The organism is Parasedimentitalea psychrophila (assembly GCF_030285785.1).
GTDB classification, from domain to species: Bacteria; Pseudomonadota; Alphaproteobacteria; order Rhodobacterales; family Rhodobacteraceae; genus Parasedimentitalea; species Parasedimentitalea psychrophila.
The window spans coordinates 171,837-226,971 of the sequence record NZ_CP127247.1 but is presented as its reverse complement, the minus strand read 5'-3'; the positions used below and the strand labels follow the sequence as shown (position 1 = coordinate 226,971).

At 60.1% G+C, this 55,135-nt stretch carries 57 protein-coding genes, 4 tRNA genes and 2 pseudogenes (2 of these 63 only partly in view); 34 read left to right on the top strand and 29 right to left on the bottom strand.

The features are described from left to right. The 4 genes from recJ to QPJ95_RS01100 form a co-directional block, all read right to left on the bottom strand. Positions 1-101 carry the start of a single-stranded-DNA-specific exonuclease RecJ gene (gene recJ, locus QPJ95_RS01115; RefSeq protein WP_270918770.1) on the bottom strand. 1,642 nt of this gene lie to the left of the window's left edge, so 101 of the gene's 1,743 nt are visible here — the first part of the coding sequence; its start codon is at positions 99-101; its stop codon lies beyond the left edge, outside the window. 125 nt (positions 102-226) lie between these two features. Then, entirely contained in the window at positions 227-1,198 is a 972-nt protein-coding gene (gene glpX, locus QPJ95_RS01110) for a class II fructose-bisphosphatase (protein WP_270918769.1), read from the bottom strand. Between the two features lie 145 nt (positions 1,199-1,343). After that, positions 1,344-2,630: a homoserine dehydrogenase gene (locus tag QPJ95_RS01105; RefSeq protein ID WP_270918768.1), complete on the bottom strand. Its 1,287-nt coding sequence runs from the start codon at positions 2,628-2,630 to the stop codon at positions 1,344-1,346. Between the two features lie 437 nt (positions 2,631-3,067). Next, the gene (locus QPJ95_RS01100; RefSeq protein WP_270918767.1) at positions 3,068-3,328 is read right to left on the bottom strand and encodes a hypothetical protein; all 261 of its coding nucleotides are present in this window, start codon (positions 3,326-3,328) and stop codon (positions 3,068-3,070) included. 95 nt (positions 3,329-3,423) lie between these two features. Here QPJ95_RS01100 and QPJ95_RS01095 point away from each other — a divergent pair, with 95 nt between their 5' ends. Then, a complete protein-coding gene (locus QPJ95_RS01095) occupies positions 3,424-4,011 on the top strand; it encodes a TetR/AcrR family transcriptional regulator (protein WP_270918766.1) in 588 nt (195 codons plus the stop codon). Next, positions 4,008-4,514, top strand: a complete 507-nt coding sequence (locus QPJ95_RS01090) for a GNAT family N-acetyltransferase (RefSeq protein ID WP_313851510.1) — start codon at positions 4,008-4,010, stop codon at positions 4,512-4,514. Before QPJ95_RS01095 ends, QPJ95_RS01090 begins: the two co-directional genes overlap by 4 nt. Before the next feature lie 173 nt (positions 4,515-4,687). Here the strand turns inward: QPJ95_RS01090 and QPJ95_RS01085 are convergent, their stop codons facing one another. After that, the gene (locus QPJ95_RS01085) at positions 4,688-5,599 is read right to left on the bottom strand and encodes a pirin family protein (protein ID WP_270918764.1); all 912 of its coding nucleotides are present in this window, start codon (positions 5,597-5,599) and stop codon (positions 4,688-4,690) included. A gap of 247 nt (positions 5,600-5,846) precedes the next feature. Between QPJ95_RS01085 and bioB the strand changes: the two genes are divergently transcribed. The 17 genes and pseudogenes from bioB to QPJ95_RS01005 all read left to right on the top strand — a co-directional run bounded on the left by bioB (position 5,847) and on the right by QPJ95_RS01005 (position 22,361). Beyond that, a complete protein-coding gene (gene bioB, locus QPJ95_RS01080) occupies positions 5,847-6,824 on the top strand; it encodes a biotin synthase BioB (RefSeq protein ID WP_270918763.1) in 978 nt (325 codons plus the stop codon). Continuing rightward, a complete protein-coding gene (locus tag QPJ95_RS01075) occupies positions 6,821-7,963 on the top strand; it encodes an 8-amino-7-oxononanoate synthase (protein ID WP_270918762.1) in 1,143 nt (380 codons plus the stop codon). Before bioB ends, QPJ95_RS01075 begins: the two co-directional genes overlap by 4 nt. Continuing rightward, positions 7,960-8,532 (top strand): annotated as a pseudogene (gene bioD, locus QPJ95_RS01070) (dethiobiotin synthase); the annotation flags it as partial. The gene QPJ95_RS01075 and the pseudogene bioD, both read left to right, overlap by 4 nt. Positions 8,533-8,708: 176 nt before the next feature. After that, positions 8,709-10,007: an adenosylmethionine--8-amino-7-oxononanoate transaminase gene (bioA, locus tag QPJ95_RS01065; RefSeq protein ID WP_270918761.1), complete on the top strand. Its 1,299-nt coding sequence runs from the start codon at positions 8,709-8,711 to the stop codon at positions 10,005-10,007. Continuing rightward, the gene (locus tag QPJ95_RS01060) at positions 10,007-10,648 is read left to right on the top strand and encodes a pimeloyl-ACP methyl esterase BioG family protein (RefSeq protein WP_270918760.1); all 642 of its coding nucleotides are present in this window, start codon (positions 10,007-10,009) and stop codon (positions 10,646-10,648) included. Before bioA ends, QPJ95_RS01060 begins: the two co-directional genes overlap by 1 nt. Further along, complete coding sequence (locus QPJ95_RS01055) at positions 10,645-11,436, top strand: methyltransferase domain-containing protein (RefSeq protein ID WP_270918759.1); 792 nt, start codon at positions 10,645-10,647, stop codon at positions 11,434-11,436. Before QPJ95_RS01060 ends, QPJ95_RS01055 begins: the two co-directional genes overlap by 4 nt. Before the next feature lie 407 nt (positions 11,437-11,843). Beyond that, positions 11,844-12,809, top strand: coding sequence for an ABC transporter substrate-binding protein (locus QPJ95_RS01050; protein ID WP_270918758.1), 966 nt, complete (start codon positions 11,844-11,846; stop codon positions 12,807-12,809). Between the two features lie 11 nt (positions 12,810-12,820). Next, positions 12,821-13,873 (top strand): quaternary amine ABC transporter ATP-binding protein, encoded by a 1,053-nt coding sequence (locus tag QPJ95_RS01045; protein WP_270918757.1) that lies wholly within the window; start codon positions 12,821-12,823, stop codon positions 13,871-13,873. Then, entirely contained in the window at positions 13,873-15,909 is a 2,037-nt protein-coding gene (locus tag QPJ95_RS01040) for an ABC transporter permease (protein WP_270918756.1), read from the top strand. Before QPJ95_RS01045 ends, QPJ95_RS01040 begins: the two co-directional genes overlap by 1 nt. A 154-nt stretch (positions 15,910-16,063) precedes the next feature. Continuing rightward, positions 16,064-16,729, top strand: coding sequence for an NnrU family protein (locus QPJ95_RS01035; RefSeq protein ID WP_270918755.1), 666 nt, complete (start codon positions 16,064-16,066; stop codon positions 16,727-16,729). Between the two features lie 93 nt (positions 16,730-16,822). Continuing rightward, a complete protein-coding gene (locus QPJ95_RS01030) occupies positions 16,823-17,332 on the top strand; it encodes a DUF2478 domain-containing protein (RefSeq protein WP_270918754.1) in 510 nt (169 codons plus the stop codon). Positions 17,333-17,797: 465 nt separating this feature from the next. After that, positions 17,798-17,971 carry a periplasmic nitrate reductase, NapE protein gene (locus tag QPJ95_RS01025; protein WP_270918753.1) on the top strand — a complete coding sequence of 58 codons (174 nt, stop codon included), beginning with the start codon at positions 17,798-17,800 and terminating at the stop codon, positions 17,969-17,971. A gap of 5 nt (positions 17,972-17,976) precedes the next feature. After that, positions 17,977-18,468, top strand: a complete 492-nt coding sequence (napF, locus tag QPJ95_RS24115; RefSeq protein WP_390922946.1) for a ferredoxin-type protein NapF — start codon at positions 17,977-17,979, stop codon at positions 18,466-18,468. Then, on the top strand, positions 18,461-18,700 hold the full coding sequence (locus tag QPJ95_RS01020) for a chaperone NapD (protein ID WP_270918752.1): 240 nt from the start codon (positions 18,461-18,463) through the stop codon (positions 18,698-18,700). Before napF ends, QPJ95_RS01020 begins: the two co-directional genes overlap by 8 nt. A gap of 47 nt (positions 18,701-18,747) precedes the next feature. Then, a complete protein-coding gene (napA, locus tag QPJ95_RS01015; protein WP_270918751.1) occupies positions 18,748-21,252 on the top strand; it encodes a nitrate reductase catalytic subunit NapA in 2,505 nt (834 codons plus the stop codon). 3 nt (positions 21,253-21,255) lie between these two features. After that, positions 21,256-21,726 carry a nitrate reductase cytochrome c-type subunit gene (locus tag QPJ95_RS01010; protein WP_390922944.1) on the top strand — a complete coding sequence of 157 codons (471 nt, stop codon included), beginning with the start codon at positions 21,256-21,258 and terminating at the stop codon, positions 21,724-21,726. Then, positions 21,726-22,361, top strand: a complete 636-nt coding sequence (locus QPJ95_RS01005; RefSeq protein ID WP_270918750.1) for a NapC/NirT family cytochrome c — start codon at positions 21,726-21,728, stop codon at positions 22,359-22,361. The genes QPJ95_RS01010 and QPJ95_RS01005 overlap by 1 nt, the downstream gene beginning before the upstream one ends. 65 nt (positions 22,362-22,426) lie before the next feature. Here QPJ95_RS01005 and QPJ95_RS01000 read toward each other — a convergent pair whose 3' ends face one another. Genes QPJ95_RS01000 through ubiT form a run of 5 tightly spaced genes read right to left on the bottom strand, consistent with a single transcriptional unit; the run spans position 22,427 to position 26,669 of the window. Next, positions 22,427-22,966: a DUF2478 domain-containing protein gene (locus tag QPJ95_RS01000; RefSeq protein ID WP_270918749.1), complete on the bottom strand. Its 540-nt coding sequence runs from the start codon at positions 22,964-22,966 to the stop codon at positions 22,427-22,429. Continuing rightward, positions 22,966-24,231, bottom strand: a complete 1,266-nt coding sequence (locus tag QPJ95_RS00995; RefSeq protein WP_270918748.1) for an NnrS family protein — start codon at positions 24,229-24,231, stop codon at positions 22,966-22,968. Before QPJ95_RS00995 ends, QPJ95_RS01000 begins: the two co-directional genes overlap by 1 nt. Next, complete coding sequence (gene ubiV / locus QPJ95_RS00990) at positions 24,228-25,145, bottom strand: ubiquinone anaerobic biosynthesis protein UbiV (RefSeq protein ID WP_270918747.1); 918 nt, start codon at positions 25,143-25,145, stop codon at positions 24,228-24,230. The genes QPJ95_RS00995 and ubiV overlap by 4 nt, the downstream gene beginning before the upstream one ends. 4 nt (positions 25,146-25,149) lie before the next feature. Continuing rightward, complete coding sequence (ubiU, locus tag QPJ95_RS00985; RefSeq protein ID WP_270918892.1) at positions 25,150-26,127, bottom strand: ubiquinone anaerobic biosynthesis protein UbiU; 978 nt, start codon at positions 26,125-26,127, stop codon at positions 25,150-25,152. Next, complete coding sequence (gene ubiT, locus QPJ95_RS00980) at positions 26,127-26,669, bottom strand: ubiquinone anaerobic biosynthesis accessory factor UbiT (protein ID WP_270918746.1); 543 nt, start codon at positions 26,667-26,669, stop codon at positions 26,127-26,129. The genes ubiU and ubiT overlap by 1 nt, the downstream gene beginning before the upstream one ends. Positions 26,670-26,798: 129 nt before the next feature. Between ubiT and QPJ95_RS00975 the strand changes: the two genes are divergently transcribed. From QPJ95_RS00975 to QPJ95_RS00960, 4 genes and pseudogenes are all read left to right on the top strand, one after another. Then, complete coding sequence (locus tag QPJ95_RS00975; RefSeq protein ID WP_270918891.1) at positions 26,799-28,307, top strand: UbiD family decarboxylase; 1,509 nt, start codon at positions 26,799-26,801, stop codon at positions 28,305-28,307. Further along, a complete protein-coding gene (locus QPJ95_RS00970) occupies positions 28,304-28,876 on the top strand; it encodes a UbiX family flavin prenyltransferase (protein ID WP_270918745.1) in 573 nt (190 codons plus the stop codon). Before QPJ95_RS00975 ends, QPJ95_RS00970 begins: the two co-directional genes overlap by 4 nt. A gap of 156 nt (positions 28,877-29,032) precedes the next feature. After that, positions 29,033-29,276, top strand: a pseudogene (locus QPJ95_RS00965) (hypothetical protein); the annotation flags it as partial. Between the two features lie 315 nt (positions 29,277-29,591). Then, positions 29,592-30,008: a transposase gene (locus QPJ95_RS00960; protein WP_286018228.1), complete on the top strand. Its 417-nt coding sequence runs from the start codon at positions 29,592-29,594 to the stop codon at positions 30,006-30,008. Positions 30,009-30,114: 106 nt separating this feature from the next. On the opposite strand, the gene QPJ95_RS00955 is transcribed toward QPJ95_RS00960, so the two are convergent. Next, a tRNA-Tyr gene (locus QPJ95_RS00955) sits at positions 30,115-30,198 on the bottom strand. Between the two features lie 121 nt (positions 30,199-30,319). On the opposite strand from QPJ95_RS00955, the gene rlmB reads away from it, so the two are divergent. From rlmB to QPJ95_RS00940, 3 genes are all read left to right on the top strand, one after another. Next, positions 30,320-31,096, top strand: a complete 777-nt coding sequence (rlmB, locus tag QPJ95_RS00950; RefSeq protein WP_270918738.1) for a 23S rRNA (guanosine(2251)-2'-O)-methyltransferase RlmB — start codon at positions 30,320-30,322, stop codon at positions 31,094-31,096. Between the two features lie 97 nt (positions 31,097-31,193). Continuing rightward, positions 31,194-31,658: a YHS domain-containing (seleno)protein gene (locus QPJ95_RS00945; RefSeq protein WP_270918737.1), complete on the top strand. Its 465-nt coding sequence runs from the start codon at positions 31,194-31,196 to the stop codon at positions 31,656-31,658. A 190-nt stretch (positions 31,659-31,848) separates the two neighbouring features. After that, positions 31,849-32,319 carry a CoA-binding protein gene (locus QPJ95_RS00940; RefSeq protein WP_270918736.1) on the top strand — a complete coding sequence of 157 codons (471 nt, stop codon included), beginning with the start codon at positions 31,849-31,851 and terminating at the stop codon, positions 32,317-32,319. A 77-nt stretch (positions 32,320-32,396) separates the two neighbouring features. Here the strand turns inward: QPJ95_RS00940 and QPJ95_RS00935 are convergent, their stop codons facing one another. The 5 genes from QPJ95_RS00935 to hisA are packed head-to-tail and all read right to left on the bottom strand — an operon-like array spanning position 32,397 to position 35,146. Beyond that, on the bottom strand, positions 32,397-32,714 hold the full coding sequence (locus QPJ95_RS00935; protein ID WP_270918735.1) for a phosphoribosyl-ATP diphosphatase: 318 nt from the start codon (positions 32,712-32,714) through the stop codon (positions 32,397-32,399). Further along, positions 32,711-33,472 (bottom strand): imidazole glycerol phosphate synthase subunit HisF, encoded by a 762-nt coding sequence (gene hisF / locus QPJ95_RS00930; protein WP_270918734.1) that lies wholly within the window; start codon positions 33,470-33,472, stop codon positions 32,711-32,713. The genes QPJ95_RS00935 and hisF overlap by 4 nt, the downstream gene beginning before the upstream one ends. 56 nt (positions 33,473-33,528) lie before the next feature. Beyond that, on the bottom strand, positions 33,529-33,960 hold the full coding sequence (locus tag QPJ95_RS00925; RefSeq protein WP_270918733.1) for a YqaA family protein: 432 nt from the start codon (positions 33,958-33,960) through the stop codon (positions 33,529-33,531). Then, positions 33,957-34,421, bottom strand: coding sequence for a DUF2867 domain-containing protein (locus QPJ95_RS00920; protein ID WP_270918732.1), 465 nt, complete (start codon positions 34,419-34,421; stop codon positions 33,957-33,959). Before QPJ95_RS00920 ends, QPJ95_RS00925 begins: the two co-directional genes overlap by 4 nt. A gap of 2 nt (positions 34,422-34,423) precedes the next feature. Next, positions 34,424-35,146: a 1-(5-phosphoribosyl)-5-[(5-phosphoribosylamino)methylideneamino]imidazole-4-carboxamide isomerase gene (gene hisA, locus QPJ95_RS00915; RefSeq protein ID WP_270918731.1), complete on the bottom strand. Its 723-nt coding sequence runs from the start codon at positions 35,144-35,146 to the stop codon at positions 34,424-34,426. 131 nt (positions 35,147-35,277) lie between these two features. Here hisA and QPJ95_RS00910 point away from each other — a divergent pair, with 131 nt between their 5' ends. Continuing rightward, complete coding sequence (locus QPJ95_RS00910; RefSeq protein ID WP_270918744.1) at positions 35,278-35,664, top strand: DUF2147 domain-containing protein; 387 nt, start codon at positions 35,278-35,280, stop codon at positions 35,662-35,664. Positions 35,665-35,672: 8 nt separating this feature from the next. Here the strand turns inward: QPJ95_RS00910 and QPJ95_RS24110 are convergent, their stop codons facing one another. Next, complete coding sequence (locus QPJ95_RS24110; RefSeq protein ID WP_286018227.1) at positions 35,673-35,984, bottom strand: WGR domain-containing protein; 312 nt, start codon at positions 35,982-35,984, stop codon at positions 35,673-35,675. 354 nt (positions 35,985-36,338) lie between these two features. Between QPJ95_RS24110 and QPJ95_RS00900 the strand changes: the two genes are divergently transcribed. Beyond that, a complete protein-coding gene (locus tag QPJ95_RS00900) occupies positions 36,339-36,920 on the top strand; it encodes a hypothetical protein (protein ID WP_270918729.1) in 582 nt (193 codons plus the stop codon). Between the two features lie 25 nt (positions 36,921-36,945). Here QPJ95_RS00900 and hisH read toward each other — a convergent pair whose 3' ends face one another. Together hisH and QPJ95_RS00890 are read right to left on the bottom strand one after the other, a co-directional pair. Next, on the bottom strand, positions 36,946-37,584 hold the full coding sequence (hisH, locus tag QPJ95_RS00895) for an imidazole glycerol phosphate synthase subunit HisH (RefSeq protein ID WP_270918728.1): 639 nt from the start codon (positions 37,582-37,584) through the stop codon (positions 36,946-36,948). A 55-nt stretch (positions 37,585-37,639) separates the two neighbouring features. Continuing rightward, the gene (locus QPJ95_RS00890) at positions 37,640-38,254 is read right to left on the bottom strand and encodes a TetR/AcrR family transcriptional regulator (protein ID WP_270918727.1); all 615 of its coding nucleotides are present in this window, start codon (positions 38,252-38,254) and stop codon (positions 37,640-37,642) included. Between the two features lie 80 nt (positions 38,255-38,334). On the opposite strand from QPJ95_RS00890, the gene QPJ95_RS00885 reads away from it, so the two are divergent. After that, positions 38,335-38,958 carry a DUF2306 domain-containing protein gene (locus QPJ95_RS00885; protein WP_270918726.1) on the top strand — a complete coding sequence of 208 codons (624 nt, stop codon included), beginning with the start codon at positions 38,335-38,337 and terminating at the stop codon, positions 38,956-38,958. A gap of 20 nt (positions 38,959-38,978) precedes the next feature. Here QPJ95_RS00885 and hisB read toward each other — a convergent pair whose 3' ends face one another. Continuing rightward, a complete protein-coding gene (gene hisB, locus QPJ95_RS00880; protein WP_270918725.1) occupies positions 38,979-39,566 on the bottom strand; it encodes an imidazoleglycerol-phosphate dehydratase HisB in 588 nt (195 codons plus the stop codon). Positions 39,567-39,737: 171 nt separating this feature from the next. Here hisB and QPJ95_RS00875 point away from each other — a divergent pair, with 171 nt between their 5' ends. Continuing rightward, the gene (locus tag QPJ95_RS00875; protein ID WP_270918724.1) at positions 39,738-39,977 is read left to right on the top strand and encodes an Lrp/AsnC ligand binding domain-containing protein; all 240 of its coding nucleotides are present in this window, start codon (positions 39,738-39,740) and stop codon (positions 39,975-39,977) included. A 110-nt stretch (positions 39,978-40,087) separates the two neighbouring features. On the opposite strand, the gene QPJ95_RS00870 is transcribed toward QPJ95_RS00875, so the two are convergent. The 6 genes from QPJ95_RS00870 to QPJ95_RS00845 form a co-directional block, all read right to left on the bottom strand. Further along, positions 40,088-41,440 (bottom strand): aminotransferase, encoded by a 1,353-nt coding sequence (locus tag QPJ95_RS00870; protein ID WP_270918723.1) that lies wholly within the window; start codon positions 41,438-41,440, stop codon positions 40,088-40,090. 171 nt (positions 41,441-41,611) lie between these two features. Continuing rightward, positions 41,612-41,686: transfer RNA gene (locus QPJ95_RS00865), tRNA-Gly, on the bottom strand. Between the two features lie 172 nt (positions 41,687-41,858). Next, positions 41,859-41,933, bottom strand: a tRNA-Gly gene (locus QPJ95_RS00860). Positions 41,934-42,022: 89 nt separating this feature from the next. After that, positions 42,023-42,925 (bottom strand): NaeI family type II restriction endonuclease, encoded by a 903-nt coding sequence (locus QPJ95_RS00855; RefSeq protein ID WP_270918722.1) that lies wholly within the window; start codon positions 42,923-42,925, stop codon positions 42,023-42,025. Between the two features lie 120 nt (positions 42,926-43,045). After that, entirely contained in the window at positions 43,046-44,005 is a 960-nt protein-coding gene (locus tag QPJ95_RS00850; protein WP_270918721.1) for a DNA cytosine methyltransferase, read from the bottom strand. A gap of 145 nt (positions 44,006-44,150) precedes the next feature. Next, a tRNA-Gly gene (locus QPJ95_RS00845) sits at positions 44,151-44,225 on the bottom strand. Between the two features lie 110 nt (positions 44,226-44,335). On the opposite strand from QPJ95_RS00845, the gene QPJ95_RS00840 reads away from it, so the two are divergent. Beyond that, the gene (locus QPJ95_RS00840; RefSeq protein WP_270918720.1) at positions 44,336-44,506 is read left to right on the top strand and encodes a hypothetical protein; all 171 of its coding nucleotides are present in this window, start codon (positions 44,336-44,338) and stop codon (positions 44,504-44,506) included. 180 nt (positions 44,507-44,686) lie between these two features. Here QPJ95_RS00840 and QPJ95_RS00835 read toward each other — a convergent pair whose 3' ends face one another. Together QPJ95_RS00835 and QPJ95_RS00830 are read right to left on the bottom strand one after the other, a co-directional pair. After that, entirely contained in the window at positions 44,687-48,130 is a 3,444-nt protein-coding gene (locus QPJ95_RS00835) for a pyruvate carboxylase (protein ID WP_270918719.1), read from the bottom strand. A 122-nt stretch (positions 48,131-48,252) separates the two neighbouring features. Next, complete coding sequence (locus tag QPJ95_RS00830; protein WP_270918718.1) at positions 48,253-49,416, bottom strand: alpha-hydroxy acid oxidase; 1,164 nt, start codon at positions 49,414-49,416, stop codon at positions 48,253-48,255. 285 nt (positions 49,417-49,701) lie between these two features. Between QPJ95_RS00830 and QPJ95_RS00825 the strand changes: the two genes are divergently transcribed. After that, positions 49,702-52,056, top strand: coding sequence for an ATP-dependent helicase (locus QPJ95_RS00825; protein WP_270918717.1), 2,355 nt, complete (start codon positions 49,702-49,704; stop codon positions 52,054-52,056). Positions 52,057-52,644: 588 nt separating this feature from the next. Here QPJ95_RS00825 and QPJ95_RS00820 read toward each other — a convergent pair. Beyond that, positions 52,645-52,863: a DUF1127 domain-containing protein gene (locus tag QPJ95_RS00820; RefSeq protein ID WP_270918716.1), complete on the bottom strand. Its 219-nt coding sequence runs from the start codon at positions 52,861-52,863 to the stop codon at positions 52,645-52,647. 293 nt (positions 52,864-53,156) lie between these two features. Between QPJ95_RS00820 and QPJ95_RS00815 the strand changes: the two genes are divergently transcribed. Together QPJ95_RS00815 and mraZ are read left to right on the top strand one after the other, a co-directional pair. Beyond that, complete coding sequence (locus QPJ95_RS00815) at positions 53,157-54,221, top strand: Mrp/NBP35 family ATP-binding protein (protein WP_270918715.1); 1,065 nt, start codon at positions 53,157-53,159, stop codon at positions 54,219-54,221. 788 nt (positions 54,222-55,009) lie between these two features. Beyond that, positions 55,010-55,135 carry the beginning of a division/cell wall cluster transcriptional repressor MraZ gene (gene mraZ / locus QPJ95_RS00810; protein ID WP_270918714.1) on the top strand. 381 nt of this gene lie beyond the right edge of the window, so 126 of the gene's 507 nt are visible here — the first part of the coding sequence; its start codon is at positions 55,010-55,012; its stop codon lies off the right edge, out of view.

The window sequence follows — 55,135 nt, the reverse complement described above, 5'->3', positions numbered from 1 at the left end:
TCGCTCTGCTGCGCCATCATCTCGGCGGCGCGCTCCAGTTCAAGGCCCGGCCCCTGCCAGCTGCGCCCCGTCAGCGATTGCTCAACATTCAAAAACGCCACAGCGCAATCCTCCAGTTAATATACCAAAAGGCCGAACCCTGCGCAGGTCCGGCCTTTCTTCTTGTTTAAAATACCTCCGCCGGAGGCATCCGACGGTGACAGCAAGGCCCAGGCCCCATGAAAGATCACACCGGGGTGCGATAAGACATCCGCCGCACCGAGCCGGATTTCGACCGCATCAGCAGAGTGGTGGTCTCGACCCAACCGGGTTCGCGCTTGATGGCGGGCAGCAGAGTGCCGCCGGTGACGCCAGTGGCGGCAAAGATCACGTCTTTGGTGACCATGTCATCGCGCGAATAGATCCGGTTAAGGTCGGTGATGCCGGCCTTGGCAGCACGGCCGCGTTCGTCATCATTGCGGAACAGCAAACGGCCATAGATCTGTCCGCCCATGCATTTCAACGCTGCCGCAGCCAACACGCCCTCTGGGGCGCCACCGTCGCCCATATACATGTCGATGCCGGTGATTTCGCTTTCGGCACAATGCATCACACCGGCCACATCGCCATCGGTGATCAGGCGGATTGCCGCGCCAGTGCCGCGCACCTCGGCAATCATTGCCTCGTGACGGGGGCGCTCCAGAATGCAGACCGTGATATCTGACGCCGCACAGCCCTTGGCCGCTGCCAGCGCAATCACCCGCTCGGCAGGGCTCATGTCCAGGGTGACAACACCCGTTGGCAGGCCGGGGCCCACCGCCAGTTTTTCCATATAGACATCCGGTGCATGCAGCATGGATCCGCGAGGGCCCATAGCAATTACGGTCAGGGCGTTGGGCATATCCTTGGCGGTCAGCGTGGTGCCTTCCAGCGGATCCAGTGCGATATCAACGCCGGGGCCGTTGCCGGTGCCAACTTCTTCGCCGATGAACAGCATTGGCGCTTCGTCGCGCTCGCCTTCACCGATGACGACAACGCCGGCGATATCCAGCAGGTTCAACTGTTCGCGCATGGCGTTGACAGCGGCCTGATCGGCGGCTTTTTCGTCGCCACGTCCAACCAGAGAGGCCGAGGCCAGTGCGGCCTGCTCCGCAACGCGGGCCAGGCCCAGCGACAACATACGATCATTATAAGCAGCGTCAGAGGGGGATGAGGTCATGCTAAATATCCTGTGTCAATCAGAGCGGGTTTCCCGTCGCATACCCTGCGCAGGGCAGGGCGGGCAAGGGCCGTTAGCGGTCACAGCGGCAGCTTGCGGCTGCCACTGTCGGTAATTCTCGTTTTCCCGCCGGTGGTGGCGGCGATCAGAGCTCTTCGATGCGCAGGGCAACCGGGGCGCCATCCACCACATCGCTGGCCGCCAGCGCCTCCAGGGCCACGTCCAGGGTGGCGCGGGTGCATTTGTGGGTGACAATCAGCACCGGCGCTGTGGGCTCAGAATGTCCGTATTGGCGCATTCGGTCAATCGACACCGCTGCATCCCCCAGCGCCGCGGCGACCTTGGCCAGAGCGCCGGGCTTGTCCTGCAGCGCCAGGCGCAGGTAATAGGGGGCGGGCAGGCCGGTCTGGGCGGCTGGAATATCCTGCAGGCTGGTTGCGGGCTGGCCAAAGGTGGCAATCCGAAAACCGCGCGCCAGATCGCAAATATCGCCCAGCACCGCACTGGCGGTGGGGCCTTCGCCTGCTCCGGGGCCGCGCAGCACGATTTGTTCAACCGCGTCGCCCTCGATCACCACCATATTGGTGCCGCCTTCCAGCTGGCCCAGAGGCGAGCTGGCGGGAACCAGACAGGGGGACATGCGCTGTTCCAACCCGCGGGCCGTGCGTTGCGCCACCCCCAGCAGTTTGATGCGAAAGCCCATGTCGGCGGCCTGGTGGATGTCTTCCAGGGTGATGCGCTGGATGCCCTCCAGCTGCACACTGGCAAAATCGGGCTTGGTGCCAAAGGCAATGGCCGCCAGCAGGGCCAGTTTGTGACCCGCATCAATGCCGCCCACATCCAGATTGGGATCAGCTTCCAGATAGCCAAGTTTGCCACATTCCTCGAACAAGGCGTTATAGCCCTGACCGGTGGCCTGCATCTGGGTCAGGATGTAATTGCAGGTGCCGTTCATCACCCCCATGATGCGGGTGATCTCATTGCCGGCCAGACCTTCGGTTAGCGATTTGATCACCGGGATACCACCGGCAACCGCCGCTTCAAAGCGGATCACCTGGCCTTTTGCCTCGGCTTGTTCCGCCAGTGCCTGGCCGTGAATCGCCAGCAGAGCCTTGTTGGCGGTGACCACGTCCTTGCCTGCAGCCAGGGCCGCCTCGGTTGCGGCCTTGGCCGCGCCCTCATGGCCGCCCATCAATTCGACAAAGACATCGACATCGTCGCGCACTGCCAGCGCCACCGGGTCCGTTTCCCAGGCATAGCTGCTCAGCGAAATGCCGCGGTCCTTGCTGGCATCACGGGCCGAGACGGCGGTGATGACAACCGGGCGACCGGTGCGAGCCTCCAGCAGAGCGGCCTGGCGACGGATGATTTTCACCACGCCCATGCCGACGGTGCCCAAACCTGCAATCCCAAGACGAAGCGGCTTTGTCATAGCTGGTGATCCCTTGTTTTCTATCTGACCCTCGCATTAGCCGGCTCTGCCCAAGGGCGCAACGGGGGACGGTCTAAGCGGGGAATCGATAGTCCGCCCCCCGCATTTGATTTGCATTTACGGGGAACGGAGATCTCCCGCACCAGCCTGCTCCATCGGCAAGGCCGACACAGCAGGCTGGTTTGGGCGTGGCGCGCTTGCGCGGCGCCACGCCCAACGGGAGGAGGGTATCATAGATGCCTGACGACGGGCGGGAGTAGCCCGTTTGGGGTCTGTTTGCAGCCCCAATCCATGTGGTCTCACTAATGTCGACTGGCGGATCCAAGCTCGCGACGGCCTCACACTCCGCTACGGCGCTGTTTGTCCGATATGGCGAGGTGCGTAAAATGGCGACATGCGTGACCCACCAGTGGATTGCGACCCAATCCCGTATCCGGTCAGTTTGAAGCGGAGTTCAAAGCCCTGGCGCGCTGCTGCAAGCGGGCGCTGCGGGCAAGCAGTTGCTGTTCCAGCGCGGTGCTTTGGCTGTCGGGCAGCGGCAAGGGCGCGATGGCCTGTTCCAAGGCGATCAGCGCCGGATAATCGGCAGACTTCAAATCCACCGTCAGCTGATCCTCCAGCTCGGGCACCCTGGTACAGGCTGTGGTGGCCAGCAAGAGTATGCAGGCGCAGGTTGTCAGGGGCAGTGAGCGGGTCATGGCAGCGGTCCTTTGTCCATGTCTTTGATGCCTGTTTGTAGGAAAAGTCGCAAGCAGGGGTTTTTTCTGAACATCTGTTCAGATAGCCTGACCACATGGCGCGCACACAGGGATCTCACTCCGGCATCACCGGCCCACGCATTCAGGATGCGGCGCTAAGGCTGTTTGCGCAGCACGGCTTTGCTGCTGTTTCGATGCGCCAGATCGCCGGCGCGGTCGGGGTGCAGGCCGGGGCCTTGTATAATTACACCCCAGACAAGCAGAGCCTGCTGTTTCGGCTGATGGAAAGTCATATGACCGAGCTGCTGACCGCGTGGCAGGATCAGCCTGCCGCCGGGGATGCGCTGTCGCAGCTCGAGAGTTTTACCCGCTTTCATATCCGTTTCAACATTGAGCACCCGGATGCGGTTTTTATTGCCTATATGGAACTGCGCAATCTCTCGGCGGAAAACTTCACGGTGATCGAGGCGCTGCGCCGCGAATATGAAAACACCCTTGAGACGGTGCTGAAGCAGGGTGTCTGTGAGGGGGTGTTTGCGGTGCCTGATACCAAGATCGCGACACTGGCTGTCATTGCGATGCTGAATGGCGTCAATACTTGGTATCGGGCTGGCGGGCGATTGTCGCTGGATCAGGTGGAAACCAGCTATTGGGAGATGGTGCGCCGGACAATGGTGACGTGACCCTGGCTGGAGGGTCCGCAGTGATTTCTACTGACCGCTTAGTAAGTGGTGACTGGCGTCAGCTTTCCCCGGATGATCTTGCAGCGCTGTTTAAGCCTGAGGTCGTGGAATTCCTGCCGCCTGGCTTCCAGAAGCTCACGACCGAGCTCGAGCAGCGAAATTTTTTGACTGGTCTGTCACAGCAGGCCGAGGTCCTGGCCTTGTTTGAGGGATCCGGAGCGGGGGTCGGTTTGGTGTTTCTATCCCATGCTGACCCAGACGCTGACCCAGACAGAGCAGAGTGCCATCTTGGATATCTATTGGCGCAGCGGGTTTGGGGGCAGGGGCTGGCGACTGGGCTGATTGCGGCGCTACAGGATCTGTATCGCGGGACGGACATCCCCCTCTGCGGAGGCGTCATGCAGGGCAACACTGCCTCGGCGCGACTGCTGCAGCGGGCGGGTTTTCAGGGTCGCGATGTTGGCGACGAGGTTGTGTATTTCTGGTCTGGCGCCGGGCATTGAGGGCAAGCGGGGCCGCTTAAGATTGATACAGCCCCGGCACCAGCCCCTCGGCGGTCTGTTTTAGGGTGGCGGGATCTGTTCCGGCCGGCAGCTCCGGTGCCCAGAGCACATCATACTGGCCGCCCAGTCTCTGTAATAGCCCATTGGGGGCGGCCTTTCGTCTGCGGCGAAAGCTAATGCGCCGGGCGGATGAAGCGACCGTTGCGCAGTTCGGCAAAGGCCTGTCGCAGTTCCGCTTGGGTGTTCATCACGATGGGACCGTGCCAGGCCACCGGCTCGTCTATCGGCGCACCCGAAACCAGCAGGAACCGCACACCATCCGGGCCCGCCATCACCGTGATCTCATCGCCGCTGCCAAACCGCACCAGGGTCCGGTCCCCCGACATATCGCGAATATGCAGTTCTTCGCCGCTGACCTCTTTTTCCAACAGCACCCCCTGCGGCGCCGAGGCATCACAAAAAGCACCTTGCCCTTCAAACACATAGGCAAAGGCGCGGCGGTAGGTGTCGATCTTGAAGGTCTTCTTGACCCCGGCTGGAACAAAGATATCCAGATACTGCGGGTCCGCCGCGATGCCGTCCACCGGTCCGCGCTTGCCCCAGAAATTGCCCACGATCACCCGCACCCGGGTGCCGTCGTCGTCGATGATCTCGGGAATGTCCCGGCTGCCAACATCCTGATAGCGCGGCGCTGTCATTTTCTGGTCGCTGGGCAGATTGCCCCAGAGCTGAAACCCATGCATTTGGCCCGTGGCATTTCCAGTGGGCATTTCCTGGTGCATGATTCCCGATCCGGCGGTCATCCATTGCACGTCTCCCGCACCCAAAGTGCCGGTATTGCCCAGCGAATCTTTGTGCTCGACGGTGCCGGACAGCACATAGGTGATGGTCTCAATGCCGCGATGGGGGTGCCAGGGGAACCCTTTCTGGAAATCCTCGGGGCGTTCGTTGCGGAAATCGTCGAACAACAGGAACGGGTCCAACTCGCTGGGGTCCTGAAAGCCAAAGGCGCGGTGCAGTCTGACACCGGCACCCTCCAGTGTGGGCACTGCATTGCGGGTTTCGAGTACGGGTCTAAGCGACATGTGATTGCCTCCGGTTCATGCTTGGTTGCAACAAAGATAGTCGTGCGGTGGTGCAGTGCAATTGGCGTCGAGAAACGGAACCTGTGCGAAAATGCGCAGTAACGCGGGTGATAGGCGGTGAGAGTCGCGACCAATTGCGGCAGTTGCGAGATGGGGCTTGAAACCAACATTAGAAATTATCTATTAACTGAGCGTGCCGGGATGGTCTGGCGTGAAAATTATCTATAATTTCCTCGTAGGAGATCACATGTTGGACGCCAGCCCTATCCGCAACGACTGGACGCGTGAGCAAGCCGAAGCGATTTACAATCTGCCCTTCATGGATCTGCTGTTTCAGGCACAGACCGTGCACCGGCAGTATTTTGATCCCAATCAGGTGCAGAAATCCAAGCTCCTCAGCATCAAGACCGGCGGCTGTGCCGAAGATTGCGCCTATTGTTCGCAGTCGGCGCGCAACGGGGCGCAATTGTCGGCCAGTAAACTGATCGAAGTCGCCAAGGTGATCAACGAGGCGAAAAAGGCCAAGGAAGGCGGCGCCACCCGCTATTGCATGGGCGCAGCCTGGCGCTCGCCCAAGGATCGCGACATGGTCGCACTTGAGGCCATGGTGAAGGGCGTCAAAGACTTGGGCATGGAAACCTGCATGACCCTGGGGATGCTGGACGAGAAGCAGGTGTTCCGCCTGCGCGATTCCGGTCTGGATTACTACAACCACAACATCGACACCTCTGAGCGGTATTATTCCGAGATCATCACCACCCGCACCTTTGCCGACCGTATCGACACTCTGAACCGGGTGCGCGAGGCGGGCATCAAGGTCTGTGCCGGCGGCATTGTTGGCATGGGTGAGCAGCAGATGGACCGCATCGACATGATGCTGGCCCTTGCCACCCTAGAGGAGCACCCGGATTCGGTGCCGGTCAACATGCTGATCCCGATCCCCGATACTCCGCTGGCGGATGTGGAAAAGCTGGACCCGATTGAATTTGTCCGCACCGTGGCGCTGGCGCGTATCCTGATGCCCAAAACCCATGTGCGCCTGTCCGCAGGCCGCACCGATATGAGCGATGAGATGCAGGCGATGTGTTTCTTTGCCGGTGCCAATTCGATCTTTGTCGGTGACACCCTGCTGACCGCTGATAACCCCGGAGAAGACAAAGACAGCGCCCTGTTCGCCCGTCTTGGCATCACGCCCATGGCCGTGGGCTGCGACGGCTCAAAATGAGCACGGGCACCTTCCCGCGCCATGAAAAGGCGCTGGAAATGCTCAGGTCGCGGGGCCGCTATCGCAGCCTGATGCCCCGCGCCGGGCATGACTTTGCCTCAAACGATTACCTCGGGCTGGCCGGGTCCGAGCTGCTGCGCGATGCGGCGTCAGCGGCGCTGGCACGCGGCGTGCCGGTTGGGGCAGGCGGCTCGCGCCTGCTGCGCGGCAATGACGCCGAGCATGTCTTGCTCGAAGCTGAGGCCGCCGATTTCTTTGGCACCCAGGCCGCCTTGTTTATCAATGGCGGCTTTACCGGCAATATGGCGATATTCTCGGCGCTACCTCGGCACGGCGATCTGGTGCTGTACGACGCGCTGATCCACGCCAGCACCCATGACGGCATGCGGCTGGGTCGGGCCCAGTGCCAAAGCTTTGCCCATAACGATGTCAGGGCGGCGCAGGCCGCCATCACCGATTGGCGCGCGCAGGGCGGCAGCGGCCAGATCTGGATCGCGGTTGAGGCGGTCTATTCGATGGATGGTGACTGTGCCCCGGTGGCGGCCCTGTCCGAACTGGCCACCCGCGAAAAGGCGGTGCTGGTGCTGGACGAGGCCCATTCAACCGGGGTGTTTGGCGATCAGGGTCGCGGGCTGGGCCACGCGGTTGCGCACCAGCCAAATGTGCTGTCGCTGCACACCTGCGGCAAGGCGCTGGGCGTCTCTGGCGCGTTGATCTGCGGCGCCTCTGCCCTGATCGAGACCCTGATCAACAAGGCCCGCGCCTTTATCTTTGCCACCGCACCGCCACCGCTGAATGCCGCACTGGTGCGGGCCGCACTGGCGGAGCTGGCCGCGAACCCGGATCGGCAAAACCGGGCATGGGATCTAATTCGCCACGCCCAAGCAGAGGCCGAAAAGCACTGTGATCTGACCGGGTTCCAAAGCCAGATCATGCCGGTGATTATCGGTGACGACAAACGCACCATGGCTATCGCACAGGCGCTACAGGCCAAGGGCTATGACATTCGCGGCATCCGCCCGCCCACCGTGCCACGCGGCAGCTCGCGGTTGCGGATCTCGGTGACACTGAACAGCTCACCGCAGGTGATTTCGGAGCTGTTCGCTGATCTGGCCAACCTACTGGAGACCCCGGCATGAGCGCCATCATCGTTACCGGCACCGATACCGGCATCGGCAAAACCGTGGTCTCGGCTGGGTTGGTGCAGGCCCTGCGCGCCAGCTATTGGAAGCCGGTGCAATCGGGGCTGGAGGACGAAACCGACAGCCAGATCGTTGCGCGTCTCTCGGGCCGCCCGGTGCTGCCCGAGGGCTATCTGCTGCAACTGCCCGCCTCGCCACATCTGTCAGCCGAGGCCGAGGCGGTGACGATTGATCTCGATGCGCTATCGCTGCCACAGGTTGACGGCGTGCTGGTGGCCGAGGGCGCCGGCGGCGTCATGGTGCCGCTGAACCGCGAGGCGTTGTTTCTGGACCTGTTTGCCCGCTGGGGCGCGCCGGTGATCCTCTGTGCCCGCACTCAGCTCGGCACTATCAATCACACGCTGTTATCTCTGCAAGCCCTGCGCGGCGCCGGCTGTGATGTGGTTGGTGTGGTGTTTATTGGCGAGGCTGAAACAGAAGTGGAGCAGACAATCTGTCAGTTTGGCAAGGCTGTGCATTTGGGCAGGCTGCCTAGGATTGACGGATTGGAAAACGAGACCGTAGCGCCTGACCTTGGGGAGGTGCGAAGCGCCTTCCCCGTTTTGCCGGAGGCAAACCTTCGGTTTGACGGAAGGTCAGGCGCGGACCGAGCTGACGGCCGGTCCAAGGAGGGAAACGAAGCGCTCGCAGAGGCCTTCGCCGCCCATATCGATACCGACACCATCAAAAAGGCGTTACAGCCATGAGTGAAGACAGTCTGACCCAGCTGGAATTCGACCAGCAACACCTCTGGCATCCCTATACCAATGTCACCCAACCGGGACCGACCTTTGTGGTAAGGGAATCTCAAGGTGTTCACCTGACACTGGATGATGGCTGCCAGTTGATCGACGCGATGTCGTCCTGGTGGTGCATGATGCACGGGCACCGTAACCCACGGATCACCCAGGCGATGCACGACCAGCTTGACCGGTTGCCACATGTGATGTTCGGCGGGTTGACCCACGACCCGGCAATCAATCTGGGCCGCAAGCTGCTGGCGATCACCCCAGACAGCCTGAGCCGCATCTTCTATTGCGATAGCGGCTCGGTCTCGGTTGAAGTGGCGTTGAAAATGGCGGTGCAATATCAACACGCTATGGGGTTCGAGGGCCGCTCGCAGTTCGCCACCGTGCGCTCCGGCTATCATGGCGACACCTGGAAAGCGATGAGCGTCTGTGACCCCGACACCGGCATGCATCACCTGTTTCAGGGCGCGCTCAGCGTGCAGCATTTTGTGTCGCGCCCGCCGATCCGCATCACCGAAGACTGGATCGACGATCCGGCCCGCAATGGTCTGGGCGAGCTGCGCGCACTGCTTGAGGCCCACCAGGATCAGATCGCCGGCTTTATTCTGGAACCGGTGGTGCAGGGCACTGGCGGTATGTATTTCTACCACCCGGAATACCTCAATCAGGCCCGCGCGCTGTGTGACGAGCTGGGCATCCTGTTGATATTTGACGAGATCGCCACCGGCTTTGGCCGCACCGGAGCGCTGTTTGCCACTGATCTCTGCACAGTCGAGCCGGATATCATCTGTCTGGGCAAGGGGCTGACTGGCGGCCATATCTCGTTTGCCTGCACCATGACCAATGACCGCGTGGCAGAAGGCATCGGCGGCGGCAATCCCGGTATCTTTATGCATGGTCCCACCTATATGGCCAATCCGCTGGCCTGCGTTGCGGCGCTGGCCTCGATGGAACTGCTGGAGGAGGGTGATTGGCACAGTAATGTTAGCCGGATCGCGGCGCAGATGCGTGTTGAACTGGAGCCCGCCCGCAGCCTGCCAAACGTGGCCGATGTGCGCATTCTGGGCGCCATTGGGGTGATCGAGATGAAGCACCAGGTGTCAGCCGATCAAGCGCATGGGCTGGCCCGCGAGATGGGGGTGTTCCTGCGCCCCTTTGGCAATAATATCTACACCATGCCGCCCTTTATCACCACGCCAGAGCAGCTGACCCAGATCACCGAGGGCATGCTGCGACTGGCGCGAGAGCTGTAATGGACTTCCGCTGGCTGCATAAAGGTCAGGCGCGGCCCGGTGACGGCGGGCGGAATTCGAGTGCTATCGTGGTATTTGGCGGCTGGGCGGTTGGTGCGGATCTGTTTGGCCACCTGACTGGCCCCTATGACGTGCTTTTTGCCAGCGATTACCGCGATCTGGACGCTGATCTGCCGGATCTGTCGGCCTATGAACGGATCAGCCTTGTGGCCTGGTCCTTTGGCGTTGCCTCTTATGCCCATTGGCAACAGGGGCGCAGCGATCCTTTCGGGCGCAAAGTGGCGATAAATGGCACTCTGACCCCGGTGAACCGCGCCACCGGAATACCTCCTGTGACCCTGTCAAAAACCATAGAAACCCTTAGCCCGGACGCCTATCAATTGTTTCTGTCGCGGGTCTTCAATACCTGTCAGCCAAGGGGGGAGATCGACGTGGTGGCGCGCAGGGATGAACTGCGGGCGATTGAGGCACGCGGCGATGCGCCAGATACGGCGTTTGACAGGGTCTGGATCAGCACCGCTGACAAGATCTTTCCGCCGGCCAATCAGACCCGCGCTTGGCCGGAAAACGCGATACGTCAGATCGCCGCCCCCCACGCCCCCTTTGCGGATTTTGCAAGCTGGCAGGAGATCCTGTCATGAGAGACGCCGTGTCGTCCGATCTGAACCAGAACCGGGTGCGGCAAAGCTTTCGCCGCGGGCTGGCCAGCTATCACCAACATGCGCGTGCTCAGGCCGATATTGCCGCTGGTCTGGTGCAGGTCCTGCGGGCGCAGGGCGCGCCTGAGCGGTTCGATAATGTGCTGGAGTTCGGCTGTGGCACCGGCCACCTGACCCGACCTTTGCTGCAGAGTTTCGACATTCACCACCTGACTCTGAATGATCTTGTGGCCGAAGCCGCCCCCGGTTTGGGGGCCCTGACCAAGACCCGCACCGACCGCACTCATTTTACCTTTGGGCCAATTGAGACGGTGCCGCTGCCGTCAGAGCTGGACCTGATCACCTCGGCCTCGACCGTGCAATGGATCAGCGATATGCCTGCGTTGATGGCGCGTCTGTCGGCGCGGCTCAGCCCCGGTGGCTGGTTGGCACTGTCGGGGTTTGGCAGCGCCCAGTTTCACCAGCTGCGCCGTCTGGGATCTTCGGCTGCGGCGCCAAGCTATGTGGATGCGCCGGACTGGTCCGCCTTGCTGCCGCGCGATGTGGAGCTGCTGCATGTGGCGCAAACCCCCATAGTGATGCTGTTTGATGGTGCGATAGATCTGTTGCGCCACCTGCGCAACACTGGCGTCAATGCACAGGCCGAGCAACGCTGGAGCCGGGGCCGGCTGATGGAATTTGAAGACAGCTATCGCAGCCAATTTGGCCACGACGGAAAGCTGCCGCTGACCTATGATCCGGTCTGGATGATCGCCCGTAAATGCGGCTAAGCGGCAAGTCCCGCCCGGATTTTTGAAACAATTCGATGGCCTTGGGTGGCTGTATGGCCCGCAGCGGGTATTGAGTGCCGGAGCTGTCCGGGCCCCCGCTATACCGGTTCTGCAGCCCCAAGAGCGGCCACTGAATGTTCTGATGAAACTTGAATTACTGCATTAAAAGTTGAATGGCCAAACAAAAAATGCCATTACAAGCCGCAGATGCTCGACAAACTGTCGTTATCGGGGCAAATATTGAAGCAAGATCGGTCACTCTAATACTTGGAGGCTCGGATGGACCGGGCTAAGGGAGAGAGACACCCGTCCGGGGCGCGCATTGGCGACCGGCAGCGGATGGTCCAATAAAGACGCCGCCCTTTTTCAAAAAAGGGGCGCTTAACATAAAAACAGGGAGTAGATTTATGACGATTAAAGGATATGCCGCAGCACTTGGCGCCGTTTCATTTGCGGTCACGGCTGGCATGGCCAGCGCCGCTGACATGGGGGCGGTGGACAAGCCAATCCGCCTGGCTGTGAACGAATGGACCGGCCAGCACGTCACCACGCATATTGCCGGTGAGATGCTGCGGGCAGCGGGTTATAAAGTTGAGTTTGTCTCGGCTGGCATGATGAACCAGTTCCAGGCGATTGCTGATGGTGACATCCACGCGACGCTGGAAATCTGGTCTTCGAACGTGTCGGATGACTACGCCAAAAAGATCTCCGAGGGCACCATTGTTGAACTGGGTGATCTGGAACTGAATGCGCGCGAAGGCATTGCCTATCCGGCGCACGTGGGTGAATTGTGCCCGGGCCTGCCCGCATGGGAAGCGCTGAAGGACTGCGCGCCGCTGTTTGCCTCGGCTGAAACCCTGCCCGCTGGCCGTCTGGTCGACTACCCCGCCGATTGGGGCACTCCGGGTGCCGACCGTATCACCGGTCTGGACCTGCCGTTCAAAGCTGTGCCTGCCGGCTCCGAAGCCGCTTTGATTGTTGAACTGCGCGCCTCGTCCGAGCGCAAGACACCGCTACTGGTCACCTTCTGGCAGCCCCATTGGGCGATGTCGGCCTATGACGTGAAATTCGTCGATCTGCCTGCCGGTGAAGATGCTTGTTTCACCGATCCGGCCTGGGGCCCGAACCCCAATGCGATCAACGACTGTGACTTTGCCCCATCGCGCATCTTCAAGGCGGGTTGGTCCGGTCTGGCTGAAACATGGCCCGCCGCCAGCGAAATCCTGTCGAACTATACCCTGGCCGTTGAAGATCAGCAGCCAATGATGGGTGCCGTCGATGTGGACGGTGGCAAGGTCGAAGAAGTGGTTGCAGCCTGGATGGCCGACAACGAGAGCAAATGGCGCTCGGTTGTCGACGCAGCCACCAAATAAGCTGACGAACCGTGAGCGATAAGCCACAGGCCGCCATCACCTGCCAGAATGTCTGGCAGGTGTTTGGTCCCAACGCCGACAGCGCCTTACCCGAGGCGCTGTCGGTACATTCTGAACCCGAAGCCGCCGCAGCCGCGCTGCGTGAAAAAGGGCTGATCCCCGCGGTACAGGACGTCAATTTTGAGGTCACCGAGGGCGAGCTCTTTGTCATCATGGGGCTTTCCGGTTCGGGCAAATCCACCCTGATCCGCTGTATCTCGCATCTGTTGCATGCCACCCACGGCGAGATCCGCATTGACGGTGAAAACATTGTCGAGGCCACCCCGGCGCGGCTGATCGAGCTGCGACGCAACAAGCTGGGCATGGTGTTCCAGCATTTTGGTCTGTTCCCGCATATGAGCGTTGCCGACAATGTGGCCTATCCGCTGCGGGTGCAGGGGATGAAGCGCAAGGCGCGGCTGGAAAAGGCCCAGAAAGTGATCGAACTGGTCGGTCTGGGCGGGCGTGAAAAACACTACCCGCGCGAATTGTCCGGTGGTCAGCGTCAGCGCGTTGGCATTGCCCGCTCCTTGGTGACCGATTGTTCGGTCTGGTTCCTCGACGAACCTTTCTCGGCGCTCGATCCGCTGATCCGGCGGCAGTTGCAGGACGAGTTCCTGCAAATTCAGGCCGAGCTGAAGACCACAATCGTCTTCATCACCCATGATATCAACGAGGCGCTGAAACTGGCCGACCGCATTGCCATCATGCGCGACGGCAAGATTGTGCAGATCGGCACCCCTTCGGATATCGTGCTGAACCCGGTGGACGACTATGTGCGCGAGTTCTCAAAAGATGTGGCCAAGGGGCAGCACGCCCGTTTGACCTCAGTCATGCAGACCGGCGAGGGGCTGGTTTACGGCGCCGATGATCCCGGATTGCGGATTGATATGACACTGGATGCGGCGCTGGCGCGTTGCATGGATCTATATGAACCGGTGCCGGTGCGGGCCAACGACGGCACGCTGCTGGGGGTTGTGAACCCGGCAGATCTGGCAGCAGCCTTGCACGTGGAAGCCGGGTGATGGCGGCTCTGAGCAAGGGAAGCCAGGCAGCACTGGTGGCGTTGATTGTGGGTGCGGTGTGCCTGCTGCTTGAAACCACGCTGCCCTGGTTGGTGATCTTCCCCGAAGCACTGGTGCTGCCCGCAACCGAATGGGTTGGCACTGTCATGGACTGGCTGTTGCAGCTGATAAAGCCAACAGCACGAATGTTTTCGGCGCTGATGTATTATCCGATGGAGGCCACCAATCTGGTGTTGGGCGGGTCTCCTTGGATTTTGGTGATCGCGGTGGTGACGGCCATTGGCTGGATACTGGGCGGCACATCAATGGCGCTGATGGCGGTCGTTGGCCTGGGCTTTGTGCTGGCCTCGGGCTATTGGGTTGAGAGCATGAACACCCTGTCGCTGGTCGCGGTTTCGGTGCCGCTGGCGCTGATTATTGGCGGCGGCATTGGGGTGTTCGCCAATGAATACCCGCGCTTTCGCAAGCCGGTGCAGGCGCTGCTGGATGTGATGCAGACAGTGCCCACCTTTGCCTACCTGACACCGCTGCTGGTGCTGTTTGGCTTTGGCCCGGTGGTGGGGCTGATTGCCAGTGCGATCTATGCCGCTCCGCCGATGGCACGCAATGTGCTGCTGGGGCTGGAACGGGTTGAACCTGACATCAAAGAGGCCGCAATCATGGCTGGGGGCACCCGGTTGCAGCAGCTGTTTCAGGTCGAGATCCCCTCGGCCGCGACGCAGATCCTGGTGGGGGTCAATCAATGCCTGATGGCGGCGCTGTCGATGGTGATCATCGCGGCAGTGATCGGTGGCTTTGATGACATCGGCTGGGAAGTACTGCTGACCATGCGCAAGGCGCAGTTTGGCCCGGCGTTGCTGGCGGGTCTGGTCATCGTGGTGTTTGCGGTGATCATCGACCGGATGAGCGGCACCCTGGCGCAGGATAGTCGCCGTCGCTTTGACCCGCGTGTTGCCTGGGGCATTCTGGGTTTTGGCATTGTTGCCAGTGCTTTGACATGGAACAGCCTGCCGGACCCGTCAGGCTATGCGATGTTTGACGGCGCGGTGGATGCGGTGGACGCGGGGCTGAGCGCCTTTACCACCGCCAATTGGCAATGGCTGGCCGCCGTCAAGAACAACGCGCTGTTCTATGGGCTGCTGCCGCTGCGCATCGGTCTGGATCAGGCGGTGTTGCCGTTCACCTGGGGCTTTCAGTGGACCACGCAGATGAGCCTGGGACTGTTTGCAGCTGGTGCGGTGGTGGGTCTGCTACTGGCGCTGCGCGGGCAGGTGACATGGGGCATCATGACCTTGATCCTTGTCGGCATGCTGGAAACCGGCATCACCAATCTGCCCTGGCCCTTTGTGCTGGTCGGAGCTGCCGCCCTGGGCTGGGTGTCATCGGGGCGCGGGCTGGCGATCCTGTCGGTGGGGTTGCTGTTGACCATCCTGCTGTCCGGTCTGTGGGACCGCGCCATGTTGTCGCTGTACCTTAGCGGCGCGGCGGTGTTTGCCTGTGCGCTGGCTGGTGGCGGCATCGGGCTGCTCTGTGCGGTGTCGCCGCTGGCCTGGAAGATCACCCGGCCGATCTGCGACATGTTGCAGACCATTCCGCTGTTCGTGTTCCTGATCCCGGTGTTGATGGTGTTTCAGATCGGCGAGTTCTCGGCGTTTTTGGCGATCATCGCCTATGCCATCGTGCCGATGATTCGCTACAGCCGTCACGGGCTGACGGAAACCCCGGACGAGATGATCGAGGCAGCGATTGCCTCGGGTGCCACCACCTGGCAGATCCTGCGCGATGTGCGCGGACCCTATGCGGCGCCGACCATCCTGTTGGGGCTGAACCAAACCATCCTCTATGCTTTTGCCATGCTGGTGATTGCGGCGCTGATCGGCACCACCGGTCTGGGCCAGCTGATCTATCTGGCACTGGGGCAGGCGGATGTGGGGCTAGGTATTTCGGCGGGGGCTGCGATGGCGATCCTGGCGCTGATTGCCGACCGCATGGTGCAGGGCTTTGCCGAAGAGCGCCGCCGGGTGCTGGGCCTGTAAGAGCAAAGGGCCGCGCCTGACCTTGGGGAGGCGTAAAGCGCCTTCCCGGGGGGAAGGTCAGGCGCGGCCCAGCCTATCGTCCGGGCAAGTGGTGGTCTTTGTGGCTGTGGTTCGATAAATCCTTCCTGACCATTAATTTGAGCAGGGGTAAAGTATGGCCGATTGGTTTGAATTCATTGCAGCCCTGACTCTGTTCATGCTCAGCCACATGTTCCCGGTGCGACCGCCGATGCGACCCTGGCTGATCGCGCGACTGGGGCTAAGGGGCTATTTCATATCTTATAGTGTGCTGTCGCTGCTGGTGCTGGCTTGGCTGTTCGTCGCGGCGGCGCGCGCACCTTATGTCGCTGTGCTGCCACAGTGGGAGATCCTTCGCTGGGCGCCGCTGCTGGTGATGCCGCTGGCCTGCCTGATCGCGGTGGGCGGCATGATGGGGCAGAACCCGCTCAGCTTTGGCGGCTTGGGGTCAAAACCGTTCGACCCAGAGACCCCCGGTATGCTGGCCGCCAGCCGTCATCCGCTGCTGGTGGCGATGGCACTATGGGCGGGCGCGCATTTGCTGGCCAATGGCGATCTGGCGCATGTGATCCTGTTTGGTCTGTTCGGCGGCTTTGCGGTGCTTGGCATGACCCTGATCGACCGGCGCAAGCAGCGACTGCTGGGGCTGGGCGAGTGGCAGCGGCTGGCGCAGGGCACCGCGCGGCTGAACCTGCTGCGATTGCCACTGTCGCCGCTGCCAATTGGCCTTGCTCTGATTATCTTTGTGGCGCTGATCCTGCTGCATGAACCAGTCATCGGCTATGTGCCGCTGCCCTGGTAAGGTGCAAAATGTCACGGATTGCTGCGACCGCTGGCATTGCCGGGCGATGAGGATTACCATTGCGGAACTGGTTAAAAGAAAAAGAGATATGTGATGCTGCTTGCCTATGTGATGACCCCGGACCGCGGCGCAACGGATCGGCTTCTGAGTGAACTGGCCGATCGACTGCAGGCGCAGGGCACCGCTTTGGCCGGGATCGTGCAGACCAACACCGAATGCCATGATTCTGCGCTGTGCGACATGGACGTGCGGGTGCTGCCCCAGGGCGAGACGATCCGGATTTCCCAGTCGCTGGGCGCGCAGGCACGCGGCTGCCGGCTCGACCCCTCGGCGCTAGAGCTGGCGGTGGCTCAGGTGAGTCGCTCGTTGCAGGGCGAGAGCCTGCCCGAGGTGCTAATCGTCAATAAATTTGGCAAACATGAGGCGGAAGGGCGCGGCATGCGTCCGGTTATCGGCGAGGCGATGGCCTTGGGAGTCCCGGTGATCTCGGGCGTCAACACGCTGAATGTCGAGGCGTTTCAGGAATTTGCCGGCGGGCTGGCCGTGGCTGTCGAGCCCCGAGTCGAGGCAATGCTGGACTGGCTGACACAGGCGCGGCAGTAAGTGCAGTCTGACCCGAGCTGAGGCGCGCTGTTGCAGCGCCTTCTTGCCGCGGCCAGGACCGGTAAGGCTCTTGGCTAAGAGTTGAAATCTTCATATTTCGATTCGCTTGGACCGCCACCAGACCGGCACAGATTACCTAGGTCGTGGTGCGATTCGTCGATGCCCGACCCGGATGAAACGCGGGCGGCGGCGGCGGCGGGCGGCAGGTTTCGGGGTGTGGCGTGAAGGCATGTTTAGATATCGTGAAAATTGCCACGCTGGAACGCCAGGTAAATGCTGGATGACGGATGGGAATATCAGGTCTAGAGCATTTCCATGAGCATTTTCGGAGGCATAGCCGAGATCAGTGCGGGCATTTTAGCGCAGGGCCGGAATGGCGCTTTCACACAGAATTGATTTGGAATATACTCAAAAGGAGCGATCCGCTCAGAAGTAAATACCATTAATCTTGATTGGGAGATTGCCATGGTGACCGATACCATCGAAGCCAAAGTAGGGATTGTCTCGAAATCCGATGAGCGTTGGGCTTTCCTTGTTCTGGCTGTATTTCTAGCCCCCGTTTTGGCGGGTATACTCGTTGGAGGATTTGGCTTTAGTGTCTGGATGCTCCAGCTGGTCTTTGGCCCACCAACGGGCTGAGACTCATGGGCAGGTCAGGATCACAAATGTTATCCAGGCGCGCGCTGTTCTCAGGTAAGCATGGCGCGCTGATCCGCCCACCTTGGACGTCTGAAATATCTATTCGAAATGCATGTACCGGATGTGGCGACTGTGTCGTAGCCTGTCCCGAAGCCATCTTATTCAGCGGTCCGGCCAACACGCCGGTTGTGTCGTTTGAAAATGGCGAATGCACCTTTTGCAAAGCCTGCGTTGAAGCCTGCACAGAGCCGGTCTTTGACCTTGGCGAACCGGCCTGGACTATTCGGGCTGAAATTTCAGACTCCTGTATCTTGAAACTGGGGATAAGTTGCCGACTTTGCACTGATATTTGTGAAACCGAAGCATTGGTTTTTGATCTATCTCAACGCCCGGTTGGAGCTGTCTCTGTAAATCAAGAATTATGCAACGGATGTGGCGCCTGCGTGGCGGCTTGCACATTCTCAGCGATATCGATCACGGAGCCTCAACATGACTGAAGTTGTACATATTTCCAGCCTATTGCTGAGGGCCGATCCGCAGAAATTTGAGCAGATTCTGGCGGAGATCGCGAAGATCGAACTGGCCGAGGTGCCAATGACCGATCCCAGCGGCAAAATCATCGTTACGTTGGAGACCGAAAATCAAAGCAACATAGTTGAGGCACTGACCCAACTACAGCTATTGGACGGAGTCGTTAGCGCGTCTCTCGTTTACCACCAAACAGATTGATATGCCGATCCGGGTTTCGGCCCGTGGCAGACTAATTGGAGAGTAAAATGACCAAACTGACAAGACGGGACGTCATTAAGGCGCAGGCCGTTGCTGCTGCGGCGGCTGCGGCTGGGTTGCCCTTATCTGCCGAGGCGCAGAACTTAGTGACAGATTCATCCATCACTGACCTGAAATGGTCCAAGGCGGCCTGTCGTTTCTGCGGCACCGGCTGTTCGATCATGGTTGCCACCAAGGCGGGCCGGGTCGTGGCAACGCATGGCGATGCCGAGGCCGAAGTGAACCGCGGTCTGAACTGCGTCAAAGGCTATTTCCTGTCGAAAATCATGTATGGCAAAGACCGCCTGACCCAGCCATTGCTGCGCAAGACAGATGGCGTTTATGACAAAGAAGGCGATTTCACCCCTGTCTCATGGGATGAAGCCTTTGATATCATGGCGGAAAAGTGGAAAGCCACGCTGAAGGAAAAGGGCCCGACCGGCATCGGCATGTTCGGCTCTGGTCAGTGGACCGTCTGGGAGGGCTATGCGGCCTCCAAACTGATGAAGGCGGGCTTTCGCTCGAACAATCTGGACCCCAACGCCCGTCACTGCATGGCATCCGCTGTGGGTGGTTTCATGCGCACATTTGGCATCGACGAGCCGATGGGCTGCTATGATGATTTTGAACATGCTGATGCCTTCTTCCTCTGGGGCTCGAACATGGCAGAAATGCACCCGATCCTGTGGACCCGGATTGCAGACCGCAAGTTCTCGAACCCGCATGTAAAAGTTGGTGTGCTGTCGACCTACAAGCATCGCAGCTTTGACCTGGCCGACATTCCGATGATCTTCACCCCCCAGACCGATCTGGTGATGTTGAACTTTATCGCCAATTACATCATCGAAAATGGCGCGGTGAACCAGGATTTCGTGTCCAAGCACGTCAACTTCAGGCGCGGCAATCAGGACATCGGTTATGGCCTGCGTCCCGAGCACCCGCTGGAGCAGGCGGCTGAGAACAACGACAAAGCCGGTGGCTCTACTCCTATGACGTTTGAGGAATTCGCGGAATTCGTCAAACCTTATACGGTGGAATACGCGTCGGAAATGTCCGGTGTTCCAGAAAACCGTCTGTTGGAAATGGCTCAGATGTATGCCGACCCCGACATCAAGATCATGTCGCTGTGGACCATGGGCGTGAACCAGCACACCCGCGGTGTCTGGGTCAACAACATGCTGTATAACGTGCACCTGTTGACCGGAAAGATCTCGACCCCCGGCAACTCGCCGTTCTCGCTGACCGGTCAGCCGTCGGCCTGTGGCACTGCCCGTGAGGTCGGCACCTTCTCGCACCGCCTGCCAGCCGACCTGGTTGTGGCTAACCCAAAACACCGCGCCTTTGCCGAAAAGATCTGGAAACTGCCTGACGGCACCATTCCGGCGAAACCCGGTGCCCATGCCGTCCTGCAGAACCGTCACCTGAAAGATGGCAAGATCAACTGCTACTGGGTGCAGGTGAACAACAACATGCAGGCCGCGCCCAACATGATGGAAGAGACCCTTCCGGGCTATCGCAACCCGGACAACTTTATCGTGGTCTCCGATGCCTACCCAACTGTCACTTGCGAAGCTGCGGATCTGATCCTGCCAACTGCAATGTGGGTGGAAAAAGAAGGCGCCTATGGCAACGCCGAACGCCGCACTCAGTTCTGGCACCAGCTGGTAGATGCCCCGGGTGAATCGAAATCCGACCTGTGGCAACTGGTTGAATTCTCGAAACGCTTTAAGATCGAAGACGTTTGGGACGCCGAACTTCTGGATGCAAATCCAGAGTACAAGGGCAAGACCATGTATGACGTTCTCTATGCCAACGGTCAGGTTGATGCCTATCCGCTGGAGCAGACCTCGGACGAGTATGAGAACCACGAGTCGAAAGATTTCGGCTTCTACATCCAGAAGGGCCTGTTTGAGGAATATGCGGCCTTTGGACGGGGTCACGGCCACGATCTGGCACCGTTTGATCGCTATCACGAAGAACGTGGTTTGCGCTGGCCTGTTGTGGACGGCAAAGAAACCCGCTGGCGGTTCAAAGAGGGGTCTGACCCCTATGTGACACCCGGGGCGGATTATGAGTTCTATGGCAAGCCGGATGGCAAAGCCGTGATCTTTGCGCTGCCGTTCGAACCCGCAGCAGAAAGCCCGGATGAGGAATATCCGTTCTGGCTGTCGACTGGTCGGGTGCTGGAGCATTGGCACTCGGGCTCGATGACCCAACGGGTGCCCGAGCTGCACTCGGCTGTGCCAGATGCGCTGTGCTACATGCACCCGGATGACGCCAAGGCAAAAGGCCTGCGTCGCGGCAGTGCGGTGCGGGTCATTTCGCGCCGCGGTGAGATCAACCTTCGGATCGAAACACGGGGTCGCAACAAGCCGCCAAAAGGACTGGTCTTTGTGCCTTGGTTCGATGCTGCCAAGCTGATCAACAAGGTCACGCTTGACGCCACCGACCCGATTTCCAAACAAACCGACTATAAGAAATGTGCGGTTAAAATCGTACCGATGGGAGCGTGAGCCATGATCAAGATACATGCTATAGCCACCGCCTTGGTCTTTGCCCTTGCAGGGGCTGCATTTGCACAGGAGACCGTCGCAACACTGCGCGCGGGCACGCCTTTGGCAGAGCAGGGAGACCTGCCGCAGATTGCAAAGAGGTTGAATACTGACCTGCGTCAGGTTCGTAACTACCCCGAGCAACCGCCGCTGATCCCGCATAAGATTGACGGCTATCAGATTGATATCAACGTCAACAAATGCCTGCAGTGCCACAGCCGTGCGGCGGTTGGTGACAGTCAGGCACCGATGGTGTCGATCACCCACTTTATGAACCGGGACAACCAGTTCCTGGCATCGGTCACGCCGCGCCGGTATTTCTGTACCCAGTGCCACGTGCCTCGGTCTGATGCACCGGATCTGGTCGAGAACACATTTGTCGATGTGGATCAGGTTCTTGACTATGTGGCCGGCGCCAAGTCGGGGGATAACTGATGCTGGGCTTTGCCAAACGGATTTTATCGGCCATTCGCCGACCAAGCGTCCACTACAGCCTTGGCTTTCTGACCATGGGCGGTTTTGTCATGGGGATCATTTTCTGGGGCGGATTCAACACCGCCCTAGAGGTCACCAACACCGAAGCCTTTTGCACCAGTTGCCATGAAATGAGCGACAACGTGTATGAAGAGCTGAAACCGACGATCCACTACTCGAACCGGTCGGGGGTGCGGGCAACCTGTCCCGACTGTCACGTGCCGCATGAGTGGACCAGTAAGGTGGCGCGCAAGATGCAGGCCTCGAAAGAGGTCTGGGGTGCGCTGTTCGGAACCATCAACACGCGGGAGAAATTTCTCGATCACCGTCTGCGGCTGGCGCAAAACGAATGGACCCGGCTGGAGGCAAACAACTCGTTGGAATGCCGCAACTGTCACTCGGAAGAATCGATGGACATTACCCGGCAAAGCACGCGGGCCGCAGAGGCGCATGAACGGTTCCTGTTCACCGGCGAGAAGACCTGTATCAATTGCCACAAGGGCATCGCCCATGAACTGCCAAATATGGGCCAGGCGAGCCTGACAGGCGGTCACTCCTCGCCGCAGGCTCTGACCGAATATCTGGCACCAGATTAAACTGGCGACCAGAATGATATTGATAAGGGCGGCCTGACAGGGCGGCCCTTATTTTTTGTCCCGCCTTACCCGGTGGCGGCGGGTGATCTGGTCTGGTGTCCCGAGATCGCGGACAACACCCAGTCTAGGATCGCCTGCTCATTGTCCGCCAGCGGCACCGCAAGACCACCTGCAAAGCTTTCAAACGCCTCGATACTGGCGCCGCCTACGCCGACCAGAACCGGCACGCCAGCCTCCAGCGCGCTGCCAATCACATTGCAAAAGCCACGCCCTGCGGCCTCTTCGGGGCCAAATTTGTTGAGCATAAACAGATCAGGGCCATCCATCGACCCGGTTTCAACCCGTGTCACCGCCTCGGTTATTGCCGAAGGGTCCAGTCGGCAGGCATCAGACCCCGCCCCCAGATTCTGCGTGATCTTGATTTCCGGGCCCTCGGGCAGCACCCGGACCTTCATGTCGCAGCCATTTTCAAAGCTGCTTTGGTAGTTTGAGACCTTGACGATGCCGGCAAGGGACTTGCCCTGCGCCTGTAGTTGGGCGGCGATTTCCGACAGCAGGCGATCGGTTTCGCCCCGTGTCTGCGATGTTACATATGCGATCTGCATCAAATACTCTTTTCTGTCAGAAGGTGAGGGGGATCAGCGGGCGGGTGCTTTTTGCCGCTCAGCACTGGCCGGATGACGGGACCAGTCAGGGCAGGGCGAAACCCGGCAATAAAGACCGCCCATCCAAGGCACCAGAGCCCGGCGGCGCCCAGCAAGATGGAGGAGTTCTGTTGCGCAAACACCGGTGCCGCCAGCCGGACCCATGTGGCAGCCCAAACCAGTAAGGAACCCAGCACAAAACCGGCGCTGGCCCGCATGTCGCCGCTGATGTGATGACAGGCAGCACGACCGGCGATGGCCATGATCAACCCGGACATCGCGCCGATTGTCAGAATATGAATTGCATCTGCCATGGGATAGAGCTGCGGCGCAAACCACAGGGCTCCGATTGAGGCCAAGCCGATAGGCAACCAGGCAAAGGCCAGATGCTGCGCCGCCAGCAGCGGGTTGGTCAGCGCCGGTATCGTTCTCCAGCCGTACATCATCCACAACATGGCAATGGCGGCGCAAATCATTGCAACACTGGCGACGCCCCGCAGTCCGGCCAGCATGGCGATGAGAGCCAGCGCCAGCGCGCCCTGTGCGATCTGGCGGGGCAGCTGGGGGGCGTTGATCCTTGGGTCGCGGGGATTGGTGCGATCCAGCCAGTTGTTGGTGAAGGCGGCAATGGCCCGGCTGCCAATGATCGTCATCCCCAGGGCAAAGCCCAGCACCACGGTGCGGAGGATGGTCAGGGCGGCCTCGGGCTGGCCACTTAAGGCCGCCGTCATAAACAGCGCATCCGCGCCGCCCAGAAGCAGGACCGCTAGGCCAAAGCCGGCCTTTTGGTAGTCGCCGCAAGACAGGGTCTGATAGAGCAGCATCGCGGCAAGCCACAGGGGATAGCTGAGATTGAGGCAAAGCTGCAGGGCAACTGGTATGTGATCGGCCAAACCACTGGTCAGCCGGGCCAGCAGCCAACAGCCCAGCAAGAGTTTTAGCGGTGCCCCCTGTATTGGCGGCAGGCCGGTCCAGCTGGGCAGGGCGGTCAGCAGGTAGCCACCAACTGCGGCACCGGCAAAGCCAAAGATCAGCTCGTGGGCGTGCCACAGCACCACAGGTTCAAACCCCGGCGCGGGCAATCCAAATGCCACACCCAGGGGCCACCAGGCCACGGTTGTAAACGCGCAGAGGAAAGAGGCCAGAAACAAGGGCCGGTGCGGGGCCTGCCAGAAATGGGCAAAGGCCGCTGTCAGTCTTGGCGTCTTTCCCGGCGGCTGCGTCATGACCCCTGGTAGGCAGGCGGTTGTTTTCCGGACCAATCGACGCCCCGTTTTCCGGACAGGAAACCGTCGGACAGGCGGATATTGCTGTCGATGCCGCAGATTGCATCGGCGACCTCCGCGCCGCTGAGTTTGCCGTCCAGCAACTGGTGGTATTGATCGCAAATCTGCGTGAACCCCTTGGATTGCGGTGACAGGCGCAGCGCTGAAACCCCGGCGCGGGTCAGAGCGTCAATCTGGTGGGCCGCACTGGCATAGGTGTCGGACAGGGTTTGCACCCCGTTCATCGCCAGAAACGGTTGGCCCTCTAGGGTGCGGACATCCAGACCGTCGGGGTCATCCTCGCAGGCGAATTGGCAATTGTCCTTGGTGCGTTTGTGCAAGCGGGCGTGATAACACCGCCCCGAGATCGCCAGCGGCAGCCGACCGTGGCCCCAGACCTCGATCGCGACGCCCAGATCGGCGCCGACCTTTGCCAGAGTCGCAACCGAGGTCAGCGGCAGTTCCGGCGGCAGACAGATGCGGGTCGCGCCCTTGGAGGCCAGCCATGCCAGGGTGCCTTCGTTGTAGGTATTGACCAGCGGACCAACGGAGATCGGAGTGCCTTCGGGCAAATGGGGCAGGGCGGTCAGGTCGTTGACCTCGATCTCGACGCCCATTTCGGCCAGTGCAGCGGTTTGCTTGCGCTCGCGCTTCAGCGTCACCAGTGCCAGACTGGTCAGGGCAACCTCCTTGCCCGCGTCAATCAGGGTTGAGATGGCATCGGGAATGCGCTCCTGAAAGAACGGCAGGCGTTTGGAACAGACCAGCTCTCCCAGCACCACACGATCCACCTTTGATGCGGCCAGATCGTCATAAAACTCAGTCCAGCGATCGGCTGACCAAAAGAACTGATTTGGTCCGACTGTCAGATCCATTTGGTTATCTCCACGTCTTTTTATAAGCGCCGGTTGTCATCGCCTGGCCTTCGGACAGGCGCGCCAGCATACCTTCGGGCATCGGCTGGCCTGCCTCTAGCGCATCCACTGCGGCGCGAAAGTTGCGCACGACCTGCGCCACATAGGACCGGGACCGCTGGCGGCCCTCGATCTTGAGCGCGGTGACACCGGCCTTTTGCAACTGAGGGATCAACTGCTCGGCATTCAGGCTGACCGGATCCTCAAACAGGTGCCCGGTCTGGTCCTGGGCGCTAAAGCAGCCCTTGCACAGGGTTGGGTAGGGGGCGGGCTCGTCTTTTTCAACGCGGTGGATGGTGTAACCACCCAGACGGGCATCCAGCACGCCGTTGTCATCAAGGTATTCCACATGGCTGGCGGGCGAGCAGACGCCGTTCATATTGGGCGACAATCCGGTGGCGTATGAGGACAGCGAACAGCGACCCTCGGCCATGACACAGAGGCCGCCAAAGACGAACACCTCGGTTTCCACCTCGGTTTCGGCATTGATCGCGGCGATTTCGGGAACCGACAGAACCCGAGGCAGCACCACGCGTTTCACGTCAAAAGTTTTTGCGTAATAGTTGATGATATCGGCATTGGCGGCGGCCGCCTGAACCGACAGGTGGCGGCGTAGCCCCGGATGGTTGCGCGCCGCATAGTCCAGCAGCCCCGGATCCGCCAGGATCACCGCATCGGCGCCGCAGGATTCGGCATCCGCCACGGCGCGATGCCACAGGGCCTCATCGCCCGCACGGGGGAAGGTGTTGATCGCAATCAGCACCTGCGAGCCGCGCTCATGGGCAAAGGCAATGCCGTCGCGCATCTCACCCCGGTCAAAGTTCAAACCGGGAAAGTTGCGGGCGTTTGTTTCGTCGTTGAAGCCACAATAAATCGTATGGGCCCCCGCCTTGACGGCGGCCCGCAGCGAGGCCGGGGTGCCCGCTGGGCAAACAATTTCCATTACCATGCTTCGGCCTCGTCTGGTCGTGTCAGGCAGACGCCGGTGCGTCGCTCTGCAAATGCGATTAAGTGTTGCAGCGGCCGCGCCAGAGGGCCGGTGATCGAGGCGATTTCCTGTGCCAGGTCCAGTTCCGCGTCATCGACAGCGTTGCGCAGGGCCAGCGCCGCGCCGGTGTCGCCCTCGACCACCAGATCACGGGAAAAGAACAGCGCGTCGCCATCATAGGCACCGTGAACCAGCCCGATCAGCGCGGCAAACGGCCCGGATATCCGCGCCGCGCCTTCGCCCCTGCCACGCAGCAAGGTGACACGCGGCACACCGCCGTTGGGGTCAAGACAGATCACAAAGGGCAGGTCAGTCGGGTCCAGAATAAACCGTGTGTGGTCAAACTCCCCCAGGCGACGGAACAACCCGGGGTGGGTCTTGGCGATTTTCCGACTATAGGCGGTCAGCGACAGAGACAGCGGTGCCAGCGGCATCACCTTGAGGGCGCGCGCAAGAACTGGCGGAAACAGCGGGATCGAGGCCTGAGGTTGGGGCAAGTGAGACTCCTGTTGTCTCGGTTGTTTGGGATCTTTTATGGGTTTAGATGTTTCAAGAAATTGATGTGTGTCAATATCCTGAAACATTTTAAATGGTAGGGGCTGTAAACGTCAATCTGGAGCAGTCCCATTCGCAGTTTGCCCTCATTTCCCAGTCTTCGCAGCTTTCTTGAGTGGTGCGCCGAGACGGATCAGTTTCAGCGGGTGGCGGATCCGGTGTCGGTGATCCACCAGATGACTGCCGTGCACCGCAACGTCTTGGAGCGACAGGGGCCGGTGTTGCAGTTTGACCAGCCGCTGCTGCCGGGCGGCGCGCCGTCGGACGTGCCGGTGGTGGTCAATCTGTTTGGCACCACGGCCCGCGTGGCGGCCGGGTTGGGGGTAACGCTGGAGGGTCTGGATGATCTGGGGGCGTTTCTGGCGGCGCTCAGATCGCCGACGCCACCTGACGGCATGCGCGACGCGCTGTCGCGCTGGCCGATGTTAAAGGCAGCGCTGGCGACACGTCCCAAGATCCTTCGATCCGCCCCGGTCCAAAGTGTTGTGCTGGAAAGCGACGACGTGGATCTTTGCGCGCTGCCGATCCAGACCCATTGGCCCGGCGATGCGGGGCCGCTGATCACCTGGCCGGTGGTGGTGACCCGCCCCTTTGACTCCGAGGCCGCAGATGTCAGCCGTTACAATGCCGGTGTCTACCGGGCGCAGGTTCTGGACCACAACCGATTGATCATGCGCTGGCTACCCCATCGCGGTGGCGCTGCACATCACCAAAGCTGGGCAAAACAGGGTGAAAAGACCCCGGTGGCCATAATCCTGGGCGCTGACCCGGCGACGCTGCTTTCATCTGCGCTGCCATTGCCTGAATCAGTGTCCGAGCTGACTTTTGCCGGTGCGTTGAACAATGCGCGCCCACGTCTGGTACCGGCCAAAACGGTTCCGCTGATGGTGCCCGCCGATGCGGAGATCGTGCTGGAGGGCTGGGTGTCGCCCAACGAGACCGCGCCGGAAGGGCCGTTTGGCGATCACACGGGATATTACAACCGGGCTGAACCGTTCCCGGTGATGGAGGTGAGCGCAATCACCCACCGCAAAGATCCGCTGTATCTGTCCACCTATACCGGTCGCCCACCGGATGAACCGGCGATCATTGGTGAGGTGTTCAACCGGCTGGCGCTGCCGACGATCCGGGCGCAGATCCCAGAGGTTCACGATCTGTGGCTGCCGCCTGCTGCCTGTTCGTACCGCATGGCCGTGGTCGCCATTAACAAACGCTATCCGGGGCAGGCGCGTCGTGTCATGATGGCGCTGTGGGGGATGCTGCCGCAATTCAGTTACACCAAGATGATTGTGGTTGTAGACACAGATATCGACCCAAAAAACTGGGAGGACATCGCCTGGGCGCTGGCCACCCGGATGGACCCGGTGCGCGATGTGATGTTGATCGAGAACACGCCGATGGACTATCTCGACTTCGCCTCGCCTCAGCCCGGTCTGGCCGGTAAAATGGGCATAGATGCCACGATAAAAATCGACAGCGAAACATCCAGAGACTGGGGTGAGGTTATGAAAACATCCGACAAGGACGCGGATTTTGCCGCCGATCTGGTGGCGCGCCTGATGTCGGGCACCGGATCATGAGTGCGCCGCGTGTTGTGCTGGGGGTGGCCGGCGCCTCGGGGGCGGCGCTGGGGCTGTCGGTTGCCCGGCAACTCTGTGCCATGGGCGCAGAAATTGATCTGGTCACCAGCACCGCTGCCGAACGTACCCTAGCCGAAGAATGCGGCCCGGAGGCCTTTGAGACCCTGAAGGCGCTGGCAACACGGGTGCACCCGCTCGGCGATATCGGCGCCAGTATTGCCTCGGGTTCGGTTCCGGTTGCGGGGATGATCGTCGCCCCTTGTTCAATGCGCTCGCTGGCCGCGATTGCCCATGGGTTGGATGATAATCTGCTGACCCGTTCGGCTGGCGTTCAACTGAAAGAGCGGCGCCGTCTGATTCTGCTGACCCGCGAGGCGCCGCTGACCCTGGCGCATCTGCGAAACATGACCGCCGCAACCGAATTGGGCGCCATTATCCTGCCGCCGGTGCCGGCCTTTTATCTGAGGCCCAAAAATGTGGCAGAGATTGTCGATCAGATTTCAGCCCGCGCCATCGACATGCTGAATATTACCAACCCCATTGCCCGGCAGTGGGGGCCTTCTGACTGAGCTGTGGTCAACGGCCTGAAAATTCCGGCACCGCCCTGAGCCTCCCCCCTTCGAATTGGCCCGCGCCAATGATTAGGAAGCCGGAGGATCATATATGCCATCAAGAGACCCAAGCCCGAAGAGATTGTCGTGACGTTACGGCAGGTTGAAGTGCTGATGGGGCGAGGTATGCCTCGAATAGATGCAATCAGACAGATCAGTGTGACTGAACAAACCTATTACCGCTGGAAGAAGAAATGAGCCGTCGAAGGTGCCATTGGTTCGAGCCCAACGGCGAATGCGGAATGGGAACGGAACAGCTCAAGGAGCTATAGCGGCTTCAGAAAGAGAACGAGCGGCTGCGGCGTGCGGATTCTGACCTGACCCTGGCAAATTGATCTTGAGGGAGGCCGCAACGGGAGTGATGACCGTCTTGGAAAGGCTCCAGTGGACCGCGTTCAGGCCTGAACGGGCGGAGCCCCTGAGCCCTCGCGCCGACCTGCTGCCCGGCAGTCGTTTGCGTGGCAAACGATGAGAGGGGGCCTGCACCGAGAGAGGTTTCCAAAGATACACTTGATGTTCATCGCTTGGCTGATGGACAACACATGCAAGTTCTCAATGGAATAGACGGATTTGCGGAGCTGTTTAGATGGATTGAACCGCAACCAACAGCGCTGATCATTTGTGAAGCTACCGGGCCATATCATCGACAATTAGAACAGGCGCCGGTCAATGATTGTCACAGAGTTCTGGGAAGTGGCAGGGAAACGCGCGGATACAGGGCGGGTGCTCAAATCTGCGACATGCCATCTTCATGCCCGCGCTGGTCGCAATCCGGTTTGATGCGGACCTGAAAGCTAAATACGATCAGCTCGCCGCCGCTGGGAAAGAGAAAAAAGTCGCCGTCACGGCGGTCATGCGAAAGCGGCTTGTCCTTGCAAACGCACAGTTGTGCGATCACCGGATGTTACCCTGCCGGGCAGTGGGCTCCACAGTGCTCTGGGCGACCGCCCACAAGCGCCTGAGGCCATCGTGCCGGTGGACCAAAGGCCAACTTTCAACTCGGACCACGCAAGTGGGGCTGCTCAACCCTCCCGCCTGGATCCTGACCCTCGCGACCACAGGTACGGTGCCCTGGGGGCAATATTTATGAGTTTCCAGATCTGCAGTTCTCACGCCGGAGACTGCCCAATAGGGCTCACCAATCATCAATAACCGCAGCATTAGCGTCTCTGTCACTGCGGTCCTAGAGGTAGAAGTGGTGGGCGACCCTGGAATCGAACCAGGCGTGCGTCTCCGCGAGGGAGTTACAGTCCCCTGCCACACCTTGCGGCCTGTCGCCCACTATCAGGTGGCTGTTGCACCTGATGTGTGGCGTGACTACAAGCGCACCAACGGAGCGTCAACAGGAAAATCGCAGGTTTTTCTCGATGGCTCAAAAATCCTTTTTTGCCGGAGAGCAAGATGACTAAGAAACCAAAATGGGTCGTGGAAAAAGAGCAGGCCAAGAAAGCCTCGGATGCGGAAACGGTCTGGCTGTTTGGCCTGCATGCGGTGCGCGATGCGCTGCTCAATCCTGTGCGCCAGAAATTGCGCCTGATCGTGACGCGCAACGCGCAGGTCAAACTGGCTGACGCCATCGCCGAGTCGGGGATCGAACCGGAATTGGTGGATTCGCGCAGCTTCAAGGCGCCGATTGACCCCAATTCGGTGCATCAGGGCGCGGTGCTGGAAGTGAAGCCGCTGCATTGGGGCAGCCTGGCCGACACTTGCATCGGCGCCGAGGTGCCTCGGGTGTTGTTGCTGGACCGGGTGACCGATCCGCATAACGTCGGTGCCATATTGCGGACCGCCGAAGTGCTGGGGGCCAGTGCGGTGATTGGCACCCGTCACCATTCGGCGCCGGAAACCGGGGCCCTGGCCAAATCTGCCAGTGGGGCGCTGGAGCGTCAGCCCTATGTCAGGGTGCGAAATCTGTCGGATGCCATCGTCGAGTTGCAGAACATGGGGTTTGTGGTGTTGGGGCTGGACGGCGAGGCCGAGGTCACCATCGAGGCGGCGCTGGAGGGACGCCGGGACCGGCCGGTGGCGCTGGTGCTGGGGGCCGAGGGTCCGGGGCTGCGGCAGAAGACCAAGGAAACCGTGGACCAGCTGGTCAAGATTGATGCGGCTGGCGGCTTTGGCTCGCTGAATGTATCGAATGCTGCAGCGCTGGCGCTCTATGCGTCGATTGCGCGGTAACATCTGATCGCGCAGCAGTCACAGGTGGTTCACAAACTCGTATCCACCCTAGGCAGGGCAGAGCTGATCCGGCACATTGCAGCAGTCTGACCCTGGGATGGAGTTTATCTTGCTGCTGCGCATTGCCATAATCGCTGTTGTTGCCCTGTTTTTTCAACCGGTGCGCCCGGCACTGGCGGATCAGCCGATGTTCTATGCCGAATCGGGCCTGGCCATTTCTGGCTATGACACAGTGGCGTTTTTTGTCGAGCGGCGCGCGGTTCTGGGACACTCGGACCATGCGGTGATGTGGAAAGGGGCGGTCTGGCGGTTTGTGTCGGCAGACAATCGGCGGCATTTTGAAAGCAACCCGCGAGCCTATGCGCCGATGTTTGGCGGTTATTGTGCCTATGCCGTATCGCAGGGCTATCTGATGTCCGGCGCTCCGCAGTCCTGGCAAATCGTCGATAATCAATTGTATCTGCTCTACAGTGCGTCGGTGCAGGAAATCTGGCGCCGTGACATGACGGATCTGATCGTCAGCGGGCGCAGCAATTGGCCGGATGTGCTGGGGCATGAATAGTGGTCTCACAAAGCTGCGATCAGACCTTTATATCCGGCGTTTTTGCTCCATATCGTCTAAGGACCGCAGCGCGGAACCGCTGCGGATCTAATTTCACTGTCCCTCGTTCCAGACCTTGCGCCCGGGCTTTCCCCTGGGCGCATTTTTTATTGGCTTCCCTTTTGGGATGTGGCGCGCGTAGGGTGCCGACATGACGACATATAGCGATCCGTTTTTGAGAGATATTCTGCGCCGCACCAAGACGGTGGCGGTGGTTGGCATGTCGATGAACCCAGTGCGCCCCAGCTACTATGTGGCGCGGTATCTGTCCCTAAAGGGGTACCGGGTCATTCCGGTCAATCCGCGCCATGTTGGTGAGCGGATATTTGGTCAAGTGGTGCAGGAGAGCCTGTCGGCGATTGAGGGTCGGGTGGATATGGTGGATATCTTCCGCCGCTCCGAAGCCGTGCCAGAGATCGTTGACGAGGCACTTGCTGCATTCCCTGATCTGCAGACCATCTGGATGCAGATTGGAGTGCAGCATGCTGAGGCGGCGGCCAAAGCAGAAGCGCGCGGGGTGGGAGTGGTGCAGAATCGCTGCCCTAAGATTGAGTATCAGCGGCTGCATGGTGAGCTGCGGATGGGCGGCTTTGCCACCGGGATAATTTCGTCGAAATTATAAGGTGCAGGATAAGATCAGGGGGCCTTGCCCCCTCGGCCTGTGGCCTCACCCCCAAGGTATTTGAAACAAGAAGAAGATCAGGGTTTTGGGCGGGCGGCTTTCTCGGCGACGCCGCTGAGGCCCTGGCGGCGGGCCAGCTCATTCAGCACCTCGTCCAGGGACACCTCGCGGGCGGCCAGCATCACCAGGAAGTGGTAGAGCACGTCAGCGCCTTCGCTTGCCAGTTTGGCGCGGTCGCCTTTGACCGCTTCGATGATCGCCTCGATGGCTTCCTCGCCAAATTTCTCGGCGCATTTTTCCGGGCCTTTGGACAGCAGCTTGGCGGTCCAGCTGCTGGAGGGGTCGGCGCCCTTGCGGGATTGAATGGTGGCTTCAAGGTCGTGAAGGATATTCATGTCTGCCTCATTGGAATGCCTGCGGCCTGCATATGGGCCTTGGCCTCGGCAATGGTGAAATCGCCGAAGTGGAAGATTGAGGCGGCGAGCACTGCGCTGGCATGGCCTTTGGTGACGCCCTCGACCAGGTGATCCAGGGTGCCAACGCCGCCGGAGGCGATCACCGGAACCTGGACCGCATCCGAGATGGCACGGGTCAGCGGCAGGTTGAAACCGGATTTGGTGCCGTCGCGGTCCATCGAGGTGAGCAGGATTTCACCGGCGCCCTTGGCCACCACGGTGCGGGCAAATTGCACTGCATCAATGCCGGTTGCGCGACGGCCGCCATGGGTGAAGATCTCCCACTTGCCCGGGGATACGGTCTTGGCGTCGATGGCGCAGACGATGCACTGGCTGCCGAACTGTTCAGCGGCCTGGGCGATGACATCGGGGTTGGCAACGGCGGCGGAGTTGAACGAGACCTTGTCGGCACCGGCCAGCAGCAGGGCACGGACGTCTTCGCGCGAGCGCACGCCACCGCCAACGGTGAGCGGGATGTAGCATTGCTCGGCGGTGCGGCGCACCATGTCAAACATGGTGCCGCGATTCTCTTCGGTTGCCATGATGTCGAGGAAGCAGAGCTCGTCTGCGCCTGCGGCGTCATAGGCCCTGGCACATTCAACCGGATCGCCGGCATCGCGCAGGCCGACAAAATTGACACCTTTGACAACGCGGCCATTGGCAACATCGAGACAGGGGATGATACGGGTTTTTAGCATGGTTCGCCTCTGGTTATGGCGCTTTCATAGAGGGTTGGGCGGCGGAATTCCAGTGCTCAGGCAAAGGCGCCGAAAAGGCCGAGCAGGGCGGCGTAGCGCAGGCTCTTGGAGAGAGTGACCAGCAGCAGGAAACGGAGCCAGTTCATCCGCATCACCCCGGCGGCAACGGTGATCGGGTCGCCGATGAGCGGTAGCCAGGCGGCAAGCACCGAATACTGTCCCCAGCGGGTGAACCAGTTTTGCGCCTTGGTCAGTTGGGCGGGCGACACCGGGAACCAGCGCCGGTGTCGATAGCGCAGGGCGTAGCGGCCCAAGGCGTAGTTGACCAGCGAGCCGAGGATGTTGCCGGTGCTGGCGACGAGGAGCAGGGTGGTGGTTGTGTATTGGCCCTTGGCGGCGAGCAGCAGCAGGGCGGCCTCGGAGCCGCCGGGCAGCAGGGTGGCTGCGGAAAAGGACAGCGCGAACAGGCCGGGCAGGGACCAGATCATTGGGACTTGATGTCGGGGCGCCAGATCTGGCGGACGGCGTTGCGCACGATCAGCACGTGGAACGGCATGATCACCGTCAGATAGAGGCGGCCCAGCCTGTTGTTGCACTGCACCCAGGTGGCGCAATAGGCCTCACGTCCCGTTGTCAGGATCGAGATGCGGAAGTTCAGGTGAGAATCATCGAAGCCAAGGATGATCTCGTGATCGCCGCGCCGATCAATTGGGAAGGGGCCGATCTTTTCGCCTTTGGGGAATTCATGCGCCAGACCTAACGGGGCCACCAGAATGTTGCGCAGGCGTAGCAGGCCCTTGGCCCAAGACGGAAAAGCCATGGCTCGCTGGGCTGCGTCATCCACGGGCAGGGCCGTGGCGCATTTGTAGCAATCCAGAAAGTCGCCCTTTTGGACATACCTGTGCAGCAGCGAGTGCTTCGGCAGCTCCGTCTTGGTGGTGCGGCTCATGTTCAGTCTCTGAGAACCGCCAGAGCCTGTTTCAGGTCAATCGCGCCGTCATAGAGCGCACGGCCTGAAATGGCACCGTTCAAGGGCGCGCCGCAGGACCTCAGCGCCCGCAGATCGTCCAGCGAAGACACGCCACCCGAGGCAATTACCGGGATCGAGACCGCATTGGCCAGATCGGCGGTGGCGGTCACATTGGGGCCTTTCATCGCACCGTCTCGCAGGATGTCGGTGTAGATGATGGCAGCGACGCCGGCGTCCTCAAACGATTTGGCCAGATCGGTGACCATGATGTCGGTTTCGGTGGCCCAGCCTTTGGTGGCGACGCGGCCATTGCGGGCATCAATGCCGACGGCAACCTTGCCGGGGAATTCGCGCGCCGCCTGGCGGACCAGATCGGGGTTTTCAACCGCGACAGTGCCGAGGATGACGCGCGCCAGGCCCTTGGTGATCCAGGCCTCAATCGTGGCCATGTCGCGGATGCCGCCGCCCAGCTGGGCCGGGACCTTGGTTTGCTTCAGGATCTCTTCGACCGGGGCCGCATTGACCGGCTCACCAGCAAAGGCGCCGTTCAGGTCAACCAGGTGCAACCATTCACACCCCGCCTCGACAAACTCCAGCGCCTGGGCGGCGGGGTTGTCGTTGAACACGGTGGTCTTGTCCATATCTCCATGCAGCAGGCGCACGGCCTGGCCGTCTTTGAGGTCGATGGCAGGATAGAGGATCATGGTGGCGCCTTTCTGGAGTGCTTGCCGGTGTTTTGCACAAGAGAGGCCCAGAATGCAACGCGACCCCAAGTCAACCTTGCCTGAAATTGGCTGACTGGGTCACAGTGACGCCATCAGTGGGAGGAAAGATGATGATGAAATTGGTTCTTGGGCTGGCTTTCGGGCTAGGGCTGGCAGGCGCAGCAGCGGCAGATCCGGTGGCTGGCACATGGAAGACAGAAGTTGATGATGGCTCCTATGCCCATATCGACATGGCGCCCTGTGGTGCGGCGATCTGTGGCAAGATTGCCCGCACCTTCAACGCCGAAGGTGAATATCAATCGCCAAACCTGGGCAAAACTCTGGTGATCGACATGATGGCGCAGGGCGATGGCTATTACACCGGCGAAGTTTGGCGTCCGTCGAACGATAAAATCTATTTCGGGAAAATCACCCTGTTAGGCGACACCCTGGCCTTGAAGGGCTGTATCGCTGGCGGCTTGCTTTGTTCGAAACAGACCTGGAGCCGGATTAACTGACCAGCGGTCTACAGCAGGCCCAATTGCACCGGGATTGGCACGAAGCCCCGTTTGACCTGCCGGTCACGGTGGGCCTCAACCGTGCTCAGCGCCTCGGCATAGCTGCCGAGGTACAGGCGTTTTTGCTGGCCGCCGGCGGCGCCAAGCGGGCCTGCCACCCGTTCTACACACCAATCGCCAAACAAGGTCTGGTACAGGCTCAGCACGCAATAGCGGTGCTGACCCTGATGATGGTCAAATTTTTCGAGACGGATATGCACGGGCTGGACCTGATTTGAAAGCGTCCGGCCCGTATGCCCGTAACCGGCGGGCCTGTCCATCGCTTGCTGATGATCGGGTTAAGCCGTCCCAGTGTATTCGCTGCGCGCTGGGTAGCTGTTGATCCTGGCGTGACAGAATTTGCAACGCGGAAATCGGGTCGAGGCGGTGGCATTGTGGCGAGGGATCAGCATGGGGGCTCCTGTGTAAGTGTTTGTCCCCTGTTGTGACAGGCTGTACCATTTGCAAAACCCGAAAAATCTGACGGAAATTCCGGATACATGGATAGATTGACGACATTGATAATACATGGATAGATTGACGACATTGATGGACTGATTTCACCTGACGGTTCGGGCGGCTGACATGGATGGGGCCAAGGTGCGTCGCAAGCGAAGCAAACCGGAGCGCGGAAATTGAATGTAGTTAAAATGGGCCTCGCTGCGGTAATCGTATCAATTGGCAGTCTCACAGTGAAGTTCGTGAATGAGAATTACGAAACGATCCGGGACTATGCCGGGATCAACGCAATATCCGGTTTTGTTTTCGCCGGTGTGTTGATGTTATTGTTTGGTATTTTCATGATGGGTCGCGAATTTTTTAGATGGTCGGCTGGGTCGGCCCAGGCAGCCGCGCCTCAGCGTTCGGCCAACGTGGAACAGCCCGTACGCCAAACCTCAAACCGGGCGAAACTGATTTTCTCGCTTCTTGGATTCAGTTTTGGCATGATCGCAATGCTTGTTATGTTTATGTCAGCGGCTGCGCAGTTTATTGAAACGGAGAAGGCGGATCTCGCCGAAGGCGGCGGCATACTAATTGCAGCACTCCTCGTGATTGTGTCTGCTTTGATCGGTATGGTTGGGCTTTTCCTGCGAGGTTATGCGCTGGGGCGGGTGCCGGTTTATTTTGTGATTGGGGCAGGACTGACCATTACCACCGTCCGGCTTTTAAGGATTAACATGCTCGAATGGCAATTTTTTACCGTTCTGTTGCAATGAAACCCAAAGTGTGTGGCCGATGTAACTACGGTTTCCAGATCAGGAAGTTACCGATCATCCGCAGCCCCACGTCCTGGCTTTTCTCTGGGTGGAACTGCATGCCGATCATAGTGTCGCGGCCGATCACTGCGGTGACCTCGCCGCCGTAGTCCACATGGGCCAGACGTTCGGCCGGGTCGCGGACCTGAAACTGGTAGGAGTGCACGAAGTAGGTGTGGTCGCCGGATGAAATGCCGTCAAAGATTGCATGATCACTGTCGATGACCAGATTGTTCCATCCCATGTGCGGCACCTTCAGGGCGCTGTCAGAGGGGGTGATCTTAACCACATCGCCAGCAATCCAGCCAATGCCGGCGGTCTTTTCGTATTCATGCCCGGTGGTTGCCATCAACTGCATGCCCACACAAATGCCCAGAAAGGGGCGGCCTTTTTGTTCGACCGCCTCGACCATGGCATCATAGAGCCCTTTGTGGCCGCGCAGTTCTGTTGCACAGGCGGGGAAAGCACCGTCCCCGGGCAGCACCAGCCGGTCGGCACGCGCCACCACATCGGCGTCCGAGGTCACCACCACCTCGCCCGCATCCATCTCATGCGCCATGCGCTGGAACGCCTTGGCAGCCGAGTGCAGGTTTCCGGATTCATAGTCGATGATGGCGGTCAGCATGGGCGGTTGCCTCTGTGTTTGGGTGTCCATCACCTGTCTTGAATGGCGCAAAAGGTCAAGCCTTGGGTAGGGTTACCACAAGCTTATCGAGCAGCGCCATCACCGCATCAAACGGCCCACGTGCCTGCTGCAGGGGATCAACGGGGCCAAACCGGCTGGCCATATACAAATGGGTATAGCCGTGGATCAGCGACCAGACCTGAGTTTCCACCACCTGCGGGTCCTGGCCCGGCAACACAAAGGGGGCGCAGGCGTCGCGCAGCACCTCATAGGCAAAGGCAGTGCCCTGTTTCAGATCCCTGTCCAGTCCGGCCATCGGTGCCGAACTGAAGATCAGCTCAAACAGCGCAGGGTTTTTGATGGCGAAGTTCAAATAGCCGCTGCAGATGCCTTTGAGGTGGTCCAGACCACTGGGGCTGTTGTCGTCACAAGCCGCCAGCATCGAGAGGCGGAACAGCCGGAACCCCTCCTGGGCAATCGCGCCCCGCAGCCCGTCGAGCCCGTCAAAGTGATGCGCCGGGGCCGCATGGGAGACCCCCGCCCGGGCGGCGCATTTTCGCAGGGTCAGCGCGTCCTTACCGCCTTCGCTCAGCAGGGCAATGCCTGCCTGGATCAGCGCGCTGCGCAGATCTCCGTGGTGATGCGGCTTTTGGTTGGGAATATCGGTCATCCGGTAGCATTTACCAGCTGACTTGACAGTGTCAAGTTGATCTGATCTTTACACTGTCAAGTTCAGTGGATTTTAAGGGAATGATCATGGTCTATGTGTCGCGGTTTCGGGTGTTTCTGGTTTGGGTTTTGTGTTTTGGGGTGGCGCTGGCCTCTTGGCGGTTCATGGTGCTGGGGGTCGAGGCGTCGATGGAGTTTGTCGCCTACCACGCGATTGAGCGACGGCTGGCGTTCTTTGCCCATATCACCCTGGCACCGGTGGCGCTGATGCTGATGCCGTTTCAGTTCTGGACGGGGCTACGGGCGCGCCGCCCGCAGGTGCACCGCTGGATCGGGCGGGCCTATGGGGTGAGCATTCTGCTGGCCGGGGTTGGCGGGCTGCTGATGGCCGCTGGCACCACGGCGGGGCCGGTGGCGGCCTGGGGCTTTGGGGCGCTGGCGGCTCTATGGCTGGGCAGCACGGGGTATGGCATCTGGCTGGCGCTGCAGGGGCGCATAGCCGAGCATCAACGCTGGATGATCCGGTCCGCTGCGCTGACCTTTGCCGCCGTTACGCTGCGGCTGTATCTGCCACTGCTGTTTGCGACACTGGGCGAAGAGACCGGGTATACGCTGGTGTCCTGGCTGTGCTGGGTGCCAAACGTGGCAGTAGCAGAGTGGTATCTCAGGCGGCCCCTGCGCCGGTCGGTGGCGCTGGCAGCCTGAGAACCATGCGGTGGAGGCGCCTAGAGCGTCCCCTTGGTTGATGGAATTGCATCCGCCTTGCGCGGGTCGGTCTCGACTGCAACGCGCAGGGCGCGGGCGACCGATTTGAACGCGGCTTCGACGATGTGGTGGCTGTTAAAGCCGTGGATCTTGTCCACATGCAGGGTGATGCCGCCGTGGGTCGCAAAGGCGGTAAAGAACTCGCGCACCAGTTCGGTATCAAAGCTGCCGATCTTCTGGGTGGGGATCTCCAGGTTCCACACCAGAAACGGCCGCGCCGACAGGTCCAGTGCGCAGCGCACCTGCGCCTCGTCCATTGCCAGGTGGCATTCGCCATAACGACGGATGCCCTTTTTGTCGCCAAGTGCTGCGGCCAGCGCCTGACCCAGTGCAATGCCGGTGTCCTCGACCGTGTGGTGGTCGTCGATGTGGTAATCGCCCTTGGCGCGGATGGTCATGTCGATCAGCGAGTGCCGCGACAGCTGGTCCAGCATATGGTCGAAAAAGCCAACCCCGGTCTGGTTGTCATACAGTCCGGTCCCGTCCAGATTGATTTCGACAGAAATCGAGGTCTCGGCGGTGGAGCGGCTGATCTTGGCTGTGCGCATGGCGGCAAATCCTTATTACATCCGGGGCGCTTATAGGGGCAGCGGGCAGGGTGGCTCAAGGGTGAGACTGAGATTGCTGCGCAGGTGTTGCCAAAAGGGGCGGGGGATTGCGCCGGGCGGGGCGGCGTGTCAGCTTGGAGCCAACAGAACCTGACACTCCCGAGGCCCCATATGTCCACCTGCCTATTTATCCAGATCCGCTGCAAGCCCGGCACCACCTATAAGGTGGCCGAAGAGATCGCCCGGCGCGAGATTCACTCTGAAATGTATTCCACCAGCGGCGATTTTGATCTGCTGATGAAGCTATACGTCCCCAGTGGCGAGGACGTCGGCAAATATGTCAACGACAACCTGCTGGTGGTCGAAGGCATCGAGCGGTCGCTGACCACGATGACTTACAAGGTGTTTTGAATAGAAAACCGCCCCAATAGTGGCGGCAGCGCATTCCCATTTTGCCAAAGGCAAACCTTTGGTTTGACGGGAAGGTCAGGCGCGGCCCGGCGGTGCCGGGCCAGTCTCAATCAACCAGCAATCAGGCCCTTGTCCTGCAGCTCGGCATAGGTGCCATCAATCGCCGCCTTCAGCTTGCCCATCAACGCATCAATCTCGTCGCGGGTGATGATCAGCGGCGGGCACAGCGCGATGGCATTGCCTGCGACGGCGCGCAGCAACAAGCCGTTGTCCTGACAGAGCCTCTGCGCGGTGGCACCAGCGATACCCTTGTCAAAGCTGGCACCGGTGGTTTTGTTCGACACCAGCTCCAGAGCCGCGATCAGACCTTTGCCGCGCACTTCGCCCACCAGCGGGTGATCGGTAAAGGCCTCGCGCAGCTGGGCTTGCAGATAATCGCCAACCTCGGCCGCATGGGCAAACAGGTTGTCACGCTCGTAAATTTCCAGCGTTTTCAGGGCGGCGGCACAGGCGACCGGATGACCCGAGTAGGTAAAGCCGTGGCCGAAGACGCCAACCTGATTGGTCTGCTCGATCATCGCCTGATACATCCAGCCGGGAATGACCGCCGCAGAAATCGGGTAATAGGCCGAGCTGAGCTGCTTGGCGAAGGTCATCAGGTTGGGCTTGATGCCCATGGTGGTGCAGCCAAAATCGTTGCCGGTGCGGCCAAAGCCAGTGATCACCTCATCCGCCCAGACCAGAATATCGTATTTGCGCAGCACTGCCTGCAGCTTTTCATAATAGCCCTCTGGCGGCACGATCACCCCGGAGGCACCGGTGATCGGCTCAACAATCATCGCGGCGATGGTATCGGGGTCTTCCGCAAGGATCTGATCTTCCAGAGACTGGATGATGCGGTCAACAAACTGCGCCTCGGTCTCGTTGCCCTTGCGGTTGCTGTAGTAATGTGGCGAGTCAGTGCGCAGCACGCCCAAGGCCTCAACCGGGGCATCAAAATGCGCCAGATTGGCGGGCAGGGTGGTCAGCGAACCGGCCGCAACTGTGACACCGTGGTAGCCACGCTCGCGGGTGATGATCTTGCGCTTCTCCGGCTTGCCAATGGCGTTGAAATAATAGCGCAGCATCTTGTAGTGGCTGTCGTTGGCGTCAGAGCCCGAGTTGCCAAAGAAGAAATAGGCGTCCTCGACCGGCACCATGGTGCGCAGCTTGTCGGCCAGTGCCATGATTGTTGGGTGGGTCTTGCCGCCAAAGGTGTGGCTGAAGGGCAATGTGTTCAGCTGCTCGGTGATGGCCTCAATCACCTCGGTGTTGCTGTAGCCCAGCGAGGTACACCACAGGCTGGCAAGTCCTTCGATGTATTTGTTGCCGTCGGCGTCATAGACATAAATACCTTCGCCGCGCGTCAGGCACAGTTGTTCGATGGCAGTGAAGTTGGTGGTGGGGTAAATGACGGGGGACATGCCGAAACTCCTGTTGTGGCGCTGGTGCTTTCGGCAGGATTGACCGGTTTTAGTGGCGGCGTCAAAGGAATTTGATCAAAAATCCCGGGCGGGTGATTTATGGTGTTGAAAACGCGAAAAGGCCGCCCGAAGGCGGCCTTTCGAAATCCACCGTGTAAGCGGTGGTCCAACTGGAGCGGGCGAAGAGATTCGAACTCTCGACCCTAACCTTGGCAAGGTTATGCTCTACCCCTGAGCTACGCCCGCATCCGTTGGTGAGCCGGTGAATAGGGTGTCATGGCCGCTGCCGCAAGAGGGAAAACGGCTGCGGGATGAGATTTCTTGCACCGGCGTTTTGCAGGGCTGATTGGCGGCTGAAATGCGAAAAGGCCGCCCGAAGGCGGCCTTTCGATCTCCACCGTGTAAGCGGTGGTCCAACTGGAGCGGGCGAAGAGATTCGAACTCTCGACCCTAACCTTGGCAAGGTTATGCTCTACCCCTGAGCTACGCCCGCGTCCTGTTGGTGAGGCGCTGAATAGAATTTCCCGGCCCGCGCCGCAAGAGGTAAAATGGAAAAAAATGGTGTGGATGGGTTTTTCGCAGTTAACCGGCAATCTGCGGCAGATTGAAACCGACCTGCGCCGCCATACGGTGTTGCAAAGCGGTGGTTGGACGGCAGGAAATAAATTCGCTGGGCGAGCAATGGGGCAGCTCCATCATCTTGATCAACTGTCCATGCAACTGGCCTTGCAGCAGCAGGATGCCGTCCCGTTGCAGCAGGTCGCGCGCACCGCGTCCCTTGTCGGACCGCACCCGGCGCATGAAATCTTTTTGCATCGCCACCGCCTCGACCACCTGGCGCGAAATGGGGCGATCCTGAATGGCGCGGAACAGGGTGGCGATGCGGGCATTGCCGGTGTCACTGGCAAAGATCTGTTCGACCACCTCTTCGTCCACGGTGCGCCAGAAGTTGGCCGGGTAGGGGTGGTCGCAGAGCAGCCACAGGATATGCTGGAACCCCTCGGCTGAGATGGAGCGTTTGGCGTCTTTGTTCTGCCCAGCCGTCAGGTAGTCACGTTTGGCGACCACCAGCCCCAGATAGCAGCGGGCCCGCAGCTCGTCGGCGGCGACCAGCATGCAAACCTGGTCCACCGCCTCGGTTGGGATCATCCAGTTGCTGCCCATGGTGTTCTTGATATCGACATCATGGTCCAGAATCACCGTGTCCAGCCGCCCGCGTTTCAGCCGCAGCAGGGCGCGCAGCTCGATTTCAACACGGGTGCCTATATAGGTCTTTTCGGTCTTTTCCAGTTCCTCGTAGCACCGCCGCCCGGTTTTGGGGGTCATGATCACATCGTCGATGCAGGTCCGCAGCATGGCCGCGAAGTCGTCGGCAAGTGTCAAGGCGCCACCGGCGCGGGCGATGATTTCGACCTGCAACGATGACAGCAGGTGGTGATCGGGGTGGCCCGGCTGGATCAGACTGGGGGGGATGTTTTTCTTCATTTATGCGCAACCTGCAGCAGCTGGGCCGCCCGGCCGGTAGGCCGGACAGCGCCCGACCCTCCCCACGGGAGGGCGCTTCGCACCCACCCAGGCTCGGGCGCTGTCCTAGTCAGATTATAGTTAGGCCCGCACTGCATGAAGCTTCCGCTTGGCAATGGCGGTTTTCAGCTGGGTCGCAACGGCCTGAGCCACCGGCGGCGGAAAGGCATTGCCGACTTGTTTATAGGCATTGGTCTTGGCGCCGGTGAAATGCCAGTCATCCGGGAAGCCCTGAAGGCGCGCCACCATGCGCACGGTCAGGCGGGGCATGTCGTTGTGAAACGGATCCGGCGCCTCGGGGGCGATGGTGCGGCCCTCAACCCCCAGCGAGGCCCAGGCCTTGCGCGAGCGAGTCGGGCCCAGATCGGGGCCGCCGTGTTTCTTGGAGCCGCCAACAATGGTCGGGGCAATCTCGCTGGCCTGTTTCATCCACTCATCAGCGCCACGCCAGCCGCGTGCCTTCATCAGGTCAATCAGCGTCTCACCAACGGTGGCCGGGTTATGGGGCAGTGGGTCGGGCCAGCAGAACTGATCGTTATATTCTTTGCGCAGGGCAATGATCACCACCCGCGGGCGCAGTTGCGGCACGCCGTAGTCCGAGGCATTGAGCAGCCGCCAATCGGTGGTGTAGCCCAGTTTGCCCAGTTGTTTCTTCAACTTCTCGCGGTAATCCAGGAACACCGCATCAAGAAAGCCGCGCACGTTTTCGATCATCACCGCCTTGGGGCGGCTGGCATCGACAATGTCCAGCGCATCGTCAAACAGATTACGCTCATCCTTTTCGCCCAGCTGTTTGCCGGCCACTGAGAATGGCGGGCAGGGCAACCCGCCAGCCAGCAGGTCGATGCCGGCATAATCAGAGGCGCGCTCCTTGAACAGGCGCACATCTTCCTCGAGCACGTTCCATGCCGGGCGATTGTGGCGCAGGGTGGCGCAGCAATGCTTGTCTATCTCGACCAGTGCGGTGTGATCAAATCCGGCCTTTTCCAGCCCCAGGGCCTGACCGCCTGCACCCGCGCAGAGTTCTACCGATGTCAGCATGCTACCTCGTCGTTCTATTCGTCGCCATTATGGCGTTCTTGCTCTGTTCTTAGCGGTTGAGCTGATTCCCCGCAAGTCATGACTCTAGGGCCTGAGCCACAAATGCGAAAGGGCCGCCCTAAGGCGACCCTGTTCGTTTGACCGATGGAGCGGGCGAAGAGATTCGAACTCTCGACCCTAACCTTGGCAAGGTTATGCTCTACCCCTGAGCTACGCCCGCGATCCGTCGGTGAGGGCTGAGATATGAATTCCACGGCGGCGCTGCAAGGGCAAAATGGAGCGGTTTGGAAAAATATTGCCCGGATCGCGACGGAACGGCCGGATACCGGCGTGAAACTCATTACTTATCGTATTTTGCCGGAGGATTTTACCATGTGTTTTGCAGAGACCATCAAGCTGGTCGCCCTGGGCGGCATGATCATGGTCGGGCTGGTGTTGCAAAGTGACGCGCAGGGGCGGCCTCTGATGCCGCAACCCAGCGCCAGTGAGGCGCAGCAGTAAGGGGGAATCGGCAACAGCGGCAGGCCCAGAGGTGTCCCAGAGGAGGCCCAGCGGGCGCCGACCTCCGGCGGGAGTATTTTTGAAAAGATGAAAAGATGAAATGGGCAGGGCATGGGGCGCAAGATTGGTTTTGCGCCCCGTGTTTGTGAGGTATGTCTGTGAGCTATGTTAAGCGGTGGCTTATTGCAGCTCGATCAATAGGTCCTTGGCGTCGATCTGGGTGCCGGGCTGGACGTGCACCGCTTTGATCACCGCATCGCGTTCGGCGTGGATGCCGGTTTCCATTTTCATCGCCTCGATGGTCAGGAGCAGATCGCCCTCATGGACCTGCTGCCCAGGCTGCACCGCCACGGTGGCCACAACACCGGGCATCGGCGCGCCAAAGTGGTTGTCATTGCCGGCCTCGGCCTTGGGGCGTTCGGTGGTGGATGATTTCACCAGACGGTTGGGCACCCGGATGACGCGGGGCTGGCCGTTCAGCTCAAAGAACACCTTTACCTCGCCTTTCTCATCCGTCTCGCCGATCGCCTGCAGACGGATTTCCAGGGTTTTGCCCGGGTCAATCTCGGCCGCGATCTCGTCGCCGGGTTCCATGCCGTAAAAGAAGGTCTGGGTGGGCAGGCTGCGCACCGGGCCATAGGTCCGGTGGCGGCCCATGTAATCCAGGAACACCTTGGGATACATCAGATAGCCGTTCAGATCCTCGTCGTCGATCAGCTTGCCGTCCAGCTCGGCGCTGAGCTCGGCGCGGGTGGCTTCGATATCTACAGGTTTCAGGTGCTTGCCGGGGCGTTCCAGATTGGGGGCCTCGCCCTTTAGCACCTTGTTGAGGAATGCGTTGGGAAAGCCGCCGGGAGGTTGGCCCAGATTGCCGCGCATCATGTCGATGACCGAGTCGGGGAAGGACAGATCTGTGCCTGGGTCTTCCACCTCACTCCGGGTCAGGCCCTGGGACACCATCATCAGCGCCATGTCACCCACCACTTTGGAGCTGGGCGTCACTTTGACGATATCGCCAAACATCTGGTTCACATCCGAATAGGTCTGCGCCACCTGGTGCCATTTTTCTTCCAGGCCCAAGGACCGCGCCTGTGCCTTGAGGTTGGTGAACTGGCCACCGGGCATCTCATGCAGGTAGACCTCGGAGGCCGGGGCCTGGATGCCACTTTCAAAGGCGGCATACTGGGCGCGGACCTGCTCCCAGTAGTCTGAAATTTCGCGGATCGGTTTGATGTCGAGGCCGGTGTCGCGGTCGGTGTTGCGCAGGCTTTCGACGATCGAGCCCAGACAGGGCTGCGAGGTGCCGCCCGAGAAGGCATCCATGGCGACATCGACAGCGTCGACGCCGGCATCCGCTGCGGCTAGAATCGTGGCGCCAGCAATGCCCGAGGTGTCATGGGTGTGGAAGTGGATTGGCAACCCGACCTGTTCTTTCAGCGCCTTGATCAGCACTCTGGCGGCGGCGGGTTTCAGCAGGCCAGCCATGTCCTTGAGGCCCAGAACATGGGCGCCGGCGGCCTCCAGTTCTTTGGCCATGCCGACATAGTATTTCAGGTCATACTTGGCGCGGTTGGGGTCGAGGATATCGCCGGTGTAGCAGATGGAGCCTTCGCAGATCTTGCCGGACTCATTCACCGCATCCATGGCGACGCGCATGTTTTCAACCCAGTTGAGGCTGTCGAACACCCGAAACACGTCGATGCCGGTCAGCGCTGCCTGTTTGACAAAACCCTGCACCACGTTGTCGGGGTAGTTGGTATAGCCAACGCCGTTGCTGGCGCGCAGCAGCATCTGGGTCATCACGTTTGGCATCGCCTCGCGCAGATCGCGCAGACGTTGCCAGGGGCATTCCTGCAAGAAGCGATAGGCGACGTCAAAGGTGGCACCGCCCCAGCACTCAACCGAGAACAGCTGGCTCATATTGGCGGCATAAGCGGGCGCCACTTTGATCATGTCAATCGAGCGCATCCGGGTGGCCAGCAGCGATTGGTGACCGTCGCGCATGGTGGTGTCGGTGAGCAGCAACTGCCGCTGCGCCTTCATCCAGTCGGCCACCGCCTGCGGGCCTTTTTGTTCCAGCAGATTGCGGGTGCCATAGGGCAGGTTGCCCGGTTTAACTTTTGGTGCGCGTGGCGCTCTCAGGTCGGCGGGTGGTGCGTTGCGGCCTTCGGTTTCCGGGTGACCGTTGACCGAGATATCGGCGATATAGGTCAGCACCTTGGTGCCGCGGTCGCGACGTTTGGAGAACTGGAACAGCTCGGGCGTATTGTCGATGAACTTGGTGGTATAGCTGTTGTCGAGGAAGGTCGGGTGCTTCAGCAGGTTCTCGACAAAGGCGATGTTGGTGCTGACGCCGCGCACCCGGAATTCACGCAGGGCGCGGTCCATGCGGGCGATGGCCATTTCCGGCGTTGGCGCCTTGGCGGTGATTTTGGTCAGCAGGCTGTCATAATAACGGGTGATGACGCCGCCCGCATAAGCGGTGCCGCCGTCCAGGCGAATGCCCATGCCGGTGGCCGAGCGATAGGCGGTAATGCGGCCGTAGTCGGGGATAAAGTTGTTCTGTGGGTCTTCGGTGGTCACCCGGGTCTGCAGCGCGTGGCCATTCAGAGTGATATCGTCCTGGCTGGCCTTGCCGGTGGCCTCGGCAATGGATTTGCCCTCGGCGATCAGGATCTGAGCGCGGACGATATCGATGCCGGTGACTTCCTCGGTGACGGTGTGTTCCACCTGCACCCGGGGGTTGACCTCGATGAAATAGAACTTGCCGTCATCCATATCCATCAGGAATTCAACGGTGCCAGCGCATTCATAGCCCACATAGGCGCAGATTTTGCGGCCCAAGGCGCAGATTTCGGTGCGCTGTTCCTCGCTCAAGTACGGAGCGGGCGCACGTTCGACGACTTTCTGGTTGCGGCGCTGAACTGAGCAGTCGCGTTCAAACAGGTGGTACATGCCGCCGTGTTTGTCACCCAGAATCTGCACCTCGACGTGGCGGGCGCGCAGAATCATCTTCTCCAGAAAGCCCTCGCCATTGCCAAAGGCGGCTTCGGCTTCGCGCCGACCCTCCAGAATTTTCTCTTCCAGTTCATCCTCATTGTAGATCGGTCGCATGCCGCGACCGCCGCCACCCCACGAGGCCTTGAGCATGAAGGGATAGCCGACTTCGGCAGCTTCCTTGCGGATGACGTCCATGTCATCGCCCAGCACCTCGGTGGCTGGGATCACTGGCACCCCGGCTTTGACCGCGACGCGGCGCGCACTGGCCTTGTCACCAACTTCGCGCATGGTTTTGGCCTTGGGGCCGATAAAGGTGATACCATTGCGGTCACAGGCATCGACAAAGTCAGGGTTTTCCGACAGCAGCCCGTAGCCGGGGTGGATGGCGTCAGCGCCGCATTCCTTGGCAACGCGGATCATCTCGTCGATGCTGAGGTAGGCAGCAACCGGGCCCATGCCCTCGCCAATCCTGTAAGCCTCATCCGCTTTGAACCGGTGCAGGCCCAGTTTGTCTTCTTCGGCATAGACCGCCACGGTGGCCTTGCCCATTTCGTTGGCGGCGCGCATCACCCGGATGGCGATCTCTCCACGGTTGGCAATCAGGATTTTCTTGAAGTCGGTCATGTTACCCTCGTGGTCGTGTGATTTTGACGAATTGTTAGTCGCATCCTAGAGACAGGTTCAACTGTAGTTCTGGGTAGAAACGGCATTTTTGCGCTATCCTGCGGCCCCTTGTTGTCGTTTTGCTATTTTTGGGGCAGTGGTGATGCTTTGCTGAGCTGCATTGGGGTGGGCAACTCGCCCAGGTTGGCGGCGCCCAATTGTCCCATATTGGCCTGCAGATCCTGTTTCAGGATATCAATAAGATGGGCTGGCCCGGCGGGGCCAAGTGCTGCCAGCGCAAAATGAAAGGCGCGCCCCAGCATGATATAGTTGGCGCCCATGGCCAGTGCGCGCAGCATATCCAGCCCGCCCTCGACACCGCTGTCAAAGATCAGCGGCAGGGTTGTGGCCTGGCGGATTTCGGGCAGCACTTCGATCGAGGCGGGGCTGGCGTCAAACTGGCGACCGCCGTGGTTCGACACCCAGAGCGCATCGACCCCGATCTGTTGCAGGCGCTGCGCATCCCGGGCGCGCATTACACCCTTTATCACCATCGGTCCCTGCCAGTGATCGCGCAGCCATTGCACATAATCCCAGTCCGGTGAGGTGCGCAGCAGGTAGCCGATATGGGCGGTAGAGGACAGGCTGGCGGAATTGTCCGAGATATATTTGTCGAGGCTGCGCATATGCGGCATGCCACGCCGGGCCATGCCCAGGGCCCAGGCGGGACTTGCGATAGCCTGGGCAAACAGCCGGGGCGTCAGTCGTGGCGGTTGTGTCAGCCCCGAGCGCACCTGCCGTTCGCGGCGCGAGGCCACCGGGACATCTGTCGTCAGCACCAGCACCTTGAACCCTGCCGATGTGGCGCGGGTCAGCATGTCCTTGCGGATGTCCGGGTCCTTGGGCGGGTACATCTGAAACCAGGCCTGCTGCCCCAGATGTGGCGCCAGATCCTCGGGCGATTGGCTGGCCACGGTGGACAGAGTATAAGGAATGCCCGCAGTGGCAGCACTGCGGGCTAGATGGCCCTCGGCATCGGGCCAGACCAGACCGGACATGCCCACCGGTGCCACCCCAAAGGGCAGCGGCAGTTTGTCACCAAAAAGCGAGGTGCTCAGATCGACCTCTAGCGGGCCATGCAGGATAGAGGGCAGAAAGCCGACCCGGTCCAGTGCCGCGCGGTTGCGGGCCTTGGTGGATTCGGTGCCGGTGCCACTGTCCAGAAACTCCCACACAAAAGGCGGCAATCGCCGTTGGGCGCGGTGGGCCAGATCAGCGATGGCGGGGTAGCGGCTGTGTAGATCCATGGCGGATTTGTGGGAAAGCTCGCGGAAAAAATCAAGTGCTGCGGTGCAGCAAAAGGTGAAATCGAAACATTCAGCAAGAAAATCGGTCGATTTTGGTCATTCTGTTCCGATCTATAGGGGCTGAGCGGTCAAAAGTTACAGGAGCGATTGTGGGGTGACGTGAAATTTAGCGTCAGTGGTGCCGTAAGTCGGTTGATAGGGGGAATGAAAGAGCGTAAAAAATTCCGGGAACATTGTGTGAACGTCCTCTTTCGCGCTGTAGTGAATCACGCTAGGATCACGCCCATGAGCAGTTTTGATGAAATGGACGCCTTTGAAGGCGCCTCGCTATCCTCGCGCGCAATGGCCGCGCGGCCCCAGCCTTATCTTGATGGGCTGAACCCTGCTCAGCGGGAGGCGGTCGAATGCCTGCATGGTCCGGTGCTGATGCTGGCGGGGGCGGGCACCGGCAAGACCAAGGCGCTGACCGCGCGGATTGTGCACCTGCTCACCACCGGCGCGGCCCGCACCAACGAGATTCTGGCGGTGACCTTCACCAACAAGGCGGCGCGCGAAATGAAAGAACGGGTCGGCGGCATGCTGGGCCAACCGGCCGAGGGCATGCCCTGGCTGGGCACCTTTCACGCGATCTGTGTCAAACAGCTGCGCCGTCATGCCGAACTGGTGGGGTTAAAGAGTAACTTCACCATTCTGGATACGGATGATGTGATCCGGCTGCTGAAGCAACTGATCCGCGCCGAAGGCATTGACGACAAGCGCTGGCCCGCCCGGCAACTGGCCAATGTCATCGACGGCTGGAAGAACAGTGCGCTGACACCGCAACGGGTGCCGGTGGCCGATGCCTCGGCCTATAACGGCATGGGCGTTGATCTCTATGCGCAGTACCAGACCCGCCTGCGGGAGCTGAACGCGGTGGATTTTGGCGATCTGCTGCTGCACATGGTGACGATACTGCAGACCCACAGCGATGTGCTGGAGCAATACCAGCGCTGGTTCCGCTTTATCATGGTGGACGAATACCAGGATACCAACGTCGCCCAGTATCTCTGGCTGCGGCTGCTGGCGGCGGGGCACAAGAATATCTGCTGCGTTGGCGATGATGACCAGTCAATCTATGGCTGGCGCGGCGCCGAGGTCGGCAACATCCTGCGCTTTGATAAGGATTTCCCCGGTGCCAAAGTGGTGCGGCTAGAGCAGAACTATCGCTCAACGGAGCATATTCTGGCGGCGGCGTCTGGCGTTATTGCCGGCAATGAAGGCCGCCTGGGCAAAGAGCTGTGGACTGCTGCCAAGGGCGGCGAAAAGGTCCGGCTGATTGGCCACTGGGACGGCGAGGAAGAGGCGCGCTGGATCGGCGAAGAGATCGAAGCGATGCAGCGCGGCACCCGCGGGATGGAACCCCGAGATCTGGATGACATGGCCATTCTGGTGCGTGCCTCGCATCAGATGCGGGCGTTTGAGGATCGGTTCCTGACCATTGGTCTGCCCTACCGGGTGATTGGCGGGCCGCGATTCTATGAGCGGCTGGAGATTCGCGATGCCATGGCCTATTTCCGCGTGGTCACCAGCCCGGATGACGATCTGGCCTTTGAACGCATCGTCAACACCCCGAAACGGGGGTTGGGCGACAAGGCACAGCAGACCATCCAGATAACGGCGCGGGAAAATGGCGTTTCGCTGATCGAGGGCGCTCGTCTTGCAATCGAAGGCGGGCTGATCAAAGGCAAAGGCGCCGGTAAGCTGCGGCAACTGGTCGAAGATGCGGCGCGTTGGAGTCGTTTGGCCGGTGGCGGCGACATGACCCATATGGATCTCGCCGAAATCATCCTGGACGAGTCCGGCTATACCACCATGTGGCAGAACGACAAAACCCCCGATGCTCCGGGCCGGTTGGAGAACCTCAAGGAGCTGGTCAAGGCGCTGGAGAATTTCGAGAACCTGCAAGGGTTTCTGGAACACGTCAGCCTGATCATGGACAATGCCTCCAGTGATTCTGGGCAGAAGGTGTCGATCATGACCCTGCACGGCTCTAAGGGGCTGGAGTTTCCGGCGGTGTTTCTGCCGGGCTGGGAAGACGGGCTGTTCCCCTCGCAACGCTCAATGGATGAAAGCGGCCTGAAGGGTCTCGAAGAAGAACGCCGACTGGCCTATGTCGGGATTACCCGGGCCGAGGAGGTCTGTACCATTTCCTTTGCCGGCAATCGGCGGGTGTTTGGCCAGTGGCAGTCGCAACTGCCGTCGCGGTTCATTGACGAGCTGCCTGAGCAACATGTCGAGGTGTTGACGCCGCCGGGCCTGTATGGCGGTGGGTACGGCGCGGCGGCCCCGGCCGAGTCGCCGCGCTCGACCATCGAGGAAAAGATGGCGCAGGCGGATGGCTATAATTCGCCAGGCTGGAAACGCATGCAATCGCGCGCCGGACAGCGCGGTATGGCGCAACCCAAAGCCGCCAAGAATCAGGTGATTGATGCCACGGTGGTGTCGAGCTTCACCATGGGAGACCGGGTGTTCCACCAGAAGTTCGGCTATGGGATGATTGCCGGTATCGACGGCGATAAGCTGGAAATCGCGTTCGACAAGGCAGGGCTGAAAAAGGTTGTGGCGGCCTATGTCTCGGCTGGCGACGATATTCCGTTTTAAAACGAGCCTGATTTAGTGTGCCAGCCTGAGGATTCAAATCGTTCGCGCGGCTCGGCCGTCGGTCAGTATTGTGAAATGGCAAAATTAAAAATCTAAAACGGGCAGCGGTCAGCTGCGGATCGGATTGCGGTGCAATCCGATCCGGGCGTGGCGGTGGCGCGCAGCATGGCTGCGCGCCACCGCCACGCCATCGCCCTAAATCAACCTGATCAATTGTCGCAGGCGAAAGCTGGCTGCGGTTGTGCAACTCAGTGCTGTCACCGCAATCCACTACTGGGGCACGGCAGGGCTGGACTGGGGATGGTAGGGCTGTGGGTTTTTGGCAGCCTTCGACAGCCAGATCAGCGGCGCAGATGGCCTCGATGTCGAACACTGTGAAAATTGAATTGGGCAAAGAAAAACGACGGTGCCAGGGAGGAGGAAAAGCACCGTCGTTCTTTGCAACACCGAGAGTTTCAGGGAGGAGGAAGTCCCGGTGTATTCAGACCCGGTTTTGAACCGGTATAAGGTGCGACAGCATCAGGGAGGAGGAGGATGCTGCCGCGTAGGACAGGTCTTTTAAGGGAGGGGAAAAAGACCTGATCTCTGTCAGTTGACGCCGTAGGCTGCCTCGTGTGCGACGGTCTGCAACATCGAGCGGTTCAGACCCAGATCCGCCAGTTCACGGCGGCTCAATGTTGAGAGCTCGTTCAGGGTTTGGCGATACTGACGGTATTGAGTGAAGCGCGCCCAAGCGGCCTCGGCCAAGGTGACAGGGGCGCATAACAGCGATAGTTTTGAAGTGCTGATGTGATCGATTGCAGCCATTGTCTTGGTCCTTGGTGTATTTCGGTGCGTTGCCTAGGTGGCGTTGCTTGAGGCCAAAATAGGAATTTGCTGCAGACGCACAATCCCCAACTTGGGCATTTCTGCTATGCAGCATTTGCATGGGTCGGGGGTTGTAATCTTCAATTGCCTGATTCCTTGTCATCTCGGGCTGGCGATGCCTGAACCTTGGGCGCAAAATATCTCGGCCTCGGTGCTGGACCGGCAGAGCATCCGGGGTTTTGGTTGGCTGCGCCACGGCCTATATGTGGCAGAGCAAGGATCAGGAGGCCGAAATGGCAGTGACGCAGGTAGAGATATATGAGGCATTGGAGCGACTGGAGCTGCCGGACGGCGGCAATCTGGTGTCGCGCGACATGCTGCGGGCGTTGCGGATAGAGGCGGGCAAGGTCAGTTTTGTGATAGAAGCCCCCAGTCCGGAAATTGCCAAGCTGATGGAGCCATTGCGCCGTGCCGCCGAGGATGTGGTGCAGCGTTTGGAGGGGGTGCAGGCGGTTTCGGTTGCCTTGACGGCACATGGGCCGGCCGCAGCGGCGCCAAGCCTAAAGTTCGGCGGGCACGCCAAGCCGCAGGCCGCTCCGATGAAGCCCTCAGGCGTGCAGCACATTCTGGCGGTGGGCTCGGGCAAGGGCGGCGTTGGGAAATCTACTGTTGCCTCAAACCTGGCTGTGGCGCTGGCCCGGCAGGGGCGCAAGGTGGGATTGCTGGATGCGGATATCTACGGTCCCAGCCTGCCGCGCATGATGGGGGCCAGCGGCCGCCCGGCCAGCCCGGATGGCAAGACCATTGAGCCGCTGCAGGCCCATGGTGTCACTTTGATGTCAATCGGCTTCATGCTGGAGGACGACAAGGCGGTGATCTGGCGTGGCCCCATGCTGATGGGCGCATTGCAGCAGATGCTGGGGCAGGTCAATTGGGGGCAGTTGGATGTGCTGATCGTTGATTTGCCGCCGGGCACGGGGGATGTGCAGTTGACGCTATGCACCAAGGCCGAGCTGACCGGCGCCATTGTGGTGTCGACGCCGCAGGACGTGGCGTTGCTGGATGCGCGCAAGGCACTGGATATGTTCAAGACCCTGAAGACGCCGGTGCTGGGCCTGATCGAGAACATGTCGTTGTTTACCTGCCCGGATTGCGGCAGTGAGCATCAGATCTTTGGCCACGGCGGCGTCACTGCCGAAGCCGAGGCGATGGGTTTGCCGCTGCTGGGGGTCTTGCCGATTGATCTTGAGACCCGCCTCTGCGGAGACAATGGCACGCCGGTGGCGGCAGGCGAGGGGGTGATGGCGCAGGCCTATGCGCGCATCGCCGAGGGGTTGGTCCGGGGTGGGATGGCCTAACGGATCCCCACTCAAGCGATTTGAAACTTTCGACCCGGCCCACCTGTTCAGGTGGGCCATTGTTTGTCCGGAGGTAGAGGAGGGCTGGGATCGGCGGGCCTTGGAGTATCCTTTGGGAAATCATGGGGTGGCTGGGAATTTATGGGCGCGCTGGGCGATCATGGGCGTAGAACCGATCGTTTGGGGTGGAATTCCGGAATTCCCTCGAATCAAAATTGATTCGAGGCTGTGAAACTCAATACGCCCGTGGATTGCTTGGGGATAACTCGGGAACATTAAGTGAACGTAAATTGAAAAGCGGATTCGGATGAGATTTTTTGGGAAATTGAGGGAATTTTTTTCACGCTTGCTTAAGCACTGTATGTTGTGTGTAGCATGCTGAAATCATCTACTCATGGCGTAGTGTGATCAATTAGTAGGCACTAAATTAAATTAAATTTGGGTCTTGTTATGGTATTTGAGGAGGCCGTTCAGAAAAAATCGTTGCCAGACCATGAAGTCCCATAGTATCCCAGTATACATCGAATGAGACGAAGAGCACGGGGCACTACAAAGACCCCAAACATAAAAAACTAAGAGCAGGTATCATACAGGCCTTCGCTTTCATCAGATACTGAGAGATCCGGCGCGCGAGCGAGCAGACATCCCCCCAGGTGGCGCGCGCAGTCGGACACTCCCGCACAGCGGGACAAAGATGGCGAGTTGATCCGTGGCAGCTGATCAACTCGCCATTTTGCTTACTGGGGCACAAAATAAAACGCGAGGGACGTAGCAGAAGGGACGTTAGCTTGGGCCGCAGGTTCAGAGGCGAAAGCCAACACAAGGTCGATACAAAAGGCAGGGTGTCTATCCCGGCCTCGTTTCGGCGTGTGCTTGAATCTGGTGATACCAACTGGCAATCCGGCAGCAATCCC

Excerpts from the sequence above, each read along its gene's own strand:
- glpX (WP_270918769.1), bottom strand. The coding sequence starts at position 1,198 with ATGACCTCATCCCCCTCTGACGCTGCTTATAATGATCGTATGTTGTCG.
- QPJ95_RS01105 (WP_270918768.1), bottom strand. The coding sequence starts at position 2,630 with ATGACAAAGCCGCTTCGTCTTGGGATTGCAGGTTTGGGCACCGTCGGC.
- QPJ95_RS01100 (WP_270918767.1), bottom strand. The coding sequence starts at position 3,328 with ATGACCCGCTCACTGCCCCTGACAACCTGCGCCTGCATACTCTTGCTG.
- QPJ95_RS01095 (WP_270918766.1), top strand. The coding sequence starts at position 3,424 with ATGGCGCGCACACAGGGATCTCACTCCGGCATCACCGGCCCACGCATT.
- QPJ95_RS01085 (WP_270918764.1), bottom strand. The coding sequence starts at position 5,599 with ATGTCGCTTAGACCCGTACTCGAAACCCGCAATGCAGTGCCCACACTG.
- bioB (WP_270918763.1), top strand. The coding sequence starts at position 5,847 with ATGTTGGACGCCAGCCCTATCCGCAACGACTGGACGCGTGAGCAAGCC.
- QPJ95_RS01075 (WP_270918762.1), top strand. The coding sequence starts at position 6,821 with ATGAGCACGGGCACCTTCCCGCGCCATGAAAAGGCGCTGGAAATGCTC.
- bioA (WP_270918761.1), top strand. The coding sequence starts at position 8,709 with ATGAGTGAAGACAGTCTGACCCAGCTGGAATTCGACCAGCAACACCTC.
- QPJ95_RS01060 (WP_270918760.1), top strand. The coding sequence starts at position 10,007 with ATGGACTTCCGCTGGCTGCATAAAGGTCAGGCGCGGCCCGGTGACGGC.
- QPJ95_RS01055 (WP_270918759.1), top strand. The coding sequence starts at position 10,645 with ATGAGAGACGCCGTGTCGTCCGATCTGAACCAGAACCGGGTGCGGCAA.
- QPJ95_RS01050 (WP_270918758.1), top strand. The coding sequence starts at position 11,844 with ATGACGATTAAAGGATATGCCGCAGCACTTGGCGCCGTTTCATTTGCG.
- QPJ95_RS01040 (WP_270918756.1), top strand. The coding sequence starts at position 13,873 with ATGGCGGCTCTGAGCAAGGGAAGCCAGGCAGCACTGGTGGCGTTGATT.
- QPJ95_RS01035 (WP_270918755.1), top strand. The coding sequence starts at position 16,064 with ATGGCCGATTGGTTTGAATTCATTGCAGCCCTGACTCTGTTCATGCTC.
- QPJ95_RS01030 (WP_270918754.1), top strand. The coding sequence starts at position 16,823 with ATGCTGCTTGCCTATGTGATGACCCCGGACCGCGGCGCAACGGATCGG.
- QPJ95_RS01025 (WP_270918753.1), top strand. The coding sequence starts at position 17,798 with ATGGTGACCGATACCATCGAAGCCAAAGTAGGGATTGTCTCGAAATCC.
- napF (WP_390922946.1), top strand. The coding sequence starts at position 17,977 with ATGGGCAGGTCAGGATCACAAATGTTATCCAGGCGCGCGCTGTTCTCA.
- QPJ95_RS01020 (WP_270918752.1), top strand. The coding sequence starts at position 18,461 with ATGACTGAAGTTGTACATATTTCCAGCCTATTGCTGAGGGCCGATCCG.
- napA (WP_270918751.1), top strand. The coding sequence starts at position 18,748 with ATGACCAAACTGACAAGACGGGACGTCATTAAGGCGCAGGCCGTTGCT.
- QPJ95_RS01010 (WP_390922944.1), top strand. The coding sequence starts at position 21,256 with ATGATCAAGATACATGCTATAGCCACCGCCTTGGTCTTTGCCCTTGCA.
- QPJ95_RS01005 (WP_270918750.1), top strand. The coding sequence starts at position 21,726 with ATGCTGGGCTTTGCCAAACGGATTTTATCGGCCATTCGCCGACCAAGC.
- QPJ95_RS01000 (WP_270918749.1), bottom strand. The coding sequence starts at position 22,966 with ATGCAGATCGCATATGTAACATCGCAGACACGGGGCGAAACCGATCGC.
- QPJ95_RS00995 (WP_270918748.1), bottom strand. The coding sequence starts at position 24,231 with ATGACGCAGCCGCCGGGAAAGACGCCAAGACTGACAGCGGCCTTTGCC.
- ubiV (WP_270918747.1), bottom strand. The coding sequence starts at position 25,145 with ATGGATCTGACAGTCGGACCAAATCAGTTCTTTTGGTCAGCCGATCGC.
- ubiU (WP_270918892.1), bottom strand. The coding sequence starts at position 26,127 with ATGGAAATTGTTTGCCCAGCGGGCACCCCGGCCTCGCTGCGGGCCGCC.
- QPJ95_RS00970 (WP_270918745.1), top strand. The coding sequence starts at position 28,304 with ATGAGTGCGCCGCGTGTTGTGCTGGGGGTGGCCGGCGCCTCGGGGGCG.
- rlmB (WP_270918738.1), top strand. The coding sequence starts at position 30,320 with ATGACTAAGAAACCAAAATGGGTCGTGGAAAAAGAGCAGGCCAAGAAA.
- QPJ95_RS00945 (WP_270918737.1), top strand. The coding sequence starts at position 31,194 with ATGGAGTTTATCTTGCTGCTGCGCATTGCCATAATCGCTGTTGTTGCC.
- QPJ95_RS00940 (WP_270918736.1), top strand. The coding sequence starts at position 31,849 with ATGACGACATATAGCGATCCGTTTTTGAGAGATATTCTGCGCCGCACC.
- QPJ95_RS00935 (WP_270918735.1), bottom strand. The coding sequence starts at position 32,714 with ATGAATATCCTTCACGACCTTGAAGCCACCATTCAATCCCGCAAGGGC.
- hisF (WP_270918734.1), bottom strand. The coding sequence starts at position 33,472 with ATGCTAAAAACCCGTATCATCCCCTGTCTCGATGTTGCCAATGGCCGC.
- QPJ95_RS00925 (WP_270918733.1), bottom strand. The coding sequence starts at position 33,960 with ATGATCTGGTCCCTGCCCGGCCTGTTCGCGCTGTCCTTTTCCGCAGCC.
- QPJ95_RS00920 (WP_270918732.1), bottom strand. The coding sequence starts at position 34,421 with ATGAGCCGCACCACCAAGACGGAGCTGCCGAAGCACTCGCTGCTGCAC.
- hisA (WP_270918731.1), bottom strand. The coding sequence starts at position 35,146 with ATGATCCTCTATCCTGCCATCGACCTCAAAGACGGCCAGGCCGTGCGC.
- QPJ95_RS00910 (WP_270918744.1), top strand. The coding sequence starts at position 35,278 with ATGATGAAATTGGTTCTTGGGCTGGCTTTCGGGCTAGGGCTGGCAGGC.
- QPJ95_RS24110 (WP_286018227.1), bottom strand. The coding sequence starts at position 35,984 with ATGGACAGGCCCGCCGGTTACGGGCATACGGGCCGGACGCTTTCAAAT.
- hisH (WP_270918728.1), bottom strand. The coding sequence starts at position 37,584 with ATGCTGACCGCCATCATCGACTATGAATCCGGAAACCTGCACTCGGCT.
- QPJ95_RS00890 (WP_270918727.1), bottom strand. The coding sequence starts at position 38,254 with ATGACCGATATTCCCAACCAAAAGCCGCATCACCACGGAGATCTGCGC.
- QPJ95_RS00885 (WP_270918726.1), top strand. The coding sequence starts at position 38,335 with ATGATCATGGTCTATGTGTCGCGGTTTCGGGTGTTTCTGGTTTGGGTT.
- hisB (WP_270918725.1), bottom strand. The coding sequence starts at position 39,566 with ATGCGCACAGCCAAGATCAGCCGCTCCACCGCCGAGACCTCGATTTCT.
- QPJ95_RS00875 (WP_270918724.1), top strand. The coding sequence starts at position 39,738 with ATGTCCACCTGCCTATTTATCCAGATCCGCTGCAAGCCCGGCACCACC.
- QPJ95_RS00870 (WP_270918723.1), bottom strand. The coding sequence starts at position 41,440 with ATGTCCCCCGTCATTTACCCCACCACCAACTTCACTGCCATCGAACAA.
- QPJ95_RS00855 (WP_270918722.1), bottom strand. The coding sequence starts at position 42,925 with ATGAAGAAAAACATCCCCCCCAGTCTGATCCAGCCGGGCCACCCCGAT.
- QPJ95_RS00850 (WP_270918721.1), bottom strand. The coding sequence starts at position 44,005 with ATGCTGACATCGGTAGAACTCTGCGCGGGTGCAGGCGGTCAGGCCCTG.
- QPJ95_RS00835 (WP_270918719.1), bottom strand. The coding sequence starts at position 48,130 with ATGACCGACTTCAAGAAAATCCTGATTGCCAACCGTGGAGAGATCGCC.
- QPJ95_RS00830 (WP_270918718.1), bottom strand. The coding sequence starts at position 49,416 with ATGGATCTACACAGCCGCTACCCCGCCATCGCTGATCTGGCCCACCGC.
- QPJ95_RS00825 (WP_270918717.1), top strand. The coding sequence starts at position 49,702 with ATGAGCAGTTTTGATGAAATGGACGCCTTTGAAGGCGCCTCGCTATCC.
- QPJ95_RS00820 (WP_270918716.1), bottom strand. The coding sequence starts at position 52,863 with ATGGCTGCAATCGATCACATCAGCACTTCAAAACTATCGCTGTTATGC.
- QPJ95_RS00815 (WP_270918715.1), top strand. The coding sequence starts at position 53,157 with ATGGCAGTGACGCAGGTAGAGATATATGAGGCATTGGAGCGACTGGAG.